53 protein-coding genes and 2 pseudogenes (1 of these 55 only partly in view) are annotated in these 57,000 nt (G+C 70.6%); 35 read left to right on the forward strand and 20 right to left on the reverse strand.

Annotated elements, in window-relative coordinates; all coding sequences use genetic code 11:
* Positions 1-585 (reverse strand): annotated as a pseudogene (locus ACH34R_RS34425) (hypothetical protein); the annotation flags it as partial.
* 25 nt (positions 586-610) lie between these two features.
* On the opposite strand from ACH34R_RS34425, the gene ACH34R_RS34430 reads away from it, so the two are divergent.
* From ACH34R_RS34430 to ACH34R_RS34445, 4 genes are all read left to right on the forward strand, one after another.
* Positions 611-1,285 (forward strand): STM4014 family protein, encoded by a 675-nt coding sequence (locus ACH34R_RS34430; RefSeq protein ID WP_397565737.1) that lies wholly within the window; start codon positions 611-613, stop codon positions 1,283-1,285.
* A gap of 5 nt (positions 1,286-1,290) precedes the next feature.
* Entirely contained in the window at positions 1,291-2,088 is a 798-nt protein-coding gene (locus tag ACH34R_RS34435) for an STM4013/SEN3800 family hydrolase (RefSeq protein WP_397565738.1), read from the forward strand.
* Positions 2,085-3,371, forward strand: a complete 1,287-nt coding sequence (locus tag ACH34R_RS34440; RefSeq protein WP_397565739.1) for an STM4012 family radical SAM protein — start codon at positions 2,085-2,087, stop codon at positions 3,369-3,371. The genes ACH34R_RS34435 and ACH34R_RS34440 overlap by 4 nt, the downstream gene beginning before the upstream one ends.
* A 463-nt stretch (positions 3,372-3,834) precedes the next feature.
* Positions 3,835-4,719 (forward strand): STM4011 family radical SAM protein, encoded by an 885-nt coding sequence (locus ACH34R_RS34445; protein ID WP_397565888.1) that lies wholly within the window; start codon positions 3,835-3,837, stop codon positions 4,717-4,719.
* Positions 4,720-4,734: 15 nt separating this feature from the next.
* Here ACH34R_RS34445 and ACH34R_RS34450 read toward each other — a convergent pair whose 3' ends face one another.
* From ACH34R_RS34450 to ACH34R_RS34465, 4 genes are all read right to left on the reverse strand, one after another.
* A complete protein-coding gene (locus ACH34R_RS34450; protein ID WP_397565740.1) occupies positions 4,735-5,886 on the reverse strand; it encodes a DUF6745 domain-containing protein in 1,152 nt (383 codons plus the stop codon).
* A gap of 59 nt (positions 5,887-5,945) precedes the next feature.
* Positions 5,946-6,239, reverse strand: coding sequence for a hypothetical protein (locus ACH34R_RS34455; protein ID WP_397565741.1), 294 nt, complete (start codon positions 6,237-6,239; stop codon positions 5,946-5,948).
* Between the two features lie 142 nt (positions 6,240-6,381).
* Positions 6,382-6,900: a hypothetical protein gene (locus ACH34R_RS34460; protein WP_397565742.1), complete on the reverse strand. Its 519-nt coding sequence runs from the start codon at positions 6,898-6,900 to the stop codon at positions 6,382-6,384.
* Between the two features lie 93 nt (positions 6,901-6,993).
* Entirely contained in the window at positions 6,994-7,446 is a 453-nt protein-coding gene (locus tag ACH34R_RS34465; protein WP_397565743.1) for a VOC family protein, read from the reverse strand.
* 150 nt (positions 7,447-7,596) lie between these two features.
* Here ACH34R_RS34465 and ACH34R_RS34470 point away from each other — a divergent pair, with 150 nt between their 5' ends.
* The gene (locus tag ACH34R_RS34470; protein ID WP_397565744.1) at positions 7,597-8,055 is read left to right on the forward strand and encodes a hypothetical protein; all 459 of its coding nucleotides are present in this window, start codon (positions 7,597-7,599) and stop codon (positions 8,053-8,055) included.
* Between the two features lie 9 nt (positions 8,056-8,064).
* On the opposite strand, the gene ACH34R_RS34475 is transcribed toward ACH34R_RS34470, so the two are convergent.
* From ACH34R_RS34475 to ACH34R_RS34495, 5 genes are all read right to left on the reverse strand, one after another.
* Positions 8,065-8,664: a dihydrofolate reductase family protein gene (locus ACH34R_RS34475; protein WP_397565745.1), complete on the reverse strand. Its 600-nt coding sequence runs from the start codon at positions 8,662-8,664 to the stop codon at positions 8,065-8,067.
* A 76-nt stretch (positions 8,665-8,740) separates the two neighbouring features.
* Positions 8,741-8,944 (reverse strand): hypothetical protein, encoded by a 204-nt coding sequence (locus ACH34R_RS34480; RefSeq protein ID WP_397565746.1) that lies wholly within the window; start codon positions 8,942-8,944, stop codon positions 8,741-8,743.
* Between the two features lie 908 nt (positions 8,945-9,852).
* On the reverse strand, positions 9,853-10,221 hold the full coding sequence (locus ACH34R_RS34485; RefSeq protein WP_397565747.1) for a nuclear transport factor 2 family protein: 369 nt from the start codon (positions 10,219-10,221) through the stop codon (positions 9,853-9,855).
* Between the two features lie 65 nt (positions 10,222-10,286).
* A complete protein-coding gene (locus ACH34R_RS34490) occupies positions 10,287-11,246 on the reverse strand; it encodes an NAD-dependent epimerase/dehydratase family protein (RefSeq protein WP_397565748.1) in 960 nt (319 codons plus the stop codon).
* Between the two features lie 31 nt (positions 11,247-11,277).
* Positions 11,278-12,108, reverse strand: coding sequence for a BTAD domain-containing putative transcriptional regulator (locus ACH34R_RS34495; protein WP_397565749.1), 831 nt, complete (start codon positions 12,106-12,108; stop codon positions 11,278-11,280).
* A 362-nt stretch (positions 12,109-12,470) separates the two neighbouring features.
* Between ACH34R_RS34495 and ACH34R_RS34500 the strand changes: the two genes are divergently transcribed.
* From ACH34R_RS34500 to ACH34R_RS34540, 9 genes are read left to right on the forward strand one after another with little or no spacing between them, the layout of a single operon-like run.
* The gene (locus tag ACH34R_RS34500) at positions 12,471-14,435 is read left to right on the forward strand and encodes a hypothetical protein (protein WP_397565750.1); all 1,965 of its coding nucleotides are present in this window, start codon (positions 12,471-12,473) and stop codon (positions 14,433-14,435) included.
* A complete protein-coding gene (gene pelF / locus ACH34R_RS34505; RefSeq protein ID WP_397565751.1) occupies positions 14,432-15,850 on the forward strand; it encodes a GT4 family glycosyltransferase PelF in 1,419 nt (472 codons plus the stop codon). Before ACH34R_RS34500 ends, pelF begins: the two co-directional genes overlap by 4 nt.
* The gene (locus ACH34R_RS34510) at positions 15,847-17,247 is read left to right on the forward strand and encodes a hypothetical protein (RefSeq protein WP_397565752.1); all 1,401 of its coding nucleotides are present in this window, start codon (positions 15,847-15,849) and stop codon (positions 17,245-17,247) included. The genes pelF and ACH34R_RS34510 overlap by 4 nt, the downstream gene beginning before the upstream one ends.
* A gap of 22 nt (positions 17,248-17,269) precedes the next feature.
* The gene (locus ACH34R_RS34515) at positions 17,270-17,992 is read left to right on the forward strand and encodes a sugar phosphate nucleotidyltransferase (RefSeq protein ID WP_397565753.1); all 723 of its coding nucleotides are present in this window, start codon (positions 17,270-17,272) and stop codon (positions 17,990-17,992) included.
* Positions 17,989-18,876 carry an NAD-dependent epimerase/dehydratase family protein gene (locus tag ACH34R_RS34520; protein ID WP_397565754.1) on the forward strand — a complete coding sequence of 296 codons (888 nt, stop codon included), beginning with the start codon at positions 17,989-17,991 and terminating at the stop codon, positions 18,874-18,876. Before ACH34R_RS34515 ends, ACH34R_RS34520 begins: the two co-directional genes overlap by 4 nt.
* Positions 18,873-19,760: an endo alpha-1,4 polygalactosaminidase gene (locus tag ACH34R_RS34525; RefSeq protein WP_397565755.1), complete on the forward strand. Its 888-nt coding sequence runs from the start codon at positions 18,873-18,875 to the stop codon at positions 19,758-19,760. Before ACH34R_RS34520 ends, ACH34R_RS34525 begins: the two co-directional genes overlap by 4 nt.
* Before the next feature lie 24 nt (positions 19,761-19,784).
* The gene (locus tag ACH34R_RS34530) at positions 19,785-21,092 is read left to right on the forward strand and encodes a nucleotide sugar dehydrogenase (RefSeq protein WP_397565756.1); all 1,308 of its coding nucleotides are present in this window, start codon (positions 19,785-19,787) and stop codon (positions 21,090-21,092) included.
* Positions 21,089-22,036, forward strand: coding sequence for an NAD-dependent epimerase/dehydratase family protein (locus ACH34R_RS34535; protein ID WP_397565757.1), 948 nt, complete (start codon positions 21,089-21,091; stop codon positions 22,034-22,036). The genes ACH34R_RS34530 and ACH34R_RS34535 overlap by 4 nt, the downstream gene beginning before the upstream one ends.
* Positions 22,036-22,725 carry a hypothetical protein gene (locus ACH34R_RS34540; protein ID WP_111168581.1) on the forward strand — a complete coding sequence of 230 codons (690 nt, stop codon included), beginning with the start codon at positions 22,036-22,038 and terminating at the stop codon, positions 22,723-22,725. The genes ACH34R_RS34535 and ACH34R_RS34540 overlap by 1 nt, the downstream gene beginning before the upstream one ends.
* Positions 22,726-22,837: 112 nt before the next feature.
* On the opposite strand, the gene ACH34R_RS34545 is transcribed toward ACH34R_RS34540, so the two are convergent.
* A complete protein-coding gene (locus tag ACH34R_RS34545; protein WP_397565758.1) occupies positions 22,838-24,040 on the reverse strand; it encodes a hypothetical protein in 1,203 nt (400 codons plus the stop codon).
* A 244-nt stretch (positions 24,041-24,284) separates the two neighbouring features.
* On the opposite strand from ACH34R_RS34545, the gene ACH34R_RS34550 reads away from it, so the two are divergent.
* The 5 genes and pseudogenes from ACH34R_RS34550 to ACH34R_RS34570 all read left to right on the forward strand — a co-directional run.
* Complete coding sequence (locus ACH34R_RS34550) at positions 24,285-24,875, forward strand: hemerythrin domain-containing protein (RefSeq protein ID WP_397565759.1); 591 nt, start codon at positions 24,285-24,287, stop codon at positions 24,873-24,875.
* 152 nt (positions 24,876-25,027) lie between these two features.
* Positions 25,028-26,056: a TerC/Alx family metal homeostasis membrane protein gene (locus ACH34R_RS34555; RefSeq protein ID WP_397565760.1), complete on the forward strand. Its 1,029-nt coding sequence runs from the start codon at positions 25,028-25,030 to the stop codon at positions 26,054-26,056.
* Positions 26,057-26,186: 130 nt separating this feature from the next.
* Positions 26,187-27,734 carry an FAD-binding oxidoreductase gene (locus tag ACH34R_RS34560; protein ID WP_397565761.1) on the forward strand — a complete coding sequence of 516 codons (1,548 nt, stop codon included), beginning with the start codon at positions 26,187-26,189 and terminating at the stop codon, positions 27,732-27,734.
* Between the two features lie 173 nt (positions 27,735-27,907).
* Complete coding sequence (locus tag ACH34R_RS34565) at positions 27,908-29,206, forward strand: amidohydrolase family protein (RefSeq protein ID WP_397565762.1); 1,299 nt, start codon at positions 27,908-27,910, stop codon at positions 29,204-29,206.
* A gap of 68 nt (positions 29,207-29,274) precedes the next feature.
* Positions 29,275-29,581, forward strand: a pseudogene (locus ACH34R_RS34570) (IS630 family transposase); the annotation flags it as partial.
* On the opposite strand, the gene ACH34R_RS34575 reads toward ACH34R_RS34570, so the two are convergent.
* From ACH34R_RS34575 to ACH34R_RS34585, 3 genes are all read right to left on the reverse strand, one after another.
* The gene (locus ACH34R_RS34575; protein ID WP_397565894.1) at positions 29,562-29,732 is read right to left on the reverse strand and encodes a hypothetical protein; all 171 of its coding nucleotides are present in this window, start codon (positions 29,730-29,732) and stop codon (positions 29,562-29,564) included. The pseudogene ACH34R_RS34570 and the gene ACH34R_RS34575 sit on opposite strands and share 20 nt — an antisense overlap.
* 88 nt (positions 29,733-29,820) lie before the next feature.
* Positions 29,821-30,375, reverse strand: a complete 555-nt coding sequence (locus tag ACH34R_RS34580; RefSeq protein WP_397565763.1) for a phosphatase PAP2 family protein — start codon at positions 30,373-30,375, stop codon at positions 29,821-29,823.
* Positions 30,372-30,845, reverse strand: coding sequence for a DUF6545 domain-containing protein (locus ACH34R_RS34585; protein ID WP_397565764.1), 474 nt, complete (start codon positions 30,843-30,845; stop codon positions 30,372-30,374). The genes ACH34R_RS34580 and ACH34R_RS34585 overlap by 4 nt, the downstream gene beginning before the upstream one ends.
* Between ACH34R_RS34585 and ACH34R_RS34590 the strand changes: the two genes are divergently transcribed.
* From ACH34R_RS34590 to ACH34R_RS34620, 7 genes are all read left to right on the forward strand, one after another.
* Entirely contained in the window at positions 30,754-30,993 is a 240-nt protein-coding gene (locus tag ACH34R_RS34590; protein ID WP_397565895.1) for a hypothetical protein, read from the forward strand. The two genes, ACH34R_RS34585 and ACH34R_RS34590, sit on opposite strands and share 92 nt — an antisense overlap.
* 192 nt (positions 30,994-31,185) lie before the next feature.
* The gene (locus ACH34R_RS34595) at positions 31,186-32,079 is read left to right on the forward strand and encodes a monodechloroaminopyrrolnitrin synthase PrnB family protein (RefSeq protein ID WP_397565765.1); all 894 of its coding nucleotides are present in this window, start codon (positions 31,186-31,188) and stop codon (positions 32,077-32,079) included.
* Positions 32,080-32,084: 5 nt separating this feature from the next.
* Positions 32,085-33,359: a flavin-dependent oxidoreductase gene (locus tag ACH34R_RS34600; RefSeq protein ID WP_397565890.1), complete on the forward strand. Its 1,275-nt coding sequence runs from the start codon at positions 32,085-32,087 to the stop codon at positions 33,357-33,359.
* Positions 33,356-33,985, forward strand: a complete 630-nt coding sequence (locus ACH34R_RS34605) for a DsbA family oxidoreductase (RefSeq protein ID WP_397565766.1) — start codon at positions 33,356-33,358, stop codon at positions 33,983-33,985. Before ACH34R_RS34600 ends, ACH34R_RS34605 begins: the two co-directional genes overlap by 4 nt.
* 265 nt (positions 33,986-34,250) lie before the next feature.
* Positions 34,251-35,258, forward strand: coding sequence for a BBE domain-containing protein (locus tag ACH34R_RS34610; protein WP_397565767.1), 1,008 nt, complete (start codon positions 34,251-34,253; stop codon positions 35,256-35,258).
* Positions 35,259-35,434: 176 nt separating this feature from the next.
* Positions 35,435-36,418, forward strand: coding sequence for a helix-turn-helix domain-containing protein (locus ACH34R_RS34615; protein ID WP_397565768.1), 984 nt, complete (start codon positions 35,435-35,437; stop codon positions 36,416-36,418).
* Positions 36,408-37,199, forward strand: a complete 792-nt coding sequence (locus tag ACH34R_RS34620) for a MoaF C-terminal domain-containing protein (protein WP_397565769.1) — start codon at positions 36,408-36,410, stop codon at positions 37,197-37,199. Before ACH34R_RS34615 ends, ACH34R_RS34620 begins: the two co-directional genes overlap by 11 nt.
* 37 nt (positions 37,200-37,236) lie before the next feature.
* Here the strand turns inward: ACH34R_RS34620 and ACH34R_RS34625 are convergent, their stop codons facing one another.
* A complete protein-coding gene (locus ACH34R_RS34625) occupies positions 37,237-38,505 on the reverse strand; it encodes a multidrug effflux MFS transporter (RefSeq protein ID WP_397565770.1) in 1,269 nt (422 codons plus the stop codon).
* A gap of 441 nt (positions 38,506-38,946) precedes the next feature.
* Here ACH34R_RS34625 and ACH34R_RS34630 point away from each other — a divergent pair, with 441 nt between their 5' ends.
* Complete coding sequence (locus ACH34R_RS34630; RefSeq protein ID WP_397565771.1) at positions 38,947-39,933, forward strand: methyltransferase dimerization domain-containing protein; 987 nt, start codon at positions 38,947-38,949, stop codon at positions 39,931-39,933.
* Positions 39,934-39,977: 44 nt separating this feature from the next.
* The gene (locus ACH34R_RS34635; RefSeq protein WP_397565772.1) at positions 39,978-41,000 is read left to right on the forward strand and encodes an aldo/keto reductase; all 1,023 of its coding nucleotides are present in this window, start codon (positions 39,978-39,980) and stop codon (positions 40,998-41,000) included.
* A gap of 48 nt (positions 41,001-41,048) precedes the next feature.
* Here ACH34R_RS34635 and ACH34R_RS34640 read toward each other — a convergent pair whose 3' ends face one another.
* Genes ACH34R_RS34640 through ACH34R_RS34655 form a run of 4 tightly spaced genes read right to left on the reverse strand, consistent with a single transcriptional unit; the run spans position 41,049 to position 44,876 of the window.
* Entirely contained in the window at positions 41,049-41,390 is a 342-nt protein-coding gene (locus ACH34R_RS34640) for a DUF2218 domain-containing protein (protein ID WP_397565773.1), read from the reverse strand.
* Positions 41,391-41,427: 37 nt separating this feature from the next.
* Positions 41,428-42,324, reverse strand: a complete 897-nt coding sequence (locus ACH34R_RS34645) for an ABC transporter permease (RefSeq protein WP_397565774.1) — start codon at positions 42,322-42,324, stop codon at positions 41,428-41,430.
* Complete coding sequence (locus ACH34R_RS34650) at positions 42,321-43,265, reverse strand: ABC transporter permease (RefSeq protein ID WP_397565775.1); 945 nt, start codon at positions 43,263-43,265, stop codon at positions 42,321-42,323. Before ACH34R_RS34650 ends, ACH34R_RS34645 begins: the two co-directional genes overlap by 4 nt.
* 6 nt (positions 43,266-43,271) lie before the next feature.
* Positions 43,272-44,876 carry an ABC transporter substrate-binding protein gene (locus ACH34R_RS34655; protein WP_397565776.1) on the reverse strand — a complete coding sequence of 535 codons (1,605 nt, stop codon included), beginning with the start codon at positions 44,874-44,876 and terminating at the stop codon, positions 43,272-43,274.
* Between the two features lie 258 nt (positions 44,877-45,134).
* Between ACH34R_RS34655 and ACH34R_RS34660 the strand changes: the two genes are divergently transcribed.
* From ACH34R_RS34660 to ACH34R_RS34680, 5 genes are read left to right on the forward strand one after another with little or no spacing between them, the layout of a single operon-like run.
* Positions 45,135-47,042: a dipeptide ABC transporter ATP-binding protein gene (locus ACH34R_RS34660; protein ID WP_397565777.1), complete on the forward strand. Its 1,908-nt coding sequence runs from the start codon at positions 45,135-45,137 to the stop codon at positions 47,040-47,042.
* A gap of 31 nt (positions 47,043-47,073) precedes the next feature.
* Entirely contained in the window at positions 47,074-48,039 is a 966-nt protein-coding gene (locus ACH34R_RS34665; RefSeq protein ID WP_397565778.1) for an AraC family transcriptional regulator, read from the forward strand.
* A 40-nt stretch (positions 48,040-48,079) separates the two neighbouring features.
* Positions 48,080-50,677 (forward strand): N,N-dimethylformamidase beta subunit family domain-containing protein, encoded by a 2,598-nt coding sequence (locus ACH34R_RS34670; protein ID WP_397565779.1) that lies wholly within the window; start codon positions 48,080-48,082, stop codon positions 50,675-50,677.
* Complete coding sequence (locus ACH34R_RS34675) at positions 50,670-52,421, forward strand: CocE/NonD family hydrolase (protein ID WP_397565780.1); 1,752 nt, start codon at positions 50,670-50,672, stop codon at positions 52,419-52,421. The genes ACH34R_RS34670 and ACH34R_RS34675 overlap by 8 nt, the downstream gene beginning before the upstream one ends.
* Complete coding sequence (locus ACH34R_RS34680) at positions 52,422-53,408, forward strand: aldo/keto reductase (protein ID WP_397565781.1); 987 nt, start codon at positions 52,422-52,424, stop codon at positions 53,406-53,408. It begins immediately after the preceding gene.
* A 107-nt stretch (positions 53,409-53,515) separates the two neighbouring features.
* On the opposite strand, the gene ACH34R_RS34685 is transcribed toward ACH34R_RS34680, so the two are convergent.
* Positions 53,516-54,016 (reverse strand): hypothetical protein, encoded by a 501-nt coding sequence (locus ACH34R_RS34685; RefSeq protein WP_397565782.1) that lies wholly within the window; start codon positions 54,014-54,016, stop codon positions 53,516-53,518.
* Between the two features lie 465 nt (positions 54,017-54,481).
* On the opposite strand from ACH34R_RS34685, the gene ACH34R_RS34690 reads away from it, so the two are divergent.
* Both ACH34R_RS34690 and ACH34R_RS34695 read left to right on the forward strand, forming a co-directional pair.
* Entirely contained in the window at positions 54,482-56,692 is a 2,211-nt protein-coding gene (locus ACH34R_RS34690; protein WP_397565783.1) for an Ig-like domain-containing protein, read from the forward strand.
* A 173-nt stretch (positions 56,693-56,865) separates the two neighbouring features.
* Positions 56,866-57,000, forward strand: partial view of a GntR family transcriptional regulator gene (locus ACH34R_RS34695; protein ID WP_397565784.1) — the start only. 1,008 nt of this gene lie beyond the right edge of the window; 135 of the gene's 1,143 nt are visible here — the first part of the coding sequence; its start codon is at positions 56,866-56,868; its stop codon lies beyond the right edge, outside the window.

Here is a 57,000-nt window from a genome sequence, read left to right on the forward strand (position 1 = left end):
TGCCGCGCCCTCTGGGCCGCCGGAGCCCTCCGTATTCTCCGCGTCGCCCGGGTCTTCCGCGTCGTCGGCGTCCCCTGAGCACACCGCAGCGTCCACCCCGCCCGGGCCATCTGCGTTGCCAGCGCCCTTCGCGTCCTCTGCGTCGCCCACATGGTCCCGGCCGTCCACCCTGTCGGCGCCTTCCGTACCTGCCGCGCCCTCTGGGCCGCCGGAGCCCTCCGTATTCTCCGCGTCGCCCGGGTCTTCCGCGTCGTCGGCGTCCCTTGAGCACTCCGCGTCATCCGCGCCGTTCGGGCCGCCGCCCGCCCTGCCGTCGCCCTCCGCATCTGCCGTGCTCTCTGGGTCGCGGGAGCCCTCTGTACTCTCCGCGTCGCCCGGGTCTTCCGCGTCGTCGGCGTCCCCTGAGCACACCGCAGCATCCACCCCGCCCGGGCCACCTGCGTTGCCAGCGCCTTTCGCGCCCTCTGCGCCGTCCACGTGGTCCCGGCCGCCCACCCTGTCGGCACCTTCCGTACCTGCCGCGCCCTCTGGGCCGCCGGAGTCATCCGCGTACTTCGGGCCGCCCGGGCCGTCGGTGTCGTCCACATTGCCTGGGGCGATCACCGGGTATGTGCACCTGCGCGAGGTGATGGCCCGGGTGGGCTGGGGGCGGGTGTTCGTCAAGCCGGCGCATGGTTCGTCCGCCGCCGGGATCGTGGCGCTCCAGGTCCGGGGCACCCAAGTCCATGCGGTCACCTCTGTCGAGCTTGTCCGCTCCGGCTCGGGCCCGACCGCGCCTGAGATGCACAATTCATTGCGCGTGCGTACTTATACCGACGAAGCCGACGTGGCCGCCATCATCGACGCGCTCGCCCCCGACGGGCTGCATGTGGAGCGGTGGTTCCCCAAGGCGTCCATCGGCGGGCGCGTGTTCGACCTACGCGTCGTCGTGATCGGCGGGCGGCCGACGCACGCCGTCGTACGCGCCAGCCGTACCCCCATGACCAACCTGCACCTGGGCGGCACCCGCGGTGACCTCGAACAGGTCAGGGCCCGGCTCGGCCCCGCCGGATGGGAGCGGGCCATGCGGACATGCGCGAGCGCCGCGGCCTGCTTCCCCCACTCCGTCATGGTCGGCGTCGATCTCATGGTCGGCATCGACTGGCGTCGGTTCGCGGTGGCCGAGGTCAACGCGTTCGGCGACCTGCTGCCCCGGCTCACCGGCCTGCCCGACGGCGGCGCCCCCGGCCTGGACTGCTACGCCGCCCAGGTGGCCCACCTCCTCGCGGCCCGGGACGCGGCGTGAGGGACATGCGCGCGATCGTCGGCACGCACGACGTACTCCTGGTGACCCTCGACACCCTGCGCTACGACGTCGCCGCCGAGCTGCTGGCCGCAGGCAGGCTGCCCACGCTCGCGCGCGCCCTGCCGGGCCGCGCGTGGGAGCGCCGGCACGCGCCGGGCAGCTTCACCTATGCCGCGCACGCCGCGATCCTGGCCGGTTTCCTGCCCACCCCCGCCGCGCCCGGCCCGCACCCCCGGCTGTTCGCCGCCGCCTTCCCCGGCAGCGAGACCACCGCTCCCGGCACCTACGTCTTCGACGCCGCCGACCTCCCGAACGGGCTGGCCAAGGCGGGCTATCACACGGTGTGCGTCGGCGGTGTCGGGTTCTTCAACAAGCTGACACCGCTCGGGGCCGCGCTGCCGTCGTTGTTCGCCGAGTCGCACTGGCGTCCGGAGTTCGGGGTCACCTCGCCGGTCTCCTTCGAGGAGCAGATCGCGTGCGCCGAGGTGGCGGTACGCGACCGCGCCGAGCCGGTGTTCCTGTTCGTCAACGTGTCCGCCCTGCACCAGCCGAACCACTTCTACCTGCCCAGCGCGACCGGCGACTCGCCCGCGACGCACGCCGCCGCGCTCGAATACGTCGACCGGCACATCGGGCGGCTGTTCGCGCTGATGTCCGCGCGGCGGCCGTGTCTGGCCATCGTGTGCTCCGACCACGGCACCGCGTACGGCGAAGACGGATATGTCGGTCATCGCATCGGTCACGAGGTGGTTTGGACGGTTCCCTACTCCGAGTTCGTGCTCCAGCCGGGGGAATGGCCATGAGGCCCTACGAAGCCTACGTCTACGCCTATCCGCACAAGACCGCCTATCGCGAGCTCGACCCGAGGCCCCCGCTCGCCGACGTCTGGGCCGCCGAGCCCACCGACGCGCTCTTCCTCTACCTGCACGTGCCTTTCTGCGAGATGCGCTGCGGCTTCTGCAACCTGTTCACCCGGACCGGCGCTCCTGCCGAGCTGGTGTCCGCGTACCTCGACGCACTCGGCCGCCAGGCGCAAGCCGTACGACAGGCGCTGCCGGACGACGCGCGGTTCGCCACCACCGCGATCGGCGGCGGTACGCCGACCTACCTGGAGGCGGCCGAGCTGGCCCGGCTGCTCGACCTGGCCGAGCAGGTCATGGGGGCCGACCTCGCCGCCACCCCGCTCGGCATCGAGACCTCCCCGGCGACCGCCACCCCCGACCGGCTGACCGTACTCGCCGAGCGCGGCACCACCCGCGTCTCCATCGGAGTGCAGAGCTTCATCGACACCGAGGCCAAGGCCGCGCTGCGCCCGCAGCGCCGGGCCGAGGTCGAGACGGCGCTGGCCGCCATCCGCGACGCCGGGTTCCCCACACTCAACATCGACCTGATCTACGGCATAGCCGGGCAGACACCTGCGACCTGGCGGTACTCCCTCGACGCCGCGCTCGCCTGGCGTCCGGAGGAGATCTACCTCTATCCGCTCTACGTCCGGCCGCTCACCGGGTTGGGCCTGCTCGCCCGCGAATGGGACGACCAGCGGCTCGGCCTCTACCGCCAGGGGCGCGATCACCTGCTGGCCGCGGGGTACGAGCAGGTGTCCATGCGGATGTTCCGGCTGCCCGGCACCGGATCGGGTACCGAGTACTGCTGCCAGACCGACGGCATGGTCGGCCTCGGTTGCGGCGCCCGGTCCTACACCGCCGAGCTGCACTACTCCTTCGAGTACGCGGTGGGCGTGCGGCACGTACGCGCGATCATCGACGAGTTCGTGGGGTTGCCGGCCGCCGCCTTCGGGGTCGCCAACGTCGGCTTCGCACTCGATGACCTTGAACGCCGCCGCCGTCACCTCATCCAGTCTTTGCTCCAGGCCGACGGCCTCGACCGGGCCGCCTACCAGGCGCGTTTCGGCACCGACGTCCTTGCCGACTTCCCCTTGGGGGCGTTCGCCGACCGCGGCTGGGTGACCGACGATTCGGCCCACGTCCGGCTGACCCCCGAAGGACTGGCCCATTCCGACGCCATCGGCCCGGCCCTGTTCTCCAGCCACGTCCGCGACCTCATGGACTCCTATGCCCTCCGCTGAACCTTCCCCCGGCTCCCCATCGGCCCCCCTGTCAATCTGGGACCTCACCTCCCGCCCCCCGAACACCCCCTCGACACGCGACACCGGCTCCCCCCAACACACGGACCCGGCCGGTGACATTCCATCGTCAAGGTGCACGGATGCGCCCTCGCCCGTTGACATCCGCTCCCGACAGGCCGGGGACATGCCCATGCCCAGGCAGGCGGGCGTGCTCCCGGTAGATGAGATCCACCCGGCCCGGCACACAGCCGCGGCCGATGGCCTCCCAACGCGTGGGCCTGCGGAGACGCCTCTTGCGGGTGCCATCCACCAGCCCCGACATAGGGAAGCGGCCAGTGACATTCCGTGCGGGTGTGCGGATGTGCCCTCAGGCAGAGATCTCCGCCGGCCCTGGCATGTGGACGTAGCCGATGGCGGTCCTGTGTCCCGGCATGTGGGTACGGCCGCCGCCGGTGGTGTCCGGGTGGTGGCGGCGCAGGTCGATGGGCCCCCCAGGCCGGATGAGCTGACCCTGCTCTACCGAGGTCCGCTGGCCAGTTGCGACTATGACTGCCCCTACTGCCCGTTCGCCAAGCGGCGGGACGACCCCGGCCGGTTGCGGGCCGATCGGGTGGCGCTGGGCCGGTTCGCCGGCTGGGTCGGGGCGCAGGACTTTCCCATTTCGGTGCTGTTCACGCCGTGGGGTGAAGGGCTGGTCAGGTCGTGGTACCGCGGCGCGATGATCGAGCTGAGTCATCGGCCGCACGTACGCAGGGTGGCCATCCAGACCAACCTCAGTGGTCGGCTGCGCTGGGTCGCCGAAGCCGATCTCGACACCCTCGCCCTGTGGGCGACCTACCACCCGGGCCAGGTGACCCACGAGCGGTTCCTGGGCAAGTGCCGGGAACTGCTCGCCCACGGGGTGCGGTTCAGTGTCGGCGTGGTCGGCCTGCCCGATCACGCAGAGCCCGCCAGACGGCTGCGGGCCGAGCTGCCCGACGAGGTGTACCTGTGGATCAACGCGGCCGAAGGCCACGTCTACACCGACGAGGAGGCGGCCGGCTGGGCCGCGATCGACCCGTTGTTCGGCTACAGCCGGACACCGCACCGCAGCCTCGGGCTGCCCTGCCGTACCGGCCAGAGCGTGGTGTCGGTGGACGGCGAGGGCACGGTACGCCGGTGCCACTTCGTCGAGCGGCCGATCGGCAACCTCTACGACGGGTCGGCCCTGCGCGCGCTGCGCCCGCGCCCGTGCCCGCTGCCGGTGTGCGACTGCCACATCGGCTATGTGCACCTCGAACCGCTCGACCTCTACCGCGTCTTCGCGGGCGGGGTGCTCGAACGCATCCCCGCCGGTACGACGCATTGACCAGGGGAGAATCGATCAGGTCTGCTGCTCCGGGTCGTACTGGTCCGCGCGCAGGCCGAAGGTCCACGCGACGCCCTCCCGGGCGGTGGTGACGTAGGGCGGAACCCGCAGGAAGTAGGTGCGGCTGGTGCCGTCGGGCTCCGGCGTGGAGTTGATCACCTCGACCATCACCAGCGGCTCGTCATCGGTGAGGTGGGCCCGCCAGAGCACGCCGGTGTCGTCGCGCTGGACCAACTGCGCGTCTGACTCTCGGAGATACCGGTCGAACCCGTAGTGTTCGAGCATCACCCGGCGCAGCTCCGCATTCTCCTCCCGCCGGATACGCGGGGCCGACAGGTCGGCCATCGCCGCGCCGAACTCGGCCGGGACCGGCATGCCGTGCCAGGCGTGCAGGGCGAAGCCGTCGGGGAAGGCGAGGGCCGGCCCCACCGCCTGGTGCAGGCGGCCCAGGTCGTCGCGGTGTAGGACGGCCGGACGCTCGCACATCAGGACGACCCGCTCGAACGGCCACCACCAGCCCGCCTCCCGCGCCACCCGCAGCACCCCGCCGAGCGGGGTGAGATCCAGCTCGGTGGTGCGCGCCAGGCCGTCGAAGAACGCGAGCCAGGGGGCGTCGTGCTGACCAAGAACCGCGTCGAGGGTCGCCTGGCGCAGCAGCGGCCCGATCTCGTCTGCCCGCGCGTCGCCGCCGGAAGGGTCGGCGAGCGACCGGCTGATGCCGCCGCGGATCTCGCCGGTGAGCCGGTTGACCCGCGGCCACAGCTCGCCGCCGACGAACTCCCAGGCCGCCGCCCACCCGGCGGGCGTGAGCAGGGACAACGCCTGCGCGCGCACGCGCTCCCAGGGCTTGGTCAAGACGAGGTCGCGGACCGGCGAGCCGGGATCGAGGCGGAGCAGCGCGGGCGGGAGACCTTCCGGCGGCGGGGTGCGCCCCCGGTCGGCGGCCGAACCGGTGAGGACGATGGCGGCCACCGCGGCCTGGGCCGGCGAGGCGAACCAGATGAACCGCTCGGGCTCGGCGAGCCCGGCTTCGCGGTAGGCGGCCCGTACGCCCTCTTCGGCGGCGGGCCGATCTGCCGGGCCGGTGGCGTAGGCGACGGTGGTCCACGCGGTCACCGCGTCGGCGACGGACGCGGCCCGCGCGGGGGAGAGGGCTGGGGTGCTCATGGGTTTCCTCGGCTGTCGGCTGTGGACTTCGTGGGGAGTGAAGGAGGCGGGTCGGCCGGTCAGTCGGCGACGTAGCGGGCGTAGCTGCCCGGTACGTACTCGCGCTGCCGTACGACCAGGAACCACCCCTTGGGCAGGGAGATGGCGGCGTGCTCCTCGTGCACGAGCCGCCCGCCCTCGGGCAGGTGCAGGAACTCCGGCATGTCGGAGCCGCGCCGCGCGAGCAGCGTGCCCGCCCCCGGCACGGCGTGCGCGTGGCCGGTCGCCTCGCCGAGCGCCAGCACCAGCCGGCCCCGCTCATCGCGCGGCGCGGCCACCAGCCGCTCGGGCACGGCCTCGGCGGCGACCGGCATGAGCAGAATGTCTCCTTGACGGAACACTGGAACCTCCGCGTCTTTTCTGGCCTCGCTCAAAGCCTCGATGAAAAGGTAGAAGACGCGACCGACAATTCCGCCGAGGGCGGCTCAGCCCAGCTCAGCCCCGGCTCAGCCCAGCTCAGCCCCAGAGGAGGAGCAGGGCGCTGAGCGCGAGGGTGAGCGCCACGAAACCCGGAGTCCTCGGGGCGCGCGCCGCCTCCCGGCGCGCGGAGACCACCAGCGTGACGCCCAGGGCCAGGGCCGTCACCAGGTGCAGGCCGTACCACACCACGGCGGGAACCCGGCCCAGCACGGTGCCGGAGAGCAGGTCGTCGGCGGACCCGAAGCCGGCGAGCGCGCCGGCCAGGCACAGCCCGAGGCCGAGCACCGCGGGCGCGTACCGCAGACGGCCCAGCAGCGCCCAGACCACCGTCCCCAGCGCGAGCAGGACGGTGGCGTTGAAGTGCAGCCTCCGGACGAACAGGCCGCCCGGCACGTCGAAGCCGAGGCTCAGGATCGACGCGTACGCGCCGCTCATCTCAACGCCCCGCAGCGGCTCATATTCGCCCGTGTAGACCACCGTCCCGCCGCCGGGGGAGTAGTGGAAGGCGAGGAAGGCGCCGCTGAGCAGAAGCACCACGAGGAAATAGACAAGCATTTCGCCGACCAATTGCCTCGCGCGCTCCATGCCGGATATCTCACCATGAATGATCAACCGGCCGGGACGTGAACGCCAGTCGCCGAGCGCCGCCTACGTCGCGCAGAACTCGTTGCCCTCGGGGTCGAGCATGATCCACCAGTGCCCGGCAGGCCCCTGGTCGACCTCGCGGACGCGGGTCGCCCCCAGCCCCTCCAGCCGGTTCACCAGCTTGTCGAGCCCACCGGGCTCGCCGTGGACGTCGATGTGCAGCCGGTTCTTGCCGGACTTGCCCTCGGGCACCTCCTGGAAGAGCAGCCGCCGCCCCCGGCCGACGCCGCTGACCGCGTCGAACGGGTCATCGGGATGACGGACCGCAGCGTACCCGCGGAAGATCTTGCGGCCACGATGCTCGACGATCGCCTCCTCACCGATCCGGCCCGCGCCCTGCAACTGCTCGATGAGCGCGCTAGGGTCCTCCACCTCGTATTCCAGCGCCGCCGCCCAGAAGTCCGCGAGCGTGGCCGCATCTCTGCTGTCGATCACAAGTTTCCAGCTCAGTGCCATGTAACCAGTTATAGGGGTTACAGAGCCCAGTCCGCAACCACTTGCCTACTCTGTACCCACTCATCCCCTAAAAGGGGTATTACATACTCTTTGCCGTGCCTTGGGGTGATTGTCTTGTTGGCCGCCATGCGCGCGCGTACCGTCCGCGATGTGAACCCTGCACAACCCGGCGACGATCCCGATCGCCACTCCCTCCTCGACGAGCTCGAACAACCCTGTGCCACCTGCGGAGGCACCGGAAGCCGCGTCGATCCCGCCTGGGAGCCCTGGCGAACCCGCCTCCAGGAGCTCGCCGACGCCGCCCGCCGCGCCCGGCAGGAGGGGGGACTTCCCCCGGACACCCCGGTCACCGGCCTGGGCGAGGTGATCGACATTCAGGGCGAGCCAGGTCAGCACCATCCCATCGACATTCCGCCGGCGGTGGCGGAGGCCGAACGGGCGATCGACGACCACATGGACGCCCGCCCGCTCAGCTACCAGCAGGAGATCTGCGCCCTGTGCCGAGGGGCGGGGCAGGTCCTCACCGACACCGGCAACCAGTTCATCGACTTGCTGGAACGGTACGGTTTCGTCCGTACGCACCCACCCGCGCCCGGCCCCCATCGCTGACCCACCTGGCTACCGGACCACCTGATACGTCACATGGGTGACCAGGTCCGTGCCCCAAGGGTCACCGACCGGCCGCAGCTCGATCTCCCCAACGCCGTCGAAGAGCCGTTCGCCGCGGCCCAGGATCACGGGCGCGATGTGCAGGCGCAGCTCGTCGATCAGCCCCGCCGCCACGTACTGGTTCACCGTCGCGGCGCCCCCGGCGATGGCGACGTCCCGGTCGCCCGCGGCCTCGCGCGCCTGCGCCAGGGCCGCCTCGATCCCCTCGGTGACGAAGCCGAACGTCGTACCGCCCTTCATTTCCAGCGGCTCGCGCGCGTGGTGGGTGAGGACGAACACCGGCGCGTGGTACGGCGGCTCCTCGCCCCACCAGCCCGTCCACTCCAGGTCCCAGGCGCCCCGGCCCGGCCCGAACATGTTGCGGCCCATGATGAACGCCCCGGCCGCGGTGATGTCGTCGAGCACTTCGGAGTGCCGCTCAGCCTCCTCGAACATCCACCTGTGCAGGCGCTGCCCCACGCCCTCACCGAACGGTTCTTCCAGGCTCTGGTTCAGGCCCGTCACGTAACCGTCGAGCGACATCGCCATGTCACACTTGACCTTGCTCATCTCTCGCTGCCTCCTGGCTCCGCGGCACCCCTCCGGCGCCGCCTTCACGAGGAGGTCGGAGCCACCCGCCCCGCCTCTACACGCCGCCCCGAACTTTCTCCGCGAGCCCGGCGACGAGGGCCGTGCCCGCGAGAGCCGCGGCACCCCACAGCGGCGCGGTGATCCCGGCCGCCTCCACCACGACGCCGCCGAGGTAGGCGCCCAGCGCGATGGCGGCGGTGAAGACGCCCATGTACAGCCCGGTCACCTGCTCGACGCGGTCCGGCGCCGACCGGGCCATCCGGGACCTGACCGGCCACCGACAGACCGCCGTACGCCACTCCCCACAGCGCGACCCCGGCCCCGGCCGCCCCGGCCACGCCGCCCGGCAGCATCTCCGACGTCACGACCACGAACGTGCTCAACGACAACACCGCGACCGCCACCCACTGCCACCAGGTCGTACGGCCTGCGGTCCCGGCAGCCGAGGGCCGAACCGGCGCCGACCAGGACGTCGCCACCTCCCCATCGACGGCTCCCCGCCCCGTCCCAACTCGCCTTCATCTGCACACCACCCACCCCCCAACTGACCACCCTCGCCGACCTCCTCCAAGAGGAGTTCACACTCCCTGCGATAAGGGTCGTTGAGGACGCCCCCCAATAATCCCTATTTGCCGACATGTGGCGAAATAGCCCCGCTGAACCTAGTTTGGATGGGCTCTAGATCACATTTTCGCTGATCATCTGTGCAATGGCTGGTGGGCCGATGGTGCCGGCAAATGCCTGCGGTCGCCGCCGCCACCGCCGACGGCATAGCGGCGACGGATGACGAAGTGCCCTATCGGGTCGACGGTTTCATTTATCGCCAGGAGTCCCGGCCACGCTGGGCGGACGTCACGGTTCCGTGTGAAGGTAGCCTGAAGACCCTTCGCCCGAGTCTCGCCGGAGGTGTTCCAAGAGGCCGTCTCCAGGGAGAGGTGCGCGGGCCGATTCTCTGACATGTCGGGCCAATCCAGAATGGCAACCATGAATCACCTCCAATTTGGTGGAAACCTGGCTGGGGTTCCAGGTCGTTGGAGGTGGATATTCGTGAATGCCGTCCGGCAGTCGCCTGGGGCTGGCAGAATCTGTTGTGGGGGATCAACCATGCGGGCCTGCCTTTCACTCGCTGGCGGCAGGCCCGCTTCAATCCCGTGGCTGAGAAATCGGTCAGCGGTGGTCGTTTTCCTTCAGTTCGATGACCCAGGCGCGGCGTTCGGCGATCTTGGCGTTGCGCATGATGAAGACCTCGGCCATGGACATGCGCATTTCGCCGCCGGTGGTGCGGCGGACGGTGCCGGTGAGTTCGGCCATGATGACGTCGTTCTGTTCGACCATGCGGACGACCTCGAGGTGCGGGGGGTTGACGAACTCGGGCGGGCCGTCGATGGCCTTGTCGTAGGCGTCCTTGCCGCTCAGGCGAAAGGCGCCGAAGACGGTCCACTCGATGTCGTCGGTCAGGCAGGACAGGATCTGGGCGTGATCGTTCTTGCGGAAGCCGTCCAGGTACCTGTTGACGGTCTCGATGTTGCGGGACATGTCCCGTTCCTTCCCGTGGGTGGTCGTTTCACCAGCAGGTCGGAACGGCGGGCGGGTTCTCGACATCACTCCTTGACATTGAGCCGGCCGGTGGCGATCAGTTCTTCCACGGCGTCGCGGACGGCCTCCAGGGAGGTGTGGCGGGGGTGGTGGCCGAGCAGGCGGGATGCCTTGTCCATGCCGCAGTGCGGGCTGTGGACCAGGTGGTCGTAGGTGATCTCGGCGTCCCGTTCGGAGACGGTGTGCCGCCATTGGTCCCAGGGCAGGTACGTCAGGCGCGGCTCGTGGCCGAACCAGCCGGAGACGGCCTCGGCGTAGCCGCGCAGGGTCAGGGCGGTGGGGGCGACGGAGTGGAAGCTTTCGCCGACCGCGTTGGCGGGGGTGGCGAGGGCGTCCATGAACAGGCGTGCCACGTCGTCGGCGTGGACGTGTTGCAGGGTCTCCATGCCCAGGTTGGGCAGGGTCACCTCCGTGCCGTCGGCGAGCGCCTGGAAGACGGCGAGGTCGAGGTTGCCCGCCGGGTTGATCGGCACCCAGCCGCGTCCGGTGATGTGGCCGGGGTGGACGATCGTGGCCGGGAAGCCTTCGCGGTGGGCCTGGTCGAGCAGGTACGCCTCGATGGCGGCCTTCGCCCTGCCGTACTCGCCGATCGGCCGCCGCGGTGAGTCTTCCGTGGTGGGCAGGCGCATGCTGGGGCCGTGTACCCAGATCGTGCCGCAGTGCAGGAAATGCCGCACCTTGCCGGACAGCGCCGCCACCATCTGCCGGGCGCTGGGCTCGTCGAAGCAGATCAGGTCGATGACCGCGTCGGGTCGCAGCGCGGCGACGCGCCGCCCGAACGAGCCGTCCGCCTCCTCCCTGACCCGGTCGGCGGTCACCGACGTGACGCGCCGCCAGGCGCCGTGCGGGCGGTACGGGGCCCGCTGCCCCCGGCTCACCGCGATCACGTCGTGGCCCGCGTCCACCAGCCGGGGGACCAGATAAGAGCCGATATGTCCGCTTGCTCCGATTACGACTACCCGCATGCGCACAGCATAAGATCCGCCAAGCATGAGATCAGCGGTGCCAGCGCGAGCAGTGCAAGCAGTACTTCCCGTGTTCATGCCGGTTGGTGTGCGTGTGGTGGCCCCGGGTGTGCCAGGTCAGGGTGAGCGATGAGTCACTGGTCAGGATCGCCGCCTCCAGGCGCCGTAGTTCCGGAGAGGGCTCCAGGCCCAGGTCGTTGCTGAGGATGTGCCACCCGTCGCGGTACACCTTCAGCGCCTCGGCCTGACGGCCGCTCTGGTACAGGGCCAGCATGAGCTGGCCGCGCAGGCGTTCGCGCAGCGGATACTCGCGTACCAGGGCGAACAGTTCGCCGATGAGGTCGTCGGGCCGGTTCAGGCGCAGGTCGGCGTCGATGCGGTCGCTCAGCGCGGCCATCCGCTCCTCATCCAGCCGGGCCGCCTGCCGCTGGAGGAACGGGATGTCCTCAAGGCCCGACAGCGCCGGTCCGCGCCACTTGCCCAGACCGGTGCGCAGCAGGTACGCGCCCTTGGTCACCTGGCCCGCCTTCAGCGCCTGACGGCCCCGCCTGACCAGTTGCTCGAACTCCCACGCGTCCACCGAACCCGGCGAGACGTGCAGGATGTAGCCGCCCGACTCGTGAGTGATCTCGACGGCCGCCTCCAGCGTGCGTCTCAGCCGGTGGAGCTGCAGGCGCAGCCGGCTTTTCGCCCGATCGCCGTTGTCGTCCGGCCACAGCGAATCGATCAGCAGGCCGCTTCGCGCGACCGTGCCGCAGTGGCAGAGCAACAGCGCCAGCAGGATCTGCTGGTTGGCGGAGCGAATCGGTAATCGGCGGTTCGCAACCAGGACTTCCAGCACGCCTAGAATTCCGAACTGCATCAGCTCCCCCTTGCGGGACAGCGGAACGTATCGCACTGATCATAGAGCCGGTATCCGCCCATGGTAACCGGCCTTTGAAATCGCTGTGAAACTCAAGTGAAACGCCCGGACTTGACACTTCCTGACGAACTCACGTTTCCCGCCCCTCACTCGGTGCTCAGGGAGTTTCGATGAACGTCTTCCGGTGTGCCCGGCGACCTTACTCGCCAAGGTTTCGGCGAGTTACCGCGCTGGTCAGTGCGATGGTGCTGTTTTCCGGTCTGGTGTCCGCCGATATCGGACCGGTCTACGCGAGCGGAGCCCACGCGCACGACGGCCACGCCCACGCCGCGCCGCTCAAGGCGCCCGTAGCGCGTCCGAAAGTGGACAGGATCGGGCCGCTCCCGGTGAAGAAGGGCAAGGTCCCGCTGTGGCGCTCGACCAAGGCCGCCACCTCCGCCCCCGCGCGCGCCGCCGCCAACGCCGGCCGGGTCGGGCTGCGCGCGCTGGTCGTCGCGCTCGACGCGACCGACTGGGGCCTCGCCACCTGGCGCAGCGCGCTCGACCGGGTCGGCGCGCAGTACGACGTCCTGCACGCCAAGACCCAGCCGCTGAACGCCGCCGACCTGCTCGGCGCCGACGGCGCGGGCAAGTACAACGCGATCCTGCTCACCAACTCCGGGCTGATGTACGTCGAGGACGACGCCTACCTCAGCGCGCTCACCACCGAGGAGTGGAACGCCCTGTGGGCCTACGAACGCGACTACGGCGTCCGCCAGGTCTCCCTCTACACCCCCTACGGCACCTTCCCCGAGGACTACTGCCTGCGTTCGGGCAGCGAGGGCGGCGTCGGTGAGACCCCGATCAGCGCCGCGCTGACCGCCGAGGGCGCCGCCGCGTTCGACCACCTCAAGCCCGGCATCGAGCTGCCGATCTCGCTCTCCTACGTCTACCGCACCGAGATCGCCGACGGCTGCGCCGCCACTCCCATCCTGACCGTCGACGACGACGTGCTCGGCGTGCGCACCACCTCGGCCGACGGCCGCGAGCGGATGGCCCTGACGTTCAGCTCCAACCAGTACCTTCCGCAGGCCGACCTGCTGACCTTCGGCCTGTTCCACTGGGCCAGCCGCGGCCTGTACCTCGGCGAGCAGCGCCACTACCTCAACACCGACATCGACGACTGGTTCAACTACACCGACCACCTGCACTCGGACGGCACGATCGAGACCGACCCGGGCTTCCGCCTGACCCGCGCCGACGCCGTCAGCACCTACGACAAGCAGAATGCCTTCCGCCAGGCCAACCCGCTGGCCGCGGACTTCACGCTGAACATCCCCTTCAACGGTGAGGACGCCGACCCGCAGGCCCCCGCCTCATGCGACGCGCCCGTCCCCGACCGCGACGCCCTGACCAGCTACTCCCGCTGCCGCGCCGACGCCTTCCGCTGGGTCAACCACACCCTCACCCACCCCAAGATGAACACCACCGACTACGCCACCAGCCGCGCCGAGATCGCCGACAACCTGACCAGGGCCACCGCCATCGGCCTGACCGTGGACCCGGCCGTGCTCAAGACCGGCGAGTACTCCGGCCTCGGCGTCTACCACCCCGACCCGAACAACGACATCGACCCGCCCACCGACCACGGCCTGGCCGCCTCCAACCCCGAACTGCTGCGCGCCGCCAAGGACGTGGGCGTCGCCTACCTGCACGGCAACATGTCCTTCCCCAGCCACGTCCCCTCCTGCTTCAACTGCGGCATCAGGCACCCGATGGAGCCGGCGCTGACGATAGTCCCGGACTGGCCGACCAACATCGCCTACCACACCACCGCCCCCGACGAGGAGACGTACTTCTACAACGCCTACTACGGCCCGAACGGCAAGTTCCCCTACTGGCCGGTGGACCAGACCTACGAGCAGATCCTCGGCCACGAGAGCGACGTGGCCATGCAGCACGTGATGTCCGGCTCGGTCTACTCGCACACCTTCCACCAGGGCAACCTGCGTGACTACGGTTCCGGCGAGAGCCTGGTCTTCGACTGGTTGCAGGCGGTGCTCGACAAGTACAACGCCTACTACAACGTGCCGCTGCTCAGCCCGGACTGGACCGCGCTGGCCCGGTACGTCGACCGCCGCACCACGCACTTCGCCGGCCTGGCCGGGGTGAGCGCCGTCTACGACGCCGCCGCGGGCACGATCACGTTCAGCTCGGCCGCGGACGCCTCCGTCTTCGCCACCAACGCCGACGCCACCGGCGCGGAGACCTACGGCAGCGACAAGGTGGCCCACCTCGCGCTCACCGCGGGGACCCCGCTCACCGTCCCCGCGAGCGTACGGCCGTGAAGGTGACGTTCGTCTCGGAAGGGACGTACCCGTACGCGATGGGCGGCGTGAGCGTCTGGATGGACCAGCTCATCCGCGGCATGCCCGACTATCGCTGGGAGGTGGTGGCGATGACCGTGGACGGCGCCGAGCGGTCCGTGTGGGAGTCGCCGCCCAACCTCGACCGGGTGGTGTCCATTCCGCTGTGGAAGCCCCGCGCCCGCCGCCGGTCCCGGTCGCCGGCGCGGGACTTCGCCGACGCCTACGGCCGGTTCCTGGAGATGGTCCTCGCGCCGGCCGTGATGGGCGAGGGCAGCGCGGAGTTCCTGGCGGTGCTCGAATCGATCTGGGAACTCGCCGGTGAGAGCGGCGACCTCGTGGCCGCCCTCACCGCCAACCCGTCGCTGACGCAGGTCATGGACGCGTGGCACGGTACCAGGACCGACGGCATCAACCTGGCCGACGCGATCAACGCCGGCCACCTGATGGGCCACATGCTGCGCCCGCTGTCCGAGCCGCCGCCGCGTACCGACCTGGTCCACGTCGCGATGAACGGCCTGAGCATGCTGGTCGCGATGGCCGCCAAGTGGCGGTACGGCACGCCGGTGGTGCTGTCCGAGCACGGCGTGTACCTGCGGGAGCGGTACCTGCAATATGTCAACGAGCCCGCATCGCACGCGGTGCGGGTGTTGTTGCTCAGCTTCTTCCGCAGGCTGGCCGGCGCGGCCTACGTGGCGGCCGACCGGATCGCGCCGCACTCGACGTACAACAAGCGCTGGCAGATCTACAACGGCGCCGACCCCGAGCGCATCCACGTCATGTACAACGGCGTCGAGCCGGACGACTTCCCGCAGGCCGAGACCGAACCGGACGAGCCGACGGTGGTCTTCATGGGCAGGATCGACCCGCTGAAGGACCTGCACACGCTGCTCCGGGCGTTCGCGCTGACCCGCGAGAAGGTGCCGGGCGCCCGGCTGCGGATATTCGGCGGCGTGCCCGAGGGCAACGAGAGCTACCACGAGAGCTGCCTGGCCCTGATCCGCGAGCTGGACCTGGAAGGCCACGCCGTCTTCGAGGGACGCGTGGCCGCCCCGATGGCCGCGTACCACGCCGGCCACGTCGTCGCGCTCACCAGCATCTCCGAGGGCTTCCCCTACACCGTGGTGGAGGCCATGGCCTGCGGAAGGCCGGTGGTGTGCACGAATGTGGGCGGCGTGGCCGAGGCGGTGGGCGATGCCGGGCTCATCGTGCCGCCCCGCGACCACGCCGCCGCCGCCGACGCCTTCGCCCGGCTGCTGCTCGACGCACCCTTGCGGGAGCGGCTGGGCGGGAACGCCCGCGCCCGCGTGATGGAGCGGTTCACCCTGCGGCAGTCGCTCGACGACTACCGCGGCGTCTATGAGGAACTGGTGCGGCCCGCGACGGCGCGGGCATGACGACGGCGGACGCGGGAGGCACGGCACCGCGGTCGATCGACGAGCTGATCGGATCGGTGGGTACGTTCATGTCCAGGGCGGTGGAGGCGCAGCAGGTGGCCGCCATCCTCGAATCGCAGGGGCTGAACGACAAGATCGCCCGCGAGCGGTACGGGCATCCGGACGTCTTCTCGCTGGCCGCCGCGGCCTACTCGCGGATCGCCGAGACCCGCGAGCCGGGCCCGGCCACGGAGGAGGTGCTGCCCAGGGCCCGCCCGGCGGCCCAGATGGTCCACGGGCTGCTCTACGCCCTGCCCGCGGTGCTGCTCCCGGCCGCGTCCGGGCTGGTGGGAGCGCGCTGGCTGATGCCGGGGATGGTCCTGACGACCGGTCTCGGCTGGATACTCAGCAGCACCGCGGCCCAGATCGCGTACTCGCTGATCGGCCGCGGCATGCCCGGCTCGGCGGGCCGGGTGCTGCGGTCCGGGCTGCTGCTGGGCGTGCTCGCGGGCGTGCTCATGTCCGCCACGCTCGCCCTGTACCGGAACGCTCCGGCGGCGCTGGTGGCGCTCGGCGCGACGCAGATGGCCTTCCAACTCTCCTCCGGCATCCTGCTGCTGTACCGGCGGGAGAAGCGGCTGGCGGTGCTGATGCTGCCCGCGGCGGCGGCGGGCGTGGTCTACATCGGCGTCGGCGAGCCGGAGGCCGCGCTGTTCGCCGTCTGTCTCGGCGTCGCCTGCGTCGCCGCCATCACCGGCGCGGCCGTACGTCTCACGCTGCGCACCACGAAGAAGGAGCCCGCGCTGCGCACCCTGCTCCGGGCCGACCTGCGCGGCCTGCTGCCGTCGTTCGTCTACAGCCTGCTCAGCGCGACCTTCCTGTTGCAGGCCGAGGCGCCCTATGTGCTGGACCGGATCGACATCGCCGTGGCGGGCGCCGGGCTGGTCCTGGGCATGGGCGTGCTGGAGTACCGGGCGCACGCCTTCGAGGACGAGGCCAGAGCCTTGATCCGGCGGGTGCGCTATCCGGCCGAGTTCATCAGGAGGGCGGCGGTGGCGCTGGCCAGGGGAGTGGTGCTGTGCCTGCTGGCACTGTCCGTGCTGGCCGTACTGCCGCTGGCCTTCCTGCACGCCACCGGCGCGCTCTCGCACGAGAGCGTGGTCATGGCCGCCGCCCACGTGACCGTCGGCGGCGCGTACTTCCTGGGCTTCCTGCTCGCGAACCAAGGCAAGGTGGTGCTCCTGTGCGTGGCGCAGGGCATGGCGCTCGCCGTTCATCCCGGTACGAGCCTGCTGCTGCCCGCGGCTCACGTGCCGCTGGCGGACGTCGGGCTGTTCCTCGGCGCGGCGGCGCTGTTCCTGCTGCTACTGCTCGTCCTCGCGGCATCCGGCCTCAGGGACGTGCACCGGTTCTGCTGATCGATACGAAGTGAGGTGCGTCATGCACGTCGTCATACTGGCCGGAGGCAAGGGAGTGCGCCTGCGGCCGTACACCTCCGCGCTGCCCAAGCCGCTGGTGCCGATCGGCGAGGAGTACGCCATCCTCGACATCATCCTGCGGCAACTGCACGCGCAGGGGTTCACCCACGCCACGCTGGCGGTCGGCCACCTGAGCCCGCTGATCAGGGCGTTCGTGGGCGACGGGTCGCGGTGGGGCCTCGCCGTGGACTTCACCGAGGAGGTCGCTCCGCTGTCCACCATCGGCCCGCTGTTCCCGATCAGGCAGCGGCTGCCCGAGCACTTCCTGGTCATGAACGGGGACGTGCTCACCACGCTCAACTACGCGGACCTGCTGTCCAGGCATGTGGCGGCCGATCTCCCGCTGACCGTGGCGACCTCCCCCCGGGTCGTGAAGATCGACTTCGGCGTGCTGGAGGCCGACGGCGGGCGCATCGTCGGGTTCAGGGAGAAGCCGCTGCTCAGCTACCTCGTCAGCATGGGCGTGTACGCCCTGTCCCGCGAGACGATCGCGCGCTACCCGGAGGGCATCTCGTTCGGCTTCGACGACCTGGTGCTCGACCTGCTCGCCCGTGCCGAGTACCCGGGGGTGTACGAGTTCGACGGCTACTGGCTGGACATCGGGCGCCCCGACGACTACGACGAGGCCAACGCCCACTTCGAGGAGTTCAAGCCGCTCCTGCTGCCCTCGGAGGCGGTGCGATGACCACCGTGCTGCTGTTCGGCGCGACCGGATTCCTCGGCCGCGAGGTGCGGTCCAGGCTCGCCGCCGACACCAGGCGGCTCCGCGTGGTGTGCCCCGGCAGGAACACCCTTGACCTGCTGCGGGCCTCGCCCGGCGAGGCGGCCGGGCTGCTCTGCGAGGTCCGCCCGGCGGCGGTGATCAACTGCGTGGGCCGGATGGGCGGCGGGTACGACGTACTGCTGCGCGGCAACGCCGGCGTCTCGGCGCTGCTGATCGAGGCCATGACGGCGGCGGAGTCCTCCGCCCGGTACGTCCGCCTCGGCTCGGCGGCCGAGTACGGCCCCGGCGTCCCCGGGACCTCCACCGGCGAGGACGCCCCGGCCCGGCCGGTGAGCGCCTACGGCGTCGGCCATCTGGCCGGGACCCTGCTGGTCGGCCAGGCGGCCCAGGAGGGCAGGGTGGACGGTGTCACGCTGCGGATCTTCAACCCGATCGGGCCCGGCACGTCCGCCGAGAACGTGCTCGGCCGGGCGCGCGAACTGATCGGGCAGGCCCTCGCCGCCCGCTCCCCGCACATCGAGCTGGGCCCGCTCGGCGCGTTCCGCGACTTCGTGGACGTCCGCGACGTCGCCGACGCCGTCGTACGCGCCGCCTTCGTGCCGGAACTGCCTGAACTGCCGGGACGGGTGCTCAACGTGGGCAGCGGCCGGTCCGTCGTGGTCCGCGAGCCGGTGCGGCTGCTGGCCGAGGCCATGGGCTACGACGGCGAGCTGCGCGAGCGCGGCACGACCTCGGCGAGGTCACCGGCCGTGGACTGGAGCAGGGCCGACATCACCAGGACCGGCCGGGTGCTCGGCTGGCGGCCCCGGCACTCGCTGGCCGAGTCGGTCAAGGCGATGGCATGAGAAGCCTGCTGGTGGCGGCGCTGCTGGCCGTGTCACCAACTGGGCTGCTCGGCTGCCCGGCGGCCGTCCCGCCCGCGCCCGGCCTGAGCGGGGTCACCTCGTTCACGTACGTCCTGGACGGCTACCCCAAGGGCCGCCTGGACGCCGTGGCCCGTGCGCCGCAGCCGCTCGCGATCATCGACCTGTCCCGCGACGGGACCACCGCGGGCTACTTCACCGCCGCCGAGATCGCGCGGGTCAAGAAGACCGGCAAGCGCGTCCTGGCCTACATGGAGATCGGCTCGATCGAGCGGTTCAGGTCCGAGTACGCCGATGACCTCACGCTCAACACCTGGACGGACTGGCCGGACGAGCGCTTCGTCCGCTACTGGAAGCCCGCCTGGTGGTCGCGCGTGATCAAGCCCCGGCTCGACCAGGCCCTCCGGGCCGGCTTCGACGGGGTGTACCTGGACACCCCGCTGGCGTACGAGGAGATCGACCTGTCGCTCGTCCCGGGCGAGACCCGGCACACCCTCGGCCGCAAGATGACCGGCCTGATCGTCAGGATCAGCCGGTACGTCAAGCAGGCCAGGCCCGGCTTCCAGGTCGTCCCGCAGAACTCGCCGGAGCTGCGCCACCACCCCGGCTACACCGCCGCCATCGACGGCATCGGCATGGAGGAGCTGTTCTACCAGGCCACCGACCGGCGCTGCACGGCGAGCTGGTGCCGGGAGAACCTCGCCGACACGCTGGCGCTGCGCCGCCAGGGCAAGGCCGTACTGGCCACCGACTACGCCACCCGGCCCGCGAACGTCCGGGCCGCCTGCGCCGGCCACCGCCGGCACGGATTCGCGGGCAACGTCACCGTGGTCGCCCTCGACCGCGTCAGTCCCCCCTGCGCATGAGACGAGCGGAGAAAGGAGCACGAGATGCCGAAGACAGTCGGCGTTGTCGGTCTGGGCTACGTTGGGCTGACGCTGACCGCGGCCCTGGCCGGCAAGGACTACCGTGTCCACGGTATGGACACCGACCCGGGCGTCGTGGCGGCGCTGTCCGCCGGGCGGGTCCACCTCTACGAACCGGGCGTCGCCGAGGCGTTCCAGCGCCACCTCGGTGAGCGGATCACCGTTTCCGGCGACCTGACCGCCGAACCCCTGGACGCCGTCGTCCTCGCCGTCTCCACGCCGGTGGACCTGTCCACGGGACGGCCCGACCTGCGCAACCTCGCCGCCGCCGCCGAGCACGTCGCGGCCAGGTGCGGCCCGGAGACGCTGGTCGTGGTCCGCAGCACGGTACCGGTCGGGACCAGCCGTGAGGTCGTGCTCGACGTACTGGCCGCGCGGTGGGGCCGGGTACGGCTGGTCATGGCCCCCGAGCGGACGATCCAGGGGCAGGCGCTGCGCGAGCTGGTCGCGCTGCCCCAGGTGATCGGCGGCCTGGACGAGGAGAGCCTGCGGGCGGGCATCGACCTGTTCCAGGGGCTCGCCGAGCGGATCGTGCCCGTCTCCAGCCTCGAAGCCGCCGAGCTGGTCAAACTCTCCAACAACTGCCACACCGACCTGATCTACGCCTTCGGCAACGAGGTGGCGCTGATCGCCGAGCAGCACGGACTGGACCCGCTGGAGGTCATCAAGGCGGCCAACGTCGGCTATCCGCGGCCCGACCTGTCCAAACCGGGGTTCGTCGGCGGCGGATGCCTGTCCAAGGACCCGTACCTGATGATGGCCAGCACCCGGCCGGAACGGCGGCCGTACCTGGTGGGCGGGGCCCGGGCGCTCAACGAGCGCCTGCCGGGGCACGTCGCCGAGCGGCTGGTCAAGCTGATCGGCCAGGCATTCGGGACGACGGCGGGGATCACCCTGTCCGTGCTCGGCTGGGCCTACAAGGGCTGGCCCGCCACCGACGACATGCGCGGCACGCCGATCGCCGACATGATGCCGGTCTTCACCGCCGCGGGCATGCGGGTGCTCGGACACGACCCGCTGGTCGCCGACGAGGTCATCCGCCGCTACGGCGGCGAGCCGGTCAGCCTGGACAAGGCGTTCGCCGCGGCCGACGCGATGATCATCATCAACGACCACCCCGACTACCGGGACCTCGCCGTCGATCTGCGGCTGGCCGACTCCGAGCTGCGAGTGATCTTCGACGCCTGGCGGGTGCTCGACGAGGCGTCCGTGACCAGGTACGGCGTGCGGTACGCCGGCATCGGGTACGTCGCCGGGGAGGCCGCCTTATGAAGGTCCTGGTTCTGGGCGGCGCCGGTTTCATCGGCCTGCACCTGACCCGCAGGCTGGTGGACGCCGGGCACGACGTCACCGTCGTGGACGACTTCTCCCGCGGCGCGAGGGACACGGCGCTGGCCGAACTGGCCGGGCGGATCGACCTGCGCTCGGCCGACCTCACCGATCCGGCGGCCTACGCCGCCATCGAACGCGGCTGGGACCAGATCCACATGCTGGCCGCGGTCGTCGGGGTGCGCAACGTGGTGTCCGAGCCGACTCGCGTCATCAGGGTCAACACCCTGGCCCTTCTCAATCTGCTGGAGTGGATCGGCGCGGGCGAGCGGCTGTTCTTCGCCTCCACCAGCGAGGTGTACGCGGGGGGCGTGAGCGCGGGCGTGGTCCCGGTGCCCACGCCGGAGACCGTGCCGCTGATGATCGAGGACGTGGCGGCGGCGCGGTTCACGTACGCCATGAGCAAGATGCTCGGCGAGGCGGCGGTACTGCACGCCGCGCGGGCCAAGGGCTTTTCTGCCGTGGTGGGCCGGTTCCACAACGTCTACGGGCCGCGGATGGGGGCCGACCACGTCATCCCCGAACTGTCCCTGCGCGCGGCACGCGGTGAGGACCCCTTCCTGCTGTACGGGGCCGACCAGAGCCGGGCCTTCTGCTACGTGGACGACGCCGTCGAGGCGGTACTGCGGCTCATGGACGCCCCCCAGGCCGCCGGGCAGATCGTGCACATCGGCAACGACGCCGAGACCAACATCGGTGACCTGGCCAAACTGGTGCTCAGGATCGCCGGGCACACCCCCGTCATGCGGCAGGTACCGGCCCCGCCGGGCTCGGTCGCGCGCCGCTGCCCCGACCTGTCGCGGCTGCGCGCGCTCACCGGCCACGAGCCGCGGGTCTCCCTGGAGGAAGGCGTACGCCGGACCTTCGCCTGGTACCGGGAGGCGTGATGTTGCCCATCGCGTTCTACTACGGGGCGGGGGAACTGGACCGGCTCTCCCGCTTCGGCAAGGTCGTCCTCCAGGCCGACTTCTACACCGAGGTGGAGCTGAGCCTGCTCAAGGCGCGCGGCGTCCAGACGCTGGGGTACCTGTCCCTGTCGGAGGACGTCGGGCCGCCCGCCCCCTGGCAGCGCCCCGAGCGCAACCCCGACTGGGGCGGCGCGTTCGTCCACGTCGGAGATCCGCGATGGGTTGCGCATGTGGTGGCCCAGGCGCGCAGGGCCATGGCGCGAGGGTTCGGCGGGCTGTTCCTGGACACGCTCAACCTGGAACAGACCTATCCGGAGGACCTGCCGCACCTGCTGACCCTGATCGCGGCCGTCAAGGAGGAGGCCGGGCCCGACTACCTGCTGGCCAACCGGGGCTTCGGGCTGCTGCCCGAGCTGGCGGACCTGGTGGACGGGATCTTGTTCGAGTCCTTCTCGGCCCGCTGGGTGAACACCGACGGGTACGCGCGCTGGCCGGACGACGTGCTCGAAGTACACGCCTCGGTGGCCGAACGGCTGCTCGGGCTGGACGTGGACCTGTACGCCCTGGACTACGCCGACAGCGACGAACTGGCGGACTTCGCCCGGCGGCGGGCGGGGGAGTACGGGATGTTGTGCTTCGTCAGTGACCGGGTGCTGTCCCGGATCTGACGCGGGCGCCGCCCCGATGGGGGCGGCGCCCGCGGAAATCGTCCCCGGTGTCGTCGTAGTTGCCACTGGCGTCGGTGTACCAGAAGTCCATAACCGGCGGGATATGGCTGTTTCAGCGGTTCATTCGCAGGCTGTGCACCGGGTGCGGGCCGTTGGTCTCCAGCCGGTACTCCTCGCCGGACTTGTGGACGTTGTCCTCGATCACCCGCTCGCTGGGCGCGCGCTCCCCGCCCATGATCTGCTCCTGCATCTTCTCGAACCGCTCGTGCGCCTCCTGCACGTACCCGGTGCCGAGCGTGGTGTAGTCGATCTGCGTGGCGATCAGCTCGCGAATGTAGTCCTTGTTCGGCTCGAAGGTGACCGGCTTGGGGAGTTCGGGGGCGAGGACCTGTTCCGGGTCGCGGCCGTCGTGCCGCTTGAACAGTTCCGCCGCCAGGCGCAGGTGCTCCAGTTCCATGTTCAGGTGGAGTTCCCAGATGGCCTGCACCCTCGGGTCGGATTCGGTCTCCATGAACGAGTGGTAGAGGTAGCACTCGTTGTATTCGTGGTTGAGCAGCATCTCCCACCAGGTCTCGCCCGGGTCCACCAGTGATTCGTAGTGGGTGACGTGCTCTTCTTCGATCAGCCCGATCTCCTGGTAGAGCTGGCGGGCGATCGGTTCCATGTAGAGCGGGCCGACGTTCATATAGAAGTTCATGGTCTGCTGCTCGGCGGCCATGATGGTCAGCGCGTGCAGCTTGGAGACCGGGGCCGCGGCGGTCTTGTCGTACGGCTCGCGGATGTTGTCCACGGGGTCGCGGTGGTGCAGGTACGTCGGGCGGCCGGGCATGACCTCGGTCAGCGCGTCCACGATCTTCTCGGCCTTGCGGTGCTCGATCATCTCGTAGAGGTTGGCGTACCGGTACAGGTGGTCGAAGTCCTCCAGCACGCCGAACTGGTAGGCCTGTTTGAGGTATTCGTCCGGTTCCATCCGGGCCACCCAGGCGGTCAGGTCCACCGCGACCTGCTCGTAGGCGAGCGTGGTCTCCAGTACCGAGGCCAGGCCGGGCAGCAGCCAGTTGACCGCCTTCTGCTGCTGGGCCTCGATGTAGCGGACCCGGGCCAGGTGTCGTTTGATGTCGATGTCTGGGCAGTGCCTGGCCAGTTGGTGGCTGAACAGGATGGCCTCCACCTCGATGCCGTTCATGGTGATGATCCGGCACCGGGTGTAGGGGTCGGAATGGTCGGGATCGATGGGGGCCACATCGAGTTCCCGCCAGTTGCGGACCTGCCGGTCCAGCGGGATTCCGCGTTCGCGCAATGGGTTGAAGGACATCCGTGCCTCACTCTCTCGGCTTTCGGGCCCTCGACGGCGGCAGGAGCCCATCGCGCGGCCTACCCGTGGGTAGACAGGGAAATCTTGCGGTCATCTCCGCATTCGGTATACGAGCCGGTCACCGTCCAGATGTTTCCTCTTCGATGGCGAAAGTGACGTACCGGGCGCGAGTGCCCCGCCCTTAGCCGGGTAGAGCCCCGCGGTGTTCACGCACCACCAGGCGACCCGCGGAGGAGAGAGCGACATGGTCGAGCAGCGGACGGTTCCCGAGCGAATGGACGAGGCGGATGTCATCGATCTTCTGCTGGCGCAGCACGCGCTGATCCGGGACCTGTTCGACGAGGTCGAGCAGGCGCCCGCGGAGCGGCGGGCGGAGGTGTTCGGGCGGCTGGTACGGCTGCTGGCCGTACACGAGACGGCCGAAGAGGAGGTCGTGCACCCCTACGCCCGCCGCAAACTGGACGGCGGTGGCGCCGTCGTGGACGACCGCCTGACCGAGGAGAACGAGGCCAAGCAGCTCCTGCTGCGGATGGACCAGGCCGGGGCCGACGATCCCGCCTTCATGGAGAACCTGCTGCTGCTCCGCACCGCCGTCGAGGCCCACGCGCGCAGCGAGGAGCGGTACGAGTTCCCCAAGCTGCGCGCCCACACCAGCGACGCCGAACGGCGGGGGATGGCCGCGGCCGTCAAGGCGGCGGAGGCCCTGGCGCCCACGCACCCGCATCCGGGCACCGAGTCGGCGGCCAAGAACGTGCTGATGGGCACCCCCATCGCGATCATGGACCGGGCCCGCGACGCGATCCGCCGCGCCAAGGGCGAACCCACCACGGGATGACCAGGGTCTTTGGCTAGGCTGGCCGCGAGGGGAGTACTTCCCAAGGGCCGGCCCGGTCAGTACGGACGTGACGTTGACGTCCCCGGGCGGACGCCCGCGCGAGCCGCGGGTGAAGGAGACCTCGGACGGCCGAACGCGTTCGAGGAGGCTCCATGCCCGTTGCGGTGTTCGCTCAGCCCGCCGATGCGACCACCATCGGATCACCCGCCCTGTGGGCGGTCACGCTGGCGGCGCTGGCCCTGCTTCTGGGCGCGGACTTCCTGCTGACCCGGCGCCCGCACGAAGTGCGCATGCGCGAGGCCGTGACCTGGTCGGTGTTCTACCTCGCGCTGCCCGTGGCCTTCGGGGTGTACCTGTGGCAGGCGTTCGGGACCGGCGTCGCGGTGGAGTTCTACACCGGGTTCGTGGTGGAGAAGTCGCTGTCGATCGACAACCTGTTCGTGTTCATGCTGCTGTTGTCGGCCTTCGCCGTCCCGCGCATCTACGCGCAGCGGGTGCTGCTGTACGGCATCATCGGCGCGCTCGCGCTACGTGCGATCTTCATCGCGCTGGGCGCCGCCGTACTGCGCAGCGGTACGTGGGCGTTCCTGCTGTTCGGCGCCATCCTGATCGTCACGGCCGGCAAGGTGCTGAGGGACGCCCTCGCCGGGCACGGGCAGCAGATCGACATCTCCCGGATGCGCTCGGTACGGCTGCTGCGCCGCCTCATGCCGGTCACCGACGACTACCGCGGCTCGCGCCTGGTGGTCCGTGAGAACGGCCGCCGCGCACTGACGCCGCTGGCCCTCGCCATGGTGGCGGTCTTCGGCACCGACATCGTCTTCGCCGTCGATTCCGTCCCGGCCGTGTACGGCATCACCGAAGATCCGTTCCTGGTCTTCGCCACCAACGCCTTCGCCCTGCTCGGCCTGCGGGCGCTGTACTTCGTCATGCAGCGCGTGCTGGCCAGGCTGCGCCATCTCAACCACGGCCTGGCCATCATCCTGGCGTTCATCGGCGTCAAGCTGGTGCTGCACTGGGCGCACGGCATCTGGCCGCGGATCCCGGAGATCCCCACCCTGGTGTCCCTCGGCGTGATCATCACGGTACTGGTCACCGTCACGTTCACCAGCATGGCCGCCGGCCGCGCCCCGTCCACCGTGGCCACCACCTCCGACCCGCCCTCTCGCCGCCCTTCGTGACGGAAAGACTTACTCGCCGCTGGAACAACACTTACCGGCGACGTTGATCACGCCATTCTCGCAGGCCGTACCGCGACGGCTACGCTCTGTGCCTGTCATGATCAAGCGGCTCGGATGGCGGGGGTGCCCGATGGGCGAATGGACAGACGAGGGCGCGCCGGACCGGCGGGCGGTGTTGCGGCTCGCCGCTCAGGCCACCGTCGCCGGGCTCGGCGCCGGCCTGTTGCCGGGAGCGGCCCAGGCCGCCGAGTCCGTCCCTGAGACACCACAGTCCCCCGACGAGCGAGCCTGGCGGGAACTGCGCGGCCTGCTCGGCGAGGGCGGCCGGCTGCGTCGCCCCGGCGAGTCCGGCTACCTCGAAACGGCCCTGCCCAAGAACCGCCGCTACGCCAACGTACGCCCGGCCGGAATCGTGAGCTGCCGCAGCACCCAGGGCGTCAGCGTGGCCGTGCGCTGGGCGCGCAAGCACGGCGTGTCGCTGGTGCCCCGCTCGGGCGGCCACAACTACGCGGGCCACTCCACCACCTACGGCCTGCTCGTGGACCTGTCCCCGATGAACTCCGTACGCCCCCGCCGCACCACCGGCCGCCCCCGCCTGATCGTCGGCGGCGGAGCCACCAACTCGCACGTCTACCAGAACCAGCGCTACGACCTGTACTTCCCCGGTGGCCGCTGCCCCGGCGTGGGCGTGGCGGGCCTCACCCTGGGCGGCGGCCTCGGCTTCAACGACCGCAAGTGGGGCATGACCTGCGACCTGCTCACCGAGACCGAGCTGGTGCTCGCCGACGGCACGGTGGTACGGGCCTCCGAGCGGGAGAACAGCGACCTGTTGTGGGCCTGCCAGGGCGGCGGAGGCGGCAATTTCGGGATAAACACCGAATTCACCTTCGGCGCAGTGGACGTCTCCCGCCTGGTCTCCACCGTCTTCGACCTGACCTTCGACGCGGAACACGGCGCGGCACTGCTCCGCTCACTACGGGAGATCATCGAACGCGACCGCCGGCACGACTTCGACTGCCGCCTCCAGTTCTCCGGCGCCAACGGCCGTACCGGCCCACAGGTCAACGTCCTCGGCCACTACCTCGGCCGCCGAGCCCCCCTCGAACGCCTGCTCGGCCCACTCCTCGCCCTCAACCCGACCCGCCGCTTCATCGACGAGCGTGGCTTCTGGCGCAGCCAGGAATACCTCCTCGCCCCCGCCGAGACCACCGCCCTGGTCTCCAGGTCGCTCGCCCCGAGCGGCTGGCCCGACGACGACGCCGCCGAGGCCATCATCGACTGGACCCGCCGCTGGCGCTCCCGCGGCCCGGGCAACACCGGCTACGTCACCCTGTTCGCCATGGGCGGCGCCACCGCCGAGGTCGCCCCCCGCGACACCGCCTTCCCCCACCGGAACGCGAAGTACATCTTCGACATCGGCGCCCACTGGGCCCAGAACGCCTCCGACTACGTCATCGACCAAAGCCTCGCCGCCGTCACCGAAATCTACGAAGACCTCCGCCACCGCGCCCACACCAGCGCCGCTTACGTCAACTTCCCCGACCCCACCCTCCGCCGCTGGTGGGACGCCTACTACGGCCCCAACTACCACCGCCTCACCAAGATCAAGCACCACTACGACCCGACCCGCTTCTTCCGCCACGCCCAGAGCATCGGCTCCGCCCTCACGGTCATGTGACCTACAGCCCGCTGCCGGTGCAGCTCAAGTACGCCGTGCCGTACGGCATCACGACAGGATGAGCACAGCGCCGCCTCTTTGGCATGAAACGGCCTGACATGAAACGGTCCGATGTGCAACGGTCAGACATGAAACGGACTGACGTGTAACGGGCTGACGTGAAAGGCCATCCATTGACCACCGGCACCTCCCCCCACCCGCAGGAGCACAGCGTCACCGGCCGCCTGCTCCGCCCTGGCGCGCTGGATGCGCCGGTGACCACGCTGCGGTTCTCCGCCTCGAGCGGGACCGTCGAGAGCGCCGAGCCGTCCCGCGACGGGGCGGCCAGGGTCATCGTCCCCGGACTGGTCAACGCGCACGCCCACTCCGGGATGGCGGTACTGCGGGGCCTCGGCGACGGCCTGGTCCTGGAAGACTGGCTGAAGGTCGTCATGGCCGCGGAGGACACGCTGACCGAGGATGACATGCGGTGGAGCCTGTCGCTGGCCATGTGCGAGATGATCCGCGCCGGGACGACGGCCTTCGCCGACATGTTCCACTGGACCGAGCCGCTGATCGACACGGTCATCGAGGTGGGATTGCGCGTATCGGCGGCGCCCGTGGTGCTCGGCGAGGGCATGACCCCCTACTCGGCCGCGGGCACGCTCGGCTTCCCGGCCCAGCTCGATCACATCGAACGGCTCGCCGCCCGCTACGCGTCCGAACCGCTCGTACGGATCGCCTTCGGGCCGCACGCCGTCTATACCTGCGGTGCCGATGTCTTCCGCGAGGTGGCCGAGCGAGCCGCGGCCGGCGGCCTGGGTGTCCACGTACACCTGTCGGAGACCTCGCATGAGGTCACCACCGCCCTGGCCGAACGGGGCGAGACGCCCATCGCGACCGCCGCGCGGACCGGACTGCTCGGCCCCTCGACGATCATCGCCCACGCGACCAAGGCCACGGCCGATGACATCCGGCTGATCCGCGAATCCGGCGCGACCGTCGCCCACAACCCCCAGTCGAACCTCAAACTGGGGTCGGGCATCGCCCCCGTGCGGTCCTTCCTCGACGCGGGCGTCCCAGTGGCCATCGGCACCGACGGGCCCGCCTCCAACGACTCCCTCGACCTCCTGCGCGACCTGCGCCTCGCGGTCTCCCTCCAGCGCGGCCTCGCCGAGCGCGCCGACGTATGGGACTCCGGCGACGCCCTGGCCGCCGCCACGGCGAACGGCGCGGCGGGCATCGGCTTCACCCCGACGACCCTCCTCCCCGGCGACCCCGCCGACCTGGTCGTCCTCGACACCTCCACAGCCCGCGCCCACCCCGTCCACTCCACCCACGCCTTCATCGCCTGGACCGCCACCGCGGCCGACATCCGCGACGTCTACGTCGCCGGCCGCCCCCTCCTCCTCAACGGCGACCTCCAAACCCTCGACGAGGAACGCGTCCTCTACGAAACCACCCGCATCGCCTCCCGCCTCGGCATTCGCTGAGCCAGGCAGGGATAGGGATGGAGTCCATCGCCTCCTCGACGCCCTGGACCGTCATGGCGATCCGAGACCTGTTAATGCAGGTCGGGCCGTGGCCGGTGCCCCGGTTGTGGCGCTACCCGGGCCGGCCCAGGCTGAGCCTGCGCACCCTGTACCGGCGTCTGCGCATCGTGGCGATCTGGCGGCGGCCCAAGCCGGTCCCCCGCGGGGATCCGGACCGCCGGCAGGTGGTGGCCTCCATCGCCGCCCGGCTGCGCCGATCACCGCGCGGGGCGCTGGTGTGGGCACGAGACCCATGTCAACCTGCTGCCGCACGTCCGTGCCACCTGGACGCTCCGCCCGCGCCGGCCCGAGATCGTCACACCTGGTCCAGTCCGATCGACGGCGGGCGGCCAGGTCGCGGCTCGTCGATCAGCCCGTCCAGCCGCAGGCGCAGGAACCGATGCGGCCACTTGGACATCGTCTCCGGGTGCACCCGCGACCGCCCGGCGATCCTCTTGTTGTCCTCACCATCCGCCCGCGCCGGCACGATTCTTCCCGCGCATTGCCAGGACCTGGTCACCGAGCCGCAGCACGTGCGTCGGCTCGCTGACCTCATCGATGGCCTATTCCAACCATTACAGCAAGGCAGTAAGCGTGAGCCATGTCGCTGCCCCGCCCCCCAACGCACCCGCGATGGTCTGGGCGGGTGTGTGGTCCCGGATCACCACTCGCGACCAGGCGATCGCCGCCGTCAGCACGACACCGGCCGCGTAGACGGGGACCGGCGGCAGGATCCAGGCGAGCATTACCACGCTGCCAGCCGCCACCGCCGTATGGAAACTGATCTTCCACCAGAACGTGATCGGGCCGGTCACGGCCAACGTAACGAGCATGGCGGCCACGCCCGCGACCATCACCGGCGGGGCGCCGAGCGTGACCATGAGGGTCATGGTGATGATCACCAGGGTGAAGATGACGCCGATCAGCCACGGTCGATGGGCACGGTCGGTGATGTGCTTGTCGACGAACCGGCCCGACCGGACACCTGCCGTGATCACTATGAGTGGGATCCCACCGCACAGCCCGGCGGCGAGCGCGCCCCAGCCGATGCCAGCCCAGCCGCCGGTGATCGCGCCCACGATCAGAGGTAACCCTATGACGAGGTGGGCGGGTGCGAACAGCTCCGTCACACCGCGGGCGAATCGGTTCTCCGCCTGCCGATCTGCTGGTAAGCCACTGAGACGTGCCGAAGCCACGTTGTCTCCCTTTCGATGTCATCGGCGAAATCCGGTCCCGGCATGATTCCAGACAACGCGCCTGTCTCTTGCCCGGAACAAGCCTGCTGCAATGAGGATGCGACCCACGCCGCCACTTCACGCGGATCGCCACTCGCTGGTGGCGGGGCAACGGAGGTCAGTGACAGCATTCCGTCGCGTATCTCCAGCACCCGCCGGTACAGCCGGACCTGAAGTGTGCCCTCCATACCCAGCACCACCTCGGGATACTGCCGGGTCAGGGCCCCCCACAGCGGACGCAGTTCTCTCAGCGCTCGGGCTTGACGAAGGCGGGTGGACGCTGCCCGCCACGCCGGGATCGATGTCCCGGAAGTGATCCCCACGATGCAAAGCAAGAACGTCGCCGCCGTCAACGGCCAGAGCACCTCCTCGACGAACGTTCACGTCGTACTCACCCAGGCCGACCGGCTCCCCGGCGAGCCACCCCGCCGCGCCGCGATCGCTCCTCCCCGTTGGCTACCGGAACGGCACTGGATCGGCTCGCCGGTGCCGCGCCCGAGCGACGGCGCCTGAGCCGGTCGCCGATTGAGGCCGGCACGACCCATCACGACCACGCGGTGGCACGGCGTGCCCGCACGCCCTTGTTCGCGCCGCCAAGGACCTTGGAGACATCGATGCCAACGAACGTTTCCCTCATGATCGGCAACGACATCCAGATCGAACGCGTCCGCGCGCTGGACCCGCTCGCCGCCGACCGACATCGGAATGTTCCTCGGCTCGCTGAAACGACACGGTGTGCAACCGGCCGAGGCCGTGCCCGACGTCGTCCCGATACTGATCGAGCTGGGCGCGCGTACCGACATGGTCCCCAGGGACACCGTGCACCACTACTGCACCTGGAACCCCATTGATGAACGTCGGCGCATGTACACCGGCGACCAGCAGGAGAACCACCTCCAGGAGTCGGTCCGCATGGTCTTCCCGCACCTGCGGGCCGGGCTCGAACTGTGCGACCTGCTGGGCGCCTTTGAGCCGGCCGACCCCAAGTTCGCGGTGCTGACCGACGCGCTGAACGGCGAACTGCGCTGGATGGCCGAGTCGATCGACCTGGTGCTGGCGAAGGTGAGCCCGGTGTTCTTCGCCAGGATCCTCCGCCCGTACTTCGAGGAGATCGACGTGGGCGAGCGCACCTATCTCGGCCCGGCCGCAGCCCAGGTGCCGTTATGGCTGATCGACCAGGCGATCTGGGCGTCCGACCGCAGCGAGCCCGGCTACGAGGAGTTTCTTCGCGATTCCGTGCCCTACAGTCTGCCCCGATGGCGCGAGTTGTACGACACCTGGGTGTCGTGCCCGTCGGCCGTCACCCGCCTCCTCGACGCGTTCGGCAGTGATCCCCACGAGGCCGGGCCGGCGCTGACATCCTCAGCCGCGGCCATCGCGCGGATGCTGCGGACGGTGATCATCTTCCGTGGCCGGCATCTGGGCATCGCCCGCCAGGCGTACAAGGAGGAGGTCCGGCTCTATTCGGTGGGCAGCGGGGGCGCGAGCATCGATCTGCTGCACGACATCATCACACTGACCCGCGAGAACGCCCAGCTCATGAAGACCGCGACGGAGCAGCGCAGCGCCGATCCCGAAACGAGGGGAGCGAGCGCGTGAGGCGGATGAGGATCGTCATCGCGGGCGCGGGGATCGGTGGCCTCACCGCCGCGCTGAGCCTGCACACCGCCGGGTTCACCGATGTCACACTGCTGGAGGCGGCGGCCACCATCAAACCGATCGGCGTCGGGCTGAACATCCTGCCCAACGCGGTGCGCGAACTCTACGACCTGGGCCTTGGGGAACGGCTGAGCGCCGTCGCCGTGGAGACCGGCAGCTTGTCCTACTACAACCGGTTCGGGACGCTGATCTGGAACGAGCCCCGGGGGAGGGGCGCGGGACACCGTTGGCCCCAGTTGTCCATCCACCGGGGACGGTTGCAGGCCGTATTGCTGGACGCCGTGCGAGCGCGCTTCGGACCGCACGTCGTGATGCCCGCCACCCGGGTGACCGGATTCGCCTCCCTGCCCGATGGCACGGTGGAGATCCATGCCTCCGGAGGCGCCTCCTTGCTCACCGCCGACGTGCTGATCGGGGCGGACGGGATCCACTCCAGTGTGCGCGCCGCGATGTATCCCGGCGAGGGCCCGCCACATTGGAACGGGCTGCTCGTCTGGCGCGGAAGTACCTGGGCGGAGCCGTTCCTCGACGGACGAACGATGATCATCGCAGGCGACCGGCGGCGGCGCGCGGTCGTCTACCCCATGATCGACTCCGATGACACCGGCAAGGTGCTGATGAACTGGGCGGTTGCCCGCCCGGCCGGAATGGGGGAGTTCCCCGAGCGTGCCGACTGGAACCGCCCGGTGGGCCACGAACGGTTCCTGGCAGGCTTCGACGACCTGCGGTTCGACTGGCTGGACCTCCCCGGGCTGATCCGGTCGGGCCAGGAGGCCCTGGAGTACCCGATGGTGGACCGCGACCCGCTGCCTGCCTGGACCTCCGGCCGGGTCATCCTGCTCGGCGACGCCGCACACGCCATGTACCCAATGGGGTCTAACGGGGCCACGCAGTCGATCGTGGACGGCAGGGCCCTGGCGGAGGCGCTCGCCGGCCATGATGATCCCAGCGAGGCGCTCGCCGTTTACGAGGCCGGGCGCAGGCCGCTCACCACGGCGTTACAGGAGATCAACCGCCGGATGGGCCCAGAGATCGTCATCAACATCGCCGACGAGCGCGCCCCGGAGGGCTTTGACTCGATCGACACCGTGATCCCACCGAAGGAACTGGCCCAAATCTCAGAGAGCTACGCCAGACTCGGCGGATTCGACCCCGGCATGGTCAACGCGCGGTCGTCGCATCGTTCCGAGCCCGCCGACGCCGCTGGAGGCCTCGTATGAGGATCGCCGTATATTCCGATATTTCGTGTCCCTGGTGCTACATCGCCTCGCGCGCCCTGCGCTGTGCGATCGGCGCATTCGAGGGGGCGGACGACCTTGAACTGGTCGCCCGGCCGTACCAGATCGATGGGGAGCGACCGGCCGAGCCGACCCCAATGCTGGAGTTCCTGGCTGCGAAGTACGGCCACGACCGCGCCATGGAGATGAGCCGCGAGGTCACCGAGACCGGCGCCCGGGTGGGCATCGAGTTCGACAACGCGTCCGGCTTCGCCGTCAACACGCTGCAAGCGCACCGCATGCTCTACCTCGTCGGCGGCGAGTACGGCTGGCGGACCCGGCTGGAGCTGGAAGAACAGCTCTTCGCCGCCTGGTTCACGCACGGCGGGAACGTCGCCGACCAGGAGGTCCTGGTGGGTTGCGCCAAATGGGCGGGCGTGCCGCGCGATGTCGCGGAGCGGTTCGCCGGCTCCGATGAAGGGCTGATGGAGGTCCGTGCGCTGATCGCCGCCGCCCGTGACGAGGTACGCGTCGTGCCGACGGTCGTGTTCGGCTCGCGTACCACCATCGAGAACGCCCAGCACCCGCAGATCTATCTCGACGCAATGCGGTCCATGGCCGCGGTGTGACGGAGGAGTATCCGATGACCAACACATCCCGCCGGCGATTCCTGGCTGGCGCCGCTGCCGGGACCGGAGCCGCCATTGCGGCGGTTTCTCCAGCATCCCCTGCCATCGCCGCCGTGCCCCCGGCCCTGACCCCCGCTCCCCTCGCGGGCGTGGGGCGGCGGGGGGCGGATACGGCCCGCTGAACCGTGTCTTCGGCCTGACCGTAGATCACCTGGCCGCGGTCGAGGTCGTGGTGGCGGACCGGCCTGGCCGAGCCCGTACGGTCGTGGCCACGCGCGGCTCCCGCGACCCTGGCCGGGACCTGTGGTGGGCGCACACCGGAGGCGGCGGGGGCAATTTCGGCATCGTCACCCGCTATTGGTTTCGCAGCCCGGAGGCGTCCGGCGAAGATCCCCGCCGGCTGCTTCCCCGCCCTCCCTCCGAGGTACTGGCCTGCACCGTCGTCTGGCCGTGGGACCAACTCGGCGAGCGGGCGTTCGTCCGCCTGGTCCGCAACTACAGCGGGTGGTTCGCAGCAGCGGAGGCCCCGCGGTCACCGGACGACCACCTTTACACGCACCTGGCGACCTTCCACGCGGCAGGCGGCGCGGTCGCGCTCAATGTGCAGCTCGCCGCCACGCCGTCCGACGCGGACCGGCGTCTGGACGCGTTCCTGGCCGCGGTCAACGACGGCGTGGGCGTGGCCTTCCAGATCAGGGAGCGCACCCGCCTGCCCTGGCTGCTCGGCACCCAGTGGCAGGGCCTCGCTGACCGGCCGGTGGCCAAGCGGATCAAGGGCAAGTCGGCGACGCACCGCACCGTGATCTCCGAAGCCGCGGCCACTGCGATCTATCGCAATCTGACGAGGACCGACTACACGCACCCGGGTAGCGGCATCCTGATCGCTCCGTACGGTGGGCGGGTCGCCGCGGTGCCACCGGGAGCGACGGCCGTGCCACATCGGGACTGTGCGCTGATCCTGCTCTACGTGAGCGAGTGGGGCGACCCCGCCCAGGACGACCTGCACATCGGCTTCCAACGACGGCTCTACCAGGAGGTGTACGCGGCCACCGGCGGCGTCCCGGTGCCCGGCGGGGATACCGGCGGCGCCTACATCAACTACCCGGACATCGACCTTGCGGATCCGCGCTGGAACGCCAGCGGAGTGCCATGGCATGAGCTGTACTACCGGGACGGCCATGCCCGGCTGCGGCGGGTCAAGGCCCGGTGGGACCCGCACGATGTGTTCAGGCACCGCCTGTCGGTGGCCCCGGCGGGTCCAACTGGGCAGTGACTCGTCGATACCACTCTCGAAGGCGACCTCGACCTGCATCGTTACACAGCCGTGGGTCCCTGACCCGCTGCGCCCACGTCAAGGGCTGTCGCGCGGCGGTCACCTATGATTTCATATATGAAATAGGCACGGCATGTCGCCGTGCCGGAGCACCGTTCGGTACGGAGGTGCGGGCCATGGCCGTTCTGGTCCGGACGACCGATGTGGCGATGCGGGAGCGCGAGGAACTTTGGCGGCATGCGGTGTCCCGGTCCTTCGTCCCCCTTGACTTCGAGTTCCGTGGCGCCGGTGGCTTCGCCGGTGAGATCGCCGGTAAGACGCTCGGCAGCGTGATGGTCACCGAGGTGACCGCGGCGGCGCACCGCGCCGAGCGCACCGAGAAACACATCATGCGCTCCGACGAGGCCGGATTCTACAAGCTGAGCCTTCCCACCAGCGGGCGTGTGCGGATCGCCCAGGACGGGCGGGAGGCATCGCTGCTGCCCGGCGATATCGCGATCTACGACACGAGCCGGCCGTACCAGGTCACCTTCGACGGCACCTGCCGGGTGATCATGGTCATGTTCCCGCACCGCGAGCTGCGCCTGCCGGGCGACGCGATCCGCGAGGTCACCGCCCGGCGGGTCTTCGGCGGGCGGGGGCTGGGCGGGGTGGTCTCGCCCATGCTGGTGAACCTGGCCGGCCACATCGACGAGGTCGGCGACTCCCACCCGATGCGGCTCGCGGACAACGTCGTCGACCTGATCGGCACCCTGTACGCCTCCCTGCTGGGCGAGTGCGCCGACGCCTCCGACTCGATGCGCATGCTGCTCACCCGGGCCAAGATGTTCATCGCGCGGCACCTTGAGGAGCCCGGCCTCGGGCCTGAGGCGATCGCCGCGGCCTGCTACGTGTCCACCGGATACCTGCACAAGCTGTTCCGCGCCGAGGGCATGTCGGTGGGACGGTACATCCGCGAGCGTCGCCTGGAGCAGTGCCGCCGCGACCTGCTCGACCCCGGCTCGCGCGAGGTCGCCGTCAGCGCCATCGGCGCGCGCTGGGGCTTCGCCGACGCCGCGCACTTCAGCAGGGTGTTCAAGACGAGCTACGGCCTCGCCCCCCGCGAGTACCGGCTCAGCCGCGACGTCATTCCGGCCGGTGCTCTCTCCGATGTCTCCTGACGCCCCGGACGCCCCGGACGCCCCGGACGCCACGGCGGACGGCTTCACCGGTGACCTCGCCGGCAACCGGCTGCCGCGCACCGACCGGCTCGCGGGCCGTGAACTGCGGGTCGTCGAAGCCTCCCAGGACGACCTCGTGCTGCGCTTCCGCACCGGCGACGTCGTCGAGTGGCGGCGCGGCGCGCACGGCGGCACGGACTGGTACGAGGCGATCGAGGCCCGCCCCGGGGTGTGGTTCCTGACCCTCCGCCGCCAGGACGACCCCCGGCACGCCGACGTGCTCGTCGTGCGCGAGGACACCGGCCGTACGCTGCGCGTCGCCTCGGACGTCGCGCCCGAGCCGACACCCGGGTGGCCGCGCGTCGGCCAGACCTTCACGCCAGGAACCCTCGCCGCCTCCGAGGCGACCGGCGCGGAGCCGGGTCCGACCCGCGACCTCATCGGCCTGCGGGCGCTGTACCGATACGGTCCCGGCCTCGTGTACGAGCACGTCTACCTGAGCAGCGAACGGTACGCGTGGCAGTGCCTGGCCGGCGCGCAGCGCGGCCAGGGCGACGTCGATCTCGCCGCCACCTGGTCCCTCGGCGACGGCCTGTACGTCTTCACGTTCCGCGAGTTCCTCATCCCGGTCGCCACCACCTGGCTGTACGACTTCCGCGCGATGCGCACCACCGGCACGTTCCTCGCCCTCGGCGCGGACGACACGGTGACCTGCGGCGCGGGCGGGGCGTTCATCACCGAGCTTGGCCGGGTCCGCTATCCCGACGAGCAACCCGTGTAGTGACCGCCGGCCGTGACGACGGGGAACACCGGCTCCCTCACTCGGGCCGTTCGCGTTGAGCGGCAGGTCCCTGCGGCTCCGTGACGTCGTCCGCCAGGGCCTGGCGGCGGCCGGGGAGCGCGACGAATCGGTACGCGGCCCAGGCCGCCACGCGGGCGGCCGAGATCCCGCAGGTCATGGCGAGAGCGCTCGCGCCGCCGATCGAGGCGGCCGGGGCGAGCAGCGCCCCGAGCAGGAAGCCGCTGCTGCCGAGCAGCGCCGCTGCCGTCCCCGCGTTGGCGGAGTGACGGGCGAGCGCCAGCGCCGTCGCGTTGGGAGAGGCCAGCCCGCCCGTCGCGACCGTCAGGAACAGGGCGGGCAGGAACACCGACAAAGGCGCGTGCAGCACCGCGGCGGCCAGGCAGAACAGGCTCGCGCCGACGGCCACCAGCGCGCCGCCGACCAGCAGCGGTTCCGGTTTCAGCCGGCGCAGCAGCACCGCGTTCACGTACCCGCTCAGCACCAGGCCCACCGAGTTGACGCCGAAGATCAACGAGAACGCCTGCGCGCTCACGCCGTAGCCGCCTTCGAGCACGAACGCGCTGACCGAGATATAGATGAACAGCGCCGCCCCGCCGACGCTCGACCCGAGCGTGCAGCCGACGAACACCCGGTCGCGCGCCACAGAGGCGAAGCCCACGCGTACCCGCCGCAGCCCGCCGACGTGCCGCAGCTCCGGCCTGAGCGTCTCCGGCAGCGCGGTCACCGCGACCAGCAGCAGCACCGAGATCGCGCCGAGCGTGACGAAGATCCCGCGCCAGTCCGTCACGTACAGCAGTTGCCCGCCCAGCACCGGCGCCACGATGGGCGCGACTCCGCTGACGAGCATCAGCAGGGACAGGATGCGCGCCATCCGCTGCCCCTCGTACATGTCACGGACCATCGCCGCGACGATCACCATGCCGGCCGCCCCGGCCAGCCCCTGCACGAGACGCAGGGCGTTCAGCGCCGCGATCGAGGGGGCGGCGGCGCACAGCAGCGACACGATCGCGTACGTGGCCACGCCGACGAACAGCGGGCGCTTGCGTCCGATCCTGTCGCTGAGCGGCCCGATGAAGAGCTGCCCGGCCGCCAGGCCGATCAGGCACGTCGAGATGCTCCACTGCGCGGCGCTGTCGGAGGCGTCGAGCTGGCGGGCCAGTTCGGGCAGCGCGGGAAGGTACAGGTCGATCGACAGCGGGCCGAACGTCGACAGGGCGCCCATGACGAGCAGCCGGCGGCGGCGATGCCGCGCCGGGACCGGCCCGGTGGACTGGTGGTCGCTCACGCGGGCGTGCGCCCTCCCGCGGCCGGGCGGCCCGCCCCGGGGAGCGGCCGTCGTGGGAGCCTCGCTCGGCTCATGGAAAGCCCCTTTTCCTTGCTGCGCCGGGGAAGAGGGTGGGACGCCGTCCAACCCATGTCGGCAGGCACCAGGTGGGGGGAGTGCCCAAAAGACAGCGCAATCGTATACGCCATCAATATGGGGCAGGGTGTCAACCAGTGCGGCACAAATGTCATTCCTGACGGAAGGCCCTGGATATCGGGCACGATTCCCGATTGAATTCCGGTCGCCGATGCGGCGGACGGATCTCAGTGACACATCGGGTGACGCCGGTGTCTTGCCGGCGGACCTGACTCCAGACCAAATTGCATAACGATCTATGATGTTCTCCGCGCGGTGGCGATCCGCTCGCCGGCCGCCCGCCGCGATTTCGCCGAGGAGTCCCCGATGTCCTCCCACCCGACGGCGACCGCCGCCGATCCCAGCCCCATCGTCAACGTCGCCACCGGCTTCATGGCGGCCAAACAGCTCTTCGCCGCCAGCGAGGTCGGCCTCTTCGCCGCCCTGGCCGACGGTCCCCTGACCCCGGCCGAGCTGGCCGGCCGGACCGGGATACCAGAGCGGTCCGCCCGGATCCTCGCCGACGCCATGGCCGGTCTGGGCCTGCTGGCCTTCGACGGAGCCCGGTACCGGAACGAGGCCGCGGCCGACGCCTACCTGGCGGGCCGAAAAGGCCCCCTGGACCTGCGGGCCTTCCTCACCTTCTGGGATCAGGTGAGCTACCCGCACTGGCGTTCGTACACCGGCTCCGTGCGCGCGGCGGCGCCCTCGCCGTTCGACACGTCCGCCTCCGTGGGGGCGGACGTCTTCCGCAACGGGGTCTCGGCCTACAACGCGCTGCACGCGCTGATGCTGGCCGAGCACTACGACTTCGGCGCGCACACCCGCGTCGTCGATCTCGCGGGCCTGTCCGTGGAGTTCGTCGTCCAGGCCGCGGCCCGCAACCCCCGGCTGCACGCGGTCTTCGTGGCGCCGGAGCCGCCCGGCCCGGACGCCGTGGACGAGCGCTACCGCGACCGCGTGGCGTTCCACGCCGCCGACCCGCTCACCGACCCGGTTCCCGGCCGGTACGACCTGGTGCTGCTGGAGCACGTCGCCCACCGCTTCGACGCCGCCGACAACCGCGCCTTCCTGCGCCGGGCGCGGGAGATCGTGGAGCCCGGCGGCAGGCTCCTGCTCGTCGACTTCTTCCTGGACGCCGCGGGCGGGCGCAGGCTCGACCCTCTGCTGGCCGGGGAGTACCTGGTCGTGGACGGGACCGTCGTCTATCCCGAGGACGAGGTGCGCGGCTGGCTGGCCGAGACCGGCTGGCGATGGCTGGAGACGCGCGAACTGCCGGGCAGCCCGCGCGTCGTGATCGCGGAAGCGGTCTGACCGGCGGCCCCGACGACCTCCACTCGACCAGAGAAGGGCTTGACATGACCAATGTGTTCACCCGTCCGCTCGGCCGCGACGGCTTCCAGGTGCCCGCTCTGACCCTGGGGTCCTGGCACACCTGGGACCGCACGCCGTTCGAGGAGACCGTCAACGTCATCAGGGCCGCGGTGGACGCCGGGGCGTCGTACTTCGACGTCGGCGTCTACCGCGCCATGGAGCCCGGACAGCCGGACTCGCCCACCGACGTCATCTTCGGCCGCGCCGTCCAGGCCGCCGGCGTCGCGCGGGACGACTACGTGCTCCAGGTGAAGAGCTGGGTGGAGCGCAGCGGCAGCGCCGAGGACATCGTCGCCCAATTCGACCAGGCCGTGTTCCGCATCGGCACCGACCACGCGGAGATCGTGGTGTTCGGTGACCTGGTCGGCGAACACGTGCCGTACGAGGTGATCGCCGAGGGCGCTGCGGCGCTCGTGGCGAGCGGGCGGGTGCGCCACTGGGGCGTCAACAACTGGTCGGCCACCGAGATCCGGAAGATCGTGGCGGCGGCGGAGAAGGCGGGCCTGGTACCGCCGGCGCTCGCCCAGCTCAAGTACAATGTGGTGCGCCGCTCGATCGCCGAGGGCGAGCCGTTCCGCGGTGTCATCGCCGACCACGGGCTGAAGGTGCAGGCGTCCGACGCGCTGGAGGGCGGTTTCCTGCTCGGTAACCCCCGGCGGCGGCCCACGGGGAACGACCCGGGCGACATCCACGGCCTCGTCGAGGAGGCCAGGCCGAGGCTGCGGGCGCTGGCCGGGGAGCTGGGGGGCACCCTGGCGCAGCTCTGCCTGGCGTACGTGCTCACCAACGACGACCTGTGCTCGATCGTCGTCGGCGCGCGCACGACGGAGCAGATCGGTGACGACCTGGGCGCGTTCGACCTGCTGGAGCGGGTCGGCGCCGACCGGCTGCGGGAGCTGCTGGCCCCGTACTGGCTCGACAAGGGCCGGGTGGACCCGGAGAGCTCCTGGTCGTCCGTGCCGGACGACGATCCGGTGAAGTACGCCCTGATCCTCCCCGACGCGTAGCGGTCCGCGCGCCCCGCCGGAAGCGGGGCGCGCGGCCGTCTCGCCGGGTCAGTCCGCCGGAGCCGCGCCCGCGCCCTGCTCGGTGCCGGGCGTGCTGTCGGCGCGGACCCACCGGACGACCAGCTCGTCCTTCGCGCCGAAGCGGACCAGGTGCCGTCCCACGACGTCCTCCAGCCCGGCCATCTCGTCGGCGTCGCCGTCCAGCCGCAGCTCAAGGGCCCCCTCGGCGCAGGTGACCTCGGTACGGCCCGCGCCGAGCACGATCCAGCCCGAGTCCGACTCCTCCGACCACTCCCCGCCCTGGTGGCGGCCCAGGTGGTTCACCAGTTGCTTGCCGTACCGGCCCGGGCGGTCGGTCGCGACCGTTGCCGTGCTCGTCGTGCGTGTCACTCATTTCACCTTTCTCATATCAGTGGCTGGGCGCGGCTCAGTGGCGCTGGGCGCGCCCGCGCCGTCGTAGCTGGGCGGAGAGCAGCTTGGCCCGCGGGTCCACGAACGTGCGCAGGCTCGCTCCCGCGATGTTCAACAGGAAGACGAACAGGGCGATGGCCAGCCCGGGAAAGAGCACCATGGTGGGGTGTTCCTGGAGGTACACCCGCCCGTCCGCGACCATGTTGCCCCACGTCGCCGTGGGCGGTGAGATGCCGAGCCCGAGGAAGCTCAGCGACCCGTCGATCAGCATCGCCCCCGCCGACAGCAGCACGCACTGCACCACCGCGAGCGGCAGCGTGTTCGGCAGGATGTGCACGGCCAGCGTCTGCCACGGCCCCAGCCCCGAGACCCGCGCCGCCTTGACGTACGTGCGGGTCGCGAGCCCCAGCACGCGGCTGCGGATGATCCGCGCGGTGTACGGCGTGAAGATGATCGTCACCGCGATCAGCTCGCTCGTCATGCCCGGGCCGATGACGACGCCGAACACGATCGCCAGGATGATCGACGGGAACGCCATCCACGCGTCCACCACGCGCATGATCACCCGGCCGACGCGGGCGAAGTAACCCGCCACCAGGCCGATGAACGTGCCGAGGGAGACCGAGCAGACCGTGATCAGCAAGGTCATCCCGATGGACACGCGCCCGGCGGACGCCCAGCGGCTGAACAGGTCGCGGCCGTACCGGTCGGTCCCCATCGGGTGATCCACGGACGGCGGCAGCAACCGCTGTACCGGGTCGATGGCCTCCGGGTCCGGCAGGAAGAACGGCAGCACCACGACCAGCGCGATGATCACGCCGATCAGCCCGCCGGACACCACCAGCGTCGGGTTGCGGCGCGCGAACGACCGCCGCCGCGCCGCCGTGGCCGTCTCGCCGGTCACCGCCGTCACGAGACACGCACCTTGGGATCGACCAGGGAGTAGGTGAGGTCCACCAGCAGGTTCACCACCACGAAGAGGAACGCGATGAACATGACCCCGCCCTGGATGAGCGGGAAGTCACGCGCGTACACGGCCCCGAGCAGCATCGTGCCGAGCCCGGGGATGACGAAGATGCTCTCGATGACGACCACCCCGCCGATCAGCGACGCGAAGTTCAGCCCGATGGTGGTCAGCACCGGCAGCATCGAGTTCGGCAGCACGTGCCGCAGCGCGATGCGCCGCTCGGTGACCCCCTTGGCTCGCGCGGTGCGCAGGTAGAGCTGGGTCAGCTCGCCGAGCACGCTCTCCTCCATGGTGATGGTGAAGAACGCCGTCTGCCCCACCACGAGCACCGCGACCGGCAGGACGAGTTGCGGCACCGCCGTCACCGGGTCGGCGAACAGCGGGGTGTGGCCGCTGGTGGGGAACCAGCCCAGTACCAGCGCGAACACGTAGACGGCCAGGAGCGCGAGCCAGAACTCCGGCAGCGCCAGGCCGAACTGCGCGACCCGGTTGACGCCCCGCGCCACCCAACTGTGCGGCGACACGGTGACCCAGCCGATGACCAGCACGGTCAGCACGAAGCTGATGACCGTGCTGGCGATCGCGAGGGTGAGCGTCGGTGCGATATGGCCCGCGATCATGTCGAGCACCGGCGCCTGATACTTGATGGACGTGCCGAAGTCGCCGGTCAGCACGTTGCCGACCCAGTGGAGGTACTGCTCATACAGCGGCCCGGTCAGGCCCAGCTCCTCGTGCAGCCGGGCGAGCTGTTCCGGTGAGGCCTTCAGGCCCAGCAGCACCTGGGCCGGGTCGCCGGGGATCGACCGCAGCAGGAAGAACAGGAACGTGCCGACGACGGCCAGCACGACGACCAGGTCGCGGAGCCGCCGCAGGACGACGAGCAGCATGGGCCTCTACTTCCTCAGCCAGACATCGGTGAACTCCATCCCCCAGCCGCTGTAACCCTGGATCTTCGGGTTGTAGGCGACGTAGTTCTTGGCGGCGTACAGCGTGATGGTCGGCAGGTTGTCGGAGGTGAACTTCTGGACCGCGTCGATCGCCGCGCGCTGCTCCTCGGGGGTCTTCGCCCGGTTGTAGGTGTCCAGCAGGGGATCGAGCCGGTCGCGGGGGTATCCGGAATTATCCAGATTCTTCACGTTGTCGGTGTACGACGGCACCGGCGGGTTGGCGTCGTCCATCAGGGCGAGGACGTCCCAGCCGCCGGGCTCGTTGTTCTTCTTGCCGATCAGGGTGGCGAAGTCGTAGCTCTCGATGCTCGCCTTGATGCCGATCTTCTTGAGGTCGTTCTGGATGACGATGAGCGCGTCCTTGAACTGCGGGAACTCGTCAGTCGTGATCATGCGGATGGTCTGGCCCGGCTTGAGGCCGGCCTGGGCGAACAGCCGCTTGGCCTGCTCCGGGTCGTGCTGCTCCCACTTCGCCTTGCCCGCCTCGGAGTACATCGCCTTGTTGGTCGAGGTGGCGAAGGCGCCGTTGCTGGGCGAGACCAGGTCGGGAACACCCTGCGACGCCATGATCGCCTTCTTGTCGGTGACCAGGTTCAGGGCGTCACGCGCCTCGGCCTTGGCGAAGATCGAGCCGGAGTTGTGGTTCAGCGACACGAACTGGATCGTGCCACCGCCCTCGACCGCGACCGCGAGGCTCGGGTCCTGCTTGATCTGGTCGTACTGCGGGTTCGACGGCTCCGCGACGTCCAGGATGCCGGTCTTCAGCCCGTTCAGCACGGCGTCCTGGTCGGCCACGACCTTGTAGGTGATCGTGTCCAGGAACGCCCGCTTGGTGCCCGCGTACCCGCTGGAGGTGCCCGTCGGCGGCTTGTACTCGTTGTTGCGTTCGAGCACGATCTGCTCGCCCTGCGTCCAGGACTTGACCTTGTACGGGCCGGTGCCGACGACCTTGTCGTTGGGGATGCCGGTGGGCCCCTTGGCCTCGATGTCGGCCGCGCGGCGGATGAACGAGCCGTGGCTCGCGGCCATCAGCGCGATGAGGTCGAACGGCGACTTCAACGTGACCACGACGGTCGTGTCGTCGGGGGCCTTGACGTCCTTGAGCACCGGCTTCAGCGCCGCCGCGTAGCTGCCGTCCTTCACCCAGTAGTTCAGCGAGGCCACCACGTCGGACCCCGCAAGCGGCGATCCGTTGGAGAACCGCACACCTTTGCGCAGCTTGAACGTGTACGTGAGCCCGTCGTCGCTCTTCTCGTACGACTCGGCCAGCACCGGCTGCGGCCGGTAGTTCGCGTCGATGGTCACCAACTGCTCGAAGATCTGGTGGCTGACATAGGTGGTGCCCACGTTGCCGTTCACGACCGAGTCCAGCGACCCGGGGTCCTGCGCCAGGCGCACGGTGATGTTGCCGCCCTTGACCGGTGGGCCGGTGTCCGCGCTCTGGGTGCTCGCAGCCGGTCCGCCCGCGCGGGAGGCGCATGCCGACAGCACTAAGCTCAACAGGGCGACGGCGACGACGGCCTTCGGGTGGCGGGACTTATGGAGGTTCATCGTGGCTCCTCGCGCCTTTTGGTCGGCGGATTTGGCCGCTCAAGCTAGCCGCCGGGCGAAGGGCCCGAGTAGGCGTCGATGTCGGCAGTTCTGTCACTCACGCGAATCTCACCTCGGCGTTCATTGCCACTTCGCGTCGTCGCTTGACTGAGACTGAACAGTTGGGCCGGATCCGGGGTGACCTCTTGTCCTGCGGAGATTCTTGACGGAAGATCGTCCGGCGATGTGTCACACCGGGCGCCTGAAGGGATGACGCACGTGTCACTACTGGAGATCGATCGCCTCTCGGTCGGTGTGCTCAATGGCGAGGACGGTGTGCGGCTCGTCCATGAGCTGTCGCTCACCCTTCCGGCCGGGCAGACGCTCTGCGTCGTGGGGGAGTCCGGCAGCGGCAAGACGGTGACGGCCCTGTCGATCATCCGGCTGCTGGAGTTCGTCGCGCCGGTCCGCACCACCGGCGAGGTCCGCCTGGACGACGTCGACCTCGTCGCGCTGACCCGCGAGCAGATGCGGTCCTTCCGCGGACGCCGGATCGGCATCGTCTTCCAGGAGGCACTGGACTCGCTCAACCCGACACAGCGCATCGGCGTCCAGCTCGTCGAGGCGTACCACCCCACCGGCGGCGGCGTGCGGGAGGAGGCCCGCACCCGGGCGTACGAGCTGCTGCGCGAGATGGGCTTCGACGACCCCGAGCGGATCGCCGACCTCTACCCGCACCAGCTCTCCGGCGGCATGCAGCAGCGCGTGATGATCGCCATGGCGCTGATCTCCGGCCCCGACCTGCTGCTCGCCGACGAGCCCACCACGGCCCTCGACGTCACCACCCAGGCCGAGATCCTGCGCCTGTTCCGCACCGTGCAGCGCGAACACCAGATGTCCTGCGTCTTCATCACGCACGACATGGGCGTCGCCGCCGAGATCGCCGACCGGATCGCGGTGATGTACGCCGGGCGTCTGGTCGAGGTCGGCCCGGCGGCGGAGGTGCTCGGTTCCCCCCGGCACCGCTACACCCGCGCGCTGGTCGAGTGCGTCCCGAGGGTCGGCGTACGCCGTCCGGGCGGCCTGCCGACGATCACCGGTTCGGTGCCCGGCCCGTCCGAGGAGCTTTCCGGCTGCCGGTTCGCCCCCCGCTGCCACCACTCCGTCGACGACTGCCGCAAGGACGAGCCGCCGCTCGCCGCCGTCCCTGGCGAGGGACAGGTCGCCTGCTGGAACCCCGGGAGCGGGCCGGTGTCGCTGCCGTTCCCCTCGGTCCCGCAGCCCGCCAAGGCCGTCGCCGAGGTCGCTGCCGGGGTCGCTGCCGGGGTTGATGCCGCCGCGCCGCTGCTGGTGATCGAGAACGTGCGCCGCACGTACACCGCCCGCGGACGCCGCCGCGGCGCCCTGCTCGGCCTCCGCCGCCGCGAGGAGCACGCCGCTGTGGACGGCGTGAGCCTGTCGATCAGACCGGGCGAGTTCTTCGGCCTGGTCGGCGAGTCCGGCAGCGGCAAGACCACACTGGGGCAGCTCGTCGCCGCGCTGGACGATCCCACCGAGGGCGTGATCACGTTCGCGGGCCGCCGGCACACCGCACACGGCCTTGCGGGCGACGCGCGCGCCTTCCGCCGCGACGTGCAACTGATCTTCCAGGATCCGCAGGGCTCACTCGACCCCCGGCACACTGTCGGCCGGATCATCGCCGAGCCGCTGCGCGCGCTGACCGACCTGCGCGGGCCCGCGCTGCGGCGGCGCGTGGAGCGGCTGCTGGAAGAGGTCGGGCTGCCCGCGTCGATCATCGACAGGATCCCGGCCCAGATCTCCGGCGGCCAGCGGCAGCGGGTCGCCATCGCCCGCGCGATCGCCCCCGAGCCGAAGCTCATCGTGGCCGACGAGCCCACCTCGGCCCTGGACGTATCGGTACAGGGGCAGGTGATGAACCTGCTGCTGGAACTGCGCAGGCAACGCGACCTCGCCTACCTGTTCATCACCCACAACCTGAGCCTGGTCCTGTCGATCGCCGACCGCGTCGGCGTCATGAAGGACGGCAGGCTGATCGAGGTCGCGGCACCGGACACGATCACCAACGCGCCCGAGCACGAGTACACGCGCACCCTGCTGGCCGCCAATCCGGGCCTCGCCCCCGCGGGCGGGCCGGAGAACGGGAACCCACCGAATTCGCCTGAGTGACAGACGCCGTACCGCGACAGGAGCAGACACCGTGCATCCCGAGCGAGCATTCCTGCCGACGCACCGTTTCGACGACCCCATGATCGCTTCCGGGCCCCGGGGGTTCGCGATCGGCTCGTTCGACGAGCTCGCGCCCTGGTCGTACGCGTCGTTCCCGCACCGCCACGAGTTCTACGAGATGGTCTGCGTGACCAGCGGGTCCGGCACCCAGGTGATCGACTTCGTCCCGTACGAGCTGAACCCGGTGACCTTGTACTTCGTGGCGCCGGGGCAGGTGCAGTTCTGGGAGCGCCGCACGCCGATCGAGGGATACGTCGTCGTCTTCCTCGAAGAGTTCCTGGCGGCCCAGTACGGCGACCGCGTCTCGCCGCGTCAGTCGTTGACGCTCGACCCGCTCGGCATCGGGCGGGCCCTGCACCTCCACGACGACCAGATCGAGCCGATCATGGGGCTGTTCACCGCCCTGTACCGCGAGTACCGGCGGCCCGGCGGCGCGGACGCCTCGGTGCTCCAGGCGTACCTGCACGTCCTGCTGGTCGAGATGCGGCGGCTGCACAGCGACATCGGCACCAGCATGGTCGAGGACCGCAGCACCGCGCTGGCCAGGCGTTACCTGCGCCTGGTGAGCGACGAGCTGCTGAATGAGCAGACCGTGCGCGGGTACGCCGACCGCATCGGCATCACGCCCAAACACCTGGCGGACGTGGTGCGGCGCACGACCGGCAAGACCCCGGCCGAGATCATCCGCACCGCGCTGACGGTCGAGGCGAAACGGCTGCTCACGCACACCGACCTGACCATCGCCCAGGTCTCCCAGCGGCTGTCCTTCGACAACCCCTCGTACTTCGGGCGGTTCTTCAAGCGCGAGGTCGGCATGAGTCCGGGCGAGTTCCGCCGCGGCGGCATGGCCGGCCCCGCGCCGAAGCAGGGCCCCGCACGGACGCGGGTGCGGCGGCGCGGTGACCGCCTCCCTTCAGTGACACAGCTACCGACCTGAGTCGCTCCCCGTACCACGGCGCACTGCCTAACTTCGCGATATGGACTCCTCTACGGCAAAGATCCAGGCACGGTTCGACGAGCGCCGTGCCGGGCGGCTCCGCTCCCTGATCACCGAAGAACTGATCAAGACCTGGACGAGCGACCCCGGCGTCGGCCATCGCGAGCCGTTCTGCTGGGTGCTGCGGTTCCTCGGCCGAAGACCACCGGAAGAACGCGTCACCGTGTACGAATCCGTGCCCGGTGAGGAGTGGTGCCTGGCCAGGCCGCCCGCCCGCCGCGGCGCGCCGTACCGGCTCGCCGACCGGCGCCGTTTCGCCACCCTCGACGAGGCGCGCGAGGCGTGCCTGCGCCGCGAGCTGCACGAGGTGTTCGGGTGGGGCGAGCCGCCCACCGACCCGGCCGACGGTCCGGACCTGCGCGTCGACGGCCCCACCCTGCTCGGGTACGCCGACCGGATCAGCGCCGCTCCCGGCGACCCCATCGCGTTCATGGTCAGCGCGGAAGGCGTCGAACGGTACACGACCGAGCTGGTGCGGCTGCGGCACGTCGATGACAACCCGGCCGGGCCCGGCGTACGCGTCGAGACGGTCCCGGACGCGTGGCAGGGCGATCACCGCGGGCGGGCGCAGACCACCCGGCTCGGCTCGCACATCGCCGTCCCCGACCCGGGGGGCGCCACCACGGGCCTCGACGGGTTCGCCGTCGTCGCGTACGTCCACCCGACCTGTGTCACCGGCGTCCGGCAGGCGATCGTGGCCCGCTGGAGCGACGGCGACGGCCCGCGCGGCTACGCCCTCGGCCTGGACGAGGAGGGACGGCTGACGCTCTGGCTCGGTGACGGCGCGGGGGAGACCGCGACACGGATCGAGACCCCGCTCGCGCTCCGCCTCTGGCACGGCGTGGGCGCGAGCTACGACCCGGAGACCGGGCGGGTCGTGCTGGCCGCCCGCCCGCTGGTCAACAGCGTCAACAGCCTGCTCAGCCCGGCGGTCGTCGACGACCGCCCGCAGGTCGCCGAGGGACGCGCTGAGGCCCCGCTCGCGCCCGCCGACGGCGGCGAACTGCTGTTCGCGGCGCTCACACCTGCCTCGGGGCACTACAACGGCAAGATCGAAAGCCCTGGCCTGTGGCAACGCCCGCTCGACCGGGACGCGCTGGTCGCCGCCGTGTCCGACGCGCCGGACGCGCCGGAGGCCCCCCTGCGGTGGTGGTTCGGGACGCCCGAGGGCGCCCGCACCGCCGCCTCCCTGAGCGTGCCCTGCGCCGGCCGGCCCGAGATGGACGGCCGCCTGGTCAACATGCCGGTGCGCGGCGTGACCGGGCGGCACTACACCGGCGAGGCCGACCACTACGCCTACGACCCGCGCGGCTACGGGGCCATCCACTTCCACGACGACGAACTCGCCGACAGCGGCTGGGAGCCAAGCCACCAGCTCACCGTCCCCGACGGCCTGCCGAGCGGCGTGTACGCGCTGCGGGTGACGGCCACCGACGGCTCGTGCGAGCGGGCGATCCCGTTCGTGGTCCGTGCCCCGGCGGGGACCGCGACCGGCGACCTCGCGCTGCTGCTGCCCACCGCCACGTACCTGGCGTACGCGAACGAGCGCCGCCTCGGCTATGTGGGGGTCGTCCCGCCGGGCACCGCCGTCCTCGAACAGCGCTACGACCTCGGCCTCTCCCTCTACGCCGGCCACACCGACGGCAGCGGGGTGTGCTACTCGTCCTGGCGGCGGCCCATCCTCACCCTCGCGCCCGGCTTCCGCGTCCACCTGTCGCCGTTCATGCTCGCCGCCGACCTGTACATCCTCGACTGGCTCACCGAACTCGGCTACTCGTTCGACGTGATCACCGACCACGACCTGCACGCGGAGGGAGCCGACCTGCTGCGGCGCTACCGTGGGGTGATCACCGGGTCCCACCCGGAATACGCTTCGGCGCGGATGCTCGACGCCATCGAGTCCTACGTCGACGGCGGCGGCAACCTGGCCTACATCGGTGGCAACGGCTACTACTGGGTGGTCTCCTTCCACCCCGAGCTGCCGCACGTGATGGAGCTGCGCCGCGGCCTGACCGGCACCCGTAGCTGGCAGGTCCGGCCCGGCGAGGAACACCACGCGACCACCGGCGAGCGCGGCGGGCTGTGGGCGGGCCGCAACCGCCCGCCCCAGAAGCTGTTCGGGGTCGGGTTCAGCGCGCAGGGCGGCGGCCCGTCCGGGTGGTACCGCGCCGGCCCCGACCACGACGGCGAGGTGGCGCGGACGCTGCTCGACGGCGTGCCGGAGGTGTTCGGCGATGTCGCCCTGGTCGACGGCGGCGCCGTGGGCAACGAGATCGACCGCTACGACCCCGCGCTCGGCAGCCCGCCGGACGCGCTGGTCATCGCCACCTCGGAAGGGCTCGGCGACGGCTACCAGTTCGTGATCGAGGAGCTGGAAGGCACCAACCCCGGCCAGGGCGCAACGGAGAACCCCCGCGTCCGCTCCGACATGGTCTACTTCCGCACCCGCGGCGGCGGCTCGGTCTTCTCCACCGGCTCCATCTCCTACAGCAGCGGGCTCTCGGCGAACGGCTACGACAACGGGGTGTCCCGCGTGACCCGCAACGTCATCGACCGCTGGCTGGCCGCCGATGTCTGAGTCGATCACCGTGGACCGCATGCTCGCGGTCCCCATGCGCGACGGCGCGATCCTGCGCGCGGACGTGTACCGCCCGGCCGGGCAACGCTGCCCCGCCCTGGTATTCCGTACCCCCTACGACCGCACGAGCCTCGGCATGTACGGCACGTTCGCGCTGCGCGCCGCCTCGGCCGGATACGCCGTCGTCATGCAGGACGTCCGAGGGCGCGGCGCGTCCGAAGGCACGTTCACCCCCTTCCTCAACGAGCGCGAGGACGGCTACGACTCGATCGACTGGATCGCCGCCCAGCCCTGGTGCGACGGCAACGTCGGCATGTTCGGCGGCTCCTACGACGGTGTCACCCAGTGGCAGGCGGCGATGTCGGGACACCCGGCGCTCAAGGCCATCGCGCCCAACGTCACCGCGTCGAGCTACCACCACGGCTGGGTGTACCGGGGCGGGGCCTTCCAGCTCAGCTTCAGCCTGGGCTGGACGCTCTCGCTCGCCGCCCACAACGCCGCCCGCGACCCGTCCGTCCCCGCCGAGGTCCGCGGCGCGCTGACCGACGCCGCCGACCGGCTGCCCGGCACGGCGGCCGTCCTGCCCCTCGACGACCACCCGTACCTGGACGCCGTCGCCCCGTACTACCGGGAATGGCTGCGCCACCCCCGCTACGACGAGTACTGGGAACGGCTCGACGTCTCACGGGCCTACCCCGGGATCAACGTCGCCGCGTTCAACCTGGGCGGCTGGTACGACACCTTCCTCGGCGGCACGCTCGCCAACTTCGCCGGCATGCGCGCCCAGGGCCCCGCCTCCGCGCGCGACCGGCAGCGGCTGCTCATCGGGCCGTGGCCGCACGCCGGCCTCTTCAGCGGAAACCCCGTCGGCGAATGGAACTTCGGCGGCCGGGCCACCGGCCCCGCCATCGACGCCGACGGCATGCAACTCCGGTGGTTCGACACCTGGCTGCGCGACGGCGACGACGGCATCGCCGGCGAACCGCCCGTGCTGCTGTTCACGATGGGCGCCGACGAGTGGCGGGTGGCCGACTCCTGGCCGCTGCCCGGCACCGAGTACCAGGACTGGCACCTGCACAGCGGCGGTCGCGCGAACACCCTGCACGGCGACGGCGAACTGCGCCGCGAGCAGCCGGACTCCGGCCAGGCGCCCGACACCTTCCTCTACAACCCGCGCGACCCCGTGCCCACCCTCGGCGGCGCCCTGTGCTGCAACCCCGTCCACACCCGGGGCGGCGTGTTCGACCAGCGCCCGATCGAGGCCCGCTCGGACGTCCTCGTCTACACCTCCGAACCGCTCACCGAACCCCTCGACGTCACCGGCCCGGTCACGGTCGTACTGCACGCCGCCACCACCGCGCCCGACACCGACTGGACCGCCAAGCTCGTCGACGTCGGCCCGTGCGGCTACGCGCGCAACCTCGCCGACGGCATCATCCGGGCACGCTACCGCGACTCGACGAGCGAGCCCCGGCTGCTGACCCCGGGCGAGGTGGTCGAGTACCAGATCGACCTCGGGGCCACGAGCAACGTCTTCCAGCCCGGGCACCGCATCCGGCTGGAGGTGTCGAGCAGCAACTTCCCCCACTTCGACCGCAACCCCAACACCGGCGAACTCCCCGGCACGTCGGCCGAGGTGACCAGCGCCCTGCAGAGCGTCCACCACGCCGGACCGTACCTGTCGCGGCTCATCCTGCCGGTCGTCGCGCCCGACGCGGCCCGGCCCTACAGAAAGGAGCCCTGAGTGCGCACGCGCGAGCTGGGCGGCACCGGCATGGCGATCACCACGGTCGGCTTCGGAAGCTGGGCCGCCGGCGGCCCGGGGCTGATGGGCTGGGGCACCCAGTCCGACGACGAGTCGATCGCCGCGATCCACCACGCCGTCGCCCACGGCGTCAACTGGATCGACACCGCCGCCGTCTACGGGTTCGGGCACGCCGAGGAAGTGGTGGGACGGGCCCTGTCCGCCCTGCCGCCGGCCGACCGGCCGCTGGTCTTCACCAAGTGCGGCCTCGTCTGGGACGAGCACGGCGTCGAGAGCAACGACCTCACACCCGAATCGATCAGGCGCGAATGCGACGACTCACTGCGCCGCCTGGGCATCGACCGAATCGACCTGTACCAGATCCACGCGCGGGACCCGAACGGGCCGCCGATCGAGGACTCCTGGGGCACACTGCTCGAACTGGTCGAGGCGGGGAAGGTCCGGCACGCCGGGGTGTCCAACTTCGACGTCGAACTGCTGGAACGCTGCGAGGCCGTCGGACACGTCGCCTCCCTGCAACCACCCCTGTCACTCATCCACCGGGACGCCGCCGCCGACGTCATCCCCTGGTGCGCCGCGCACGACACCGGCGTCATCGTCTACAGCCCGATGGCGTCCGGCCTGCTGTCCGGCACCTTCACCACCGAACGCGCCGCCGCGCTCCCCGCCGACGACTGGCGGTCCCGCGCCCCCGAGTTCCGCCCACCCAACCTGGAACGCAACCTCGCCCTCCAGGACGCACTACGCCCCCTCGCCCAGCGCCACAACACCTCCGTCGCAGCGATCGCCACCGCCTGGACCACCACCCTGCCCGGAGTCACCGCCGCCATCGCCGGCGCCCGCACCCCCGCCCAGGTCACCGGCTGGCTCGACGCCTCCACCCTGCACCTCACCCCCGCCGACCTACAAGAGATCGCCACAGCCCTCCACACAACCGCCGCCGGCCACGGCCCGGTGGCACCCTAGCGCCAGGGAAACGGGCCGGCCGGCTCGTTCCGCCCGGCCCGTGGCGTCGAACCCCCTCGCCCCCGAGGCCGTCGCCGCACTTGAGCATGGAACTGTGGGCCGGCGACTCACTCATCGGCCGATGGCCGGTCTGCGTGTCGGCATGGGCCCGGATGCCACACCTTCGGCCAGTCCTCTGCCACGGGATCTAGGGCGCTGTCCAAGGCGTCCGCACTCATGCGGCGGTACGCCTGCACGAGGGCGGCGACGCGTTCGGGGGAGACCTCGGTGTTCGCGACCAGCGCGGCGAGTACTTGGGAGCGACTCACATTCTCACCACTCGCCAGCCCGGCCGCGACGAGTCGCTCAAGACGATCATCAACGGCGTGCGGCCAAGAGATCAAGGTGTTGCGGCGTCGAGCGCGCCACAGCAGTTCCATCCACGCCCCTACCTGGATCAGTCGCCGTGAAGATCGCGGGGCGTGCAGGATCTGGCCCTGCTCTAGCTGGAAAGAGCAGTGGCTCAGGCACGGAAAGTCGCGGTAGCCATTGTCCTTGCCGGCGACGTGTACCGGCGTTGACCATGTTTGCGCATTGGGGCTGACATCGCCGGGATGGGCGATGTCCATCTCGTAGGCGGCGCTCAGCGGCCCAGTCCTTGCCCGCGGTTCTGAACTCGGTCTCCACGCTGATGACCGGCTGCCCGGCCGTTTGATGGGCTCCACCGGTCCCGCTGTTCCGATGGTGGCGCGGTCGATGGCTGACCGCCCCGCTCCCGGCGATGAGACGGTGCCGCAACGCGGTGCTCGACCGCTGGCAGGAGATCGCATTCGCTGGAACCATCGTTAGCGCTCATGCTGACGCTTCGGCTGCTTGCCCGCACGGCCATGGCACGGTCCTGTGCGCGTGCCGTGTGTGGTGGCCGGCCGCTGCTGTGGGCATGTCTCGGCGGGTAACACCCCCGCAGGTGGGGACGGGTGGGAATTCACGCCATTCTTATTGCGGAAACCTCCCGTTATTGTTGCGCCATCCCCGGGACCCATTGCCGGATTCCTTCCTCCGGCACTAATTCATTCCTATGGAGGTGGCCTCCCATGCCTGTACGGTTCTCACGGATCGCCGGCGGGCTGCTGCTCGTCCTGGCCGGGGTCGTGACCCTGCCGCCGCCCGCCGCCGGGGCCGACGAGCCGTTCTCGGTGACGATCGACTCCTCCGAGGCGGCCCCCGGTGTCGTCCGCCTCGCCGGGCGCTTCACCGGCGCCTACGACGTGACCCTCGTCATCGATGGCGAGCGGATCGAGCGGGCCCGCACCCGCGACCCCGACGCCGATGACACCGGCACCTGGTCATACGAACTGGACACCCGTGACCTGCACGGCGACGTCGAGGTCTACGCCAAGGCGACCAACGCCCAGACCCGCTACGGCGTGTGGTCGCAGCCGCTGACGCTGCGGGTGGACAACCCGCGCGCCCGCGCGCCCCAGGTGGCGATCATCGCGCCCGCCGACGGTGCCCGACTCACCAAGCCCACCCCGATTCGCGTGGACGTTCAGGACCAGGATGTGCGCATGGTGCGGGTGCGGGTCAACGGCGGCCCGTGGACGCGCGCCACCGGCACGGCCGGCCGCTACATGGCGCTGCTGGACCCCTCCCGCCACGGTGACGTGGCGGCGAGCCTGGAGGCCGAGGCGGTGGACGCGCGCGGTCATGTGTCCAGGTCGGCCACCCGGTACGTGCTGCTGGGCGCGGCGAAGAAGGAGCGGCCGGAACCGCACCGGCAGGACCGGGCGATGTGGATCTGGGAGAAGGCCGCCTACAACCTGGTGCTCGAGCAGGGGTCGCGCCGCCTGCTGGAGACCGTGCTCAAGCCCGGCTCCACGATCTACCTGGGCGTGGACACCTACGCCGGGCGCGACATGATCGAGGACGCCCGGCCGCGGCTGCGCGACTTCGTGGCCTGGGCGCACCGCCGCGGCATGCGAGTGCACGCCACCGTCGCCGGCGGCACCCGGCCGCCGTACCTGGGGGCGCTGCCGCGCTACCGTGACCGTGCGGTGCGGGAGATGGAACGCGTGCTGAACTACAACCTGTCCTCCACGCCTGAGCAGCGCTTCGACGGAATCAACGTGGACATCGAGCCGTACATCCTGCCGTGGTTCGGCGGCGCGAAGCCCGAGCCGCAGATCCAGTGGCTGGACACACTGCGGGCGATGATCGCCCGCCGGGACGCCTCGGGCCAGCCGCTGCTGTTCGGGCCGGCGGTGCCCCGCTGGCTGGACGTGTCGGCGTGCTGCACCGGCATTCCGTACGGCGGCGTCACCCGGCCGCTCTCGGAGCACGTGCAGGACATGTCCGACTACATCGCCATCATGGACTACCGCGACACGGCCGACGGCGGCGCGGGCATCATCGCGCAGGCCGCCGGCGAGCTGGCCTACGCCGAGAGCGTCGGCAAGCCGCTGTCGGTCGTGGTGGGCGTGGAGACGCTCGACATCGCCACCAGCGGGGACCCCTCCAGCATCACCTTCCGCGAGGAAGGCAGGGACGCCATGGAGGCCGAGCTGGCCAAGGTGTATGCGGCGTTCTCGGCGAGCCCGGCCTTCGCCGGAGTCGCGCTGCACCACTATGACTCCTACCGCGAACTGCCCACGATCTGGGGCCCGTCGGCCCACCTGCCGGACCCGCCGGCCGACTCCGGACCGCCGACCGGGGTGGCGTCCCCGCCGACGGCCACGGCGTTCGAGCACGCCACGGTCGACCTGTCCTACGGCCGGGCCGGCGACGACACGGAGGTGGCCTGCTACGAGGTGCACCGGTCGGCGCAGGCGGGCTTCACACCCGGGCCGGACACGCTCGCCGGCCGGGCGCGCGGCCTGACGCACACCGACACGGGGCTGCTGCCGGGCACGACCTACCACTACCGGGTCGTCCCGGTGGACGTGGCCGGGCACCGTGGCCCCACGTCCGCTCCCGTGGCGGTGACGACCGGCGCCACCGGCCTGCGCCCGGTGGTGGTGGAGTCGATGGCGGTCACGCTGGAGAACGGTGTCGCCCAGGTGCGGCTGCGGGTGGTGGACAAGGCGACCGGGGAACCGGTGGCGGCCACCGTGCGGGGCCGGTTCACCTTCTCCGCCGGCCGGTATGTGACGGTGGCCGCCGGTGCCGACGGGTGGGCCACGGCCACGTCGGAGACGTTGAAGCAGGCGACAGGTGAGGTCGGCTTCGCCGTGCACCGCCTGACGGCCCCGGACCGCTACTGGGCGGGCGCCTACGACCGCGACCGGGACGCGACCGCCTCCTGGTGACCGTTCCCGCCCGGCCCCACCCTCGGGGCCGGGCCTGCCAGCCGACCGTCGCCCAGCGCTTCTTACAACAAGGGAATGAATTCATGCTATTTATCGAGAAGATAAAGGGTGAATTCACCATTGACATGGGGATGCAATATGACAAGAATCCGGTCATGGAGCCATCCGATGGAATGAATTCCCTCCCAAGGGGCCGGCGCTTCCGCACCCTCGCCGCCCGCCTGCGGCAGGAGATCATCCAGGGCCGCTGGCCGGTCGGCGCGAGACTCCCGACGGAGGCCGAGCTCGCCCAGACCTACACGGTCGGC

It is taken from the genome of Spongiactinospora sp. 9N601 (assembly GCF_044326295.1).
Lineage (GTDB): Bacteria > Actinomycetota > Actinomycetes > Streptosporangiales > Streptosporangiaceae > Spongiactinospora > Spongiactinospora gelatinilytica.

Excerpts from the sequence above, each read along its gene's own strand:
- ACH34R_RS34530 (WP_397565756.1), top strand. The coding sequence starts at position 19,785 with ATGCCGAAGACAGTCGGCGTTGTCGGTCTGGGCTACGTTGGGCTGACG.
- ACH34R_RS34520 (WP_397565754.1), top strand. The coding sequence starts at position 17,989 with ATGACCACCGTGCTGCTGTTCGGCGCGACCGGATTCCTCGGCCGCGAG.
- ACH34R_RS34465 (WP_397565743.1), bottom strand. The coding sequence starts at position 7,446 with ATGGCACTGAGCTGGAAACTTGTGATCGACAGCAGAGATGCGGCCACG.
- ACH34R_RS34685 (WP_397565782.1), bottom strand. The coding sequence starts at position 54,016 with ATGGACATCGCCCATCCCGGCGATGTCAGCCCCAATGCGCAAACATGG.
- ACH34R_RS34490 (WP_397565748.1), bottom strand. The coding sequence starts at position 11,246 with ATGCGGGTAGTCGTAATCGGAGCAAGCGGACATATCGGCTCTTATCTG.
- ACH34R_RS34485 (WP_397565747.1), bottom strand. The coding sequence starts at position 10,221 with ATGTCCCGCAACATCGAGACCGTCAACAGGTACCTGGACGGCTTCCGC.
- ACH34R_RS34435 (WP_397565738.1), top strand. The coding sequence starts at position 1,291 with ATGCGCGCGATCGTCGGCACGCACGACGTACTCCTGGTGACCCTCGAC.
- ACH34R_RS34620 (WP_397565769.1), top strand. The coding sequence starts at position 36,408 with ATGTCTCCTGACGCCCCGGACGCCCCGGACGCCCCGGACGCCACGGCG.
- ACH34R_RS34615 (WP_397565768.1), top strand. The coding sequence starts at position 35,435 with ATGGCCGTTCTGGTCCGGACGACCGATGTGGCGATGCGGGAGCGCGAG.
- ACH34R_RS34540 (WP_111168581.1), top strand. The coding sequence starts at position 22,036 with ATGTTGCCCATCGCGTTCTACTACGGGGCGGGGGAACTGGACCGGCTC.
- ACH34R_RS34545 (WP_397565758.1), bottom strand. The coding sequence starts at position 24,040 with ATGTCCTTCAACCCATTGCGCGAACGCGGAATCCCGCTGGACCGGCAG.
- ACH34R_RS34635 (WP_397565772.1), top strand. The coding sequence starts at position 39,978 with ATGACCAATGTGTTCACCCGTCCGCTCGGCCGCGACGGCTTCCAGGTG.
- ACH34R_RS34675 (WP_397565780.1), top strand. The coding sequence starts at position 50,670 with ATGTCTGAGTCGATCACCGTGGACCGCATGCTCGCGGTCCCCATGCGC.
- ACH34R_RS34595 (WP_397565765.1), top strand. The coding sequence starts at position 31,186 with ATGTTCCTCGGCTCGCTGAAACGACACGGTGTGCAACCGGCCGAGGCC.
- ACH34R_RS34495 (WP_397565749.1), bottom strand. The coding sequence starts at position 12,108 with ATGCAGTTCGGAATTCTAGGCGTGCTGGAAGTCCTGGTTGCGAACCGC.
- ACH34R_RS34555 (WP_397565760.1), top strand. The coding sequence starts at position 25,028 with ATGCCCGTTGCGGTGTTCGCTCAGCCCGCCGATGCGACCACCATCGGA.
- ACH34R_RS34655 (WP_397565776.1), bottom strand. The coding sequence starts at position 44,876 with ATGAACCTCCATAAGTCCCGCCACCCGAAGGCCGTCGTCGCCGTCGCC.
- ACH34R_RS34460 (WP_397565742.1), bottom strand. The coding sequence starts at position 6,900 with ATGCTTGTCTATTTCCTCGTGGTGCTTCTGCTCAGCGGCGCCTTCCTC.
- ACH34R_RS34480 (WP_397565746.1), bottom strand. The coding sequence starts at position 8,944 with ATGGCCCGGTCGGCGCCGGACCGCGTCGAGCAGGTGACCGGGCTGTAC.
- ACH34R_RS34450 (WP_397565740.1), bottom strand. The coding sequence starts at position 5,886 with ATGAGCACCCCAGCCCTCTCCCCCGCGCGGGCCGCGTCCGTCGCCGAC.
- ACH34R_RS34515 (WP_397565753.1), top strand. The coding sequence starts at position 17,270 with ATGCACGTCGTCATACTGGCCGGAGGCAAGGGAGTGCGCCTGCGGCCG.
- ACH34R_RS34650 (WP_397565775.1), bottom strand. The coding sequence starts at position 43,265 with ATGCTGCTCGTCGTCCTGCGGCGGCTCCGCGACCTGGTCGTCGTGCTG.
- ACH34R_RS34475 (WP_397565745.1), bottom strand. The coding sequence starts at position 8,664 with ATGAGCAAGGTCAAGTGTGACATGGCGATGTCGCTCGACGGTTACGTG.
- ACH34R_RS34550 (WP_397565759.1), top strand. The coding sequence starts at position 24,285 with ATGGTCGAGCAGCGGACGGTTCCCGAGCGAATGGACGAGGCGGATGTC.
- ACH34R_RS34690 (WP_397565783.1), top strand. The coding sequence starts at position 54,482 with ATGCCTGTACGGTTCTCACGGATCGCCGGCGGGCTGCTGCTCGTCCTG.
- ACH34R_RS34455 (WP_397565741.1), bottom strand. The coding sequence starts at position 6,239 with ATGCCGGTCGCCGCCGAGGCCGTGCCCGAGCGGCTGGTGGCCGCGCCG.
- ACH34R_RS34535 (WP_397565757.1), top strand. The coding sequence starts at position 21,089 with ATGAAGGTCCTGGTTCTGGGCGGCGCCGGTTTCATCGGCCTGCACCTG.
- ACH34R_RS34605 (WP_397565766.1), top strand. The coding sequence starts at position 33,356 with ATGAGGATCGCCGTATATTCCGATATTTCGTGTCCCTGGTGCTACATC.
- ACH34R_RS34440 (WP_397565739.1), top strand. The coding sequence starts at position 2,085 with ATGAGGCCCTACGAAGCCTACGTCTACGCCTATCCGCACAAGACCGCC.
- ACH34R_RS34630 (WP_397565771.1), top strand. The coding sequence starts at position 38,947 with ATGTCCTCCCACCCGACGGCGACCGCCGCCGATCCCAGCCCCATCGTC.
- ACH34R_RS34560 (WP_397565761.1), top strand. The coding sequence starts at position 26,187 with ATGGGCGAATGGACAGACGAGGGCGCGCCGGACCGGCGGGCGGTGTTG.
- ACH34R_RS34670 (WP_397565779.1), top strand. The coding sequence starts at position 48,080 with ATGGACTCCTCTACGGCAAAGATCCAGGCACGGTTCGACGAGCGCCGT.
- ACH34R_RS34525 (WP_397565755.1), top strand. The coding sequence starts at position 18,873 with ATGAGAAGCCTGCTGGTGGCGGCGCTGCTGGCCGTGTCACCAACTGGG.
- ACH34R_RS34600 (WP_397565890.1), top strand. The coding sequence starts at position 32,085 with ATGAGGATCGTCATCGCGGGCGCGGGGATCGGTGGCCTCACCGCCGCG.
- ACH34R_RS34510 (WP_397565752.1), top strand. The coding sequence starts at position 15,847 with ATGACGACGGCGGACGCGGGAGGCACGGCACCGCGGTCGATCGACGAG.